37 protein-coding genes are annotated in these 41,334 nt (G+C 46.1%); 22 read left to right on the plus strand and 15 right to left on the minus strand.

Annotated features, from left to right (window positions below; all coding sequences use genetic code 11):
* Positions 1–72 precede the first annotated feature (72 nt).
* Together AAC052_RS20140 and AAC052_RS20145 are read left to right on the plus strand one after the other, a co-directional pair.
* The gene (locus AAC052_RS20140) at positions 73–975 is read left to right on the plus strand and encodes an IS982 family transposase (RefSeq protein WP_339815231.1); all 903 of its coding nucleotides are present in this window, start codon (positions 73–75) and stop codon (positions 973–975) included.
* 30 nt (positions 976–1,005) lie between these two features.
* Positions 1,006–1,596 carry a class I SAM-dependent methyltransferase gene (locus AAC052_RS20145; protein ID WP_339815232.1) on the plus strand — a complete coding sequence of 197 codons (591 nt, stop codon included), beginning with the start codon at positions 1,006–1,008 and terminating at the stop codon, positions 1,594–1,596.
* Positions 1,597–1,603: 7 nt separating this feature from the next.
* On the opposite strand, the gene AAC052_RS20150 is transcribed toward AAC052_RS20145, so the two are convergent.
* On the minus strand, positions 1,604–2,923 hold the full coding sequence (locus tag AAC052_RS20150) for a Gfo/Idh/MocA family oxidoreductase (RefSeq protein WP_339815233.1): 1,320 nt from the start codon (positions 2,921–2,923) through the stop codon (positions 1,604–1,606).
* A 106-nt stretch (positions 2,924–3,029) separates the two neighbouring features.
* Here AAC052_RS20150 and AAC052_RS20155 point away from each other — a divergent pair, with 106 nt between their 5' ends.
* Positions 3,030–3,890, plus strand: coding sequence for a polysaccharide deacetylase family protein (locus AAC052_RS20155; protein ID WP_339815234.1), 861 nt, complete (start codon positions 3,030–3,032; stop codon positions 3,888–3,890).
* Here AAC052_RS20155 and AAC052_RS20160 read toward each other — a convergent pair.
* Both AAC052_RS20160 and AAC052_RS20165 read right to left on the minus strand, forming a co-directional pair.
* The gene (locus AAC052_RS20160) at positions 3,870–4,379 is read right to left on the minus strand and encodes a GNAT family N-acetyltransferase (protein WP_339815235.1); all 510 of its coding nucleotides are present in this window, start codon (positions 4,377–4,379) and stop codon (positions 3,870–3,872) included. The two genes, AAC052_RS20155 and AAC052_RS20160, sit on opposite strands and share 21 nt — an antisense overlap.
* Entirely contained in the window at positions 4,376–4,654 is a 279-nt protein-coding gene (locus AAC052_RS20165) for a DUF1778 domain-containing protein (protein ID WP_339815236.1), read from the minus strand. The genes AAC052_RS20160 and AAC052_RS20165 overlap by 4 nt, the downstream gene beginning before the upstream one ends.
* Positions 4,655–4,803: 149 nt before the next feature.
* Between AAC052_RS20165 and AAC052_RS20170 the strand changes: the two genes are divergently transcribed.
* Positions 4,804–6,600, plus strand: coding sequence for a glycoside hydrolase family 9 protein (locus AAC052_RS20170; protein WP_339815237.1), 1,797 nt, complete (start codon positions 4,804–4,806; stop codon positions 6,598–6,600).
* Between the two features lie 19 nt (positions 6,601–6,619).
* Here AAC052_RS20170 and AAC052_RS20175 read toward each other — a convergent pair whose 3' ends face one another.
* Both AAC052_RS20175 and AAC052_RS20180 read right to left on the minus strand, forming a co-directional pair.
* Positions 6,620–7,198, minus strand: coding sequence for a Uma2 family endonuclease (locus tag AAC052_RS20175; RefSeq protein ID WP_317487740.1), 579 nt, complete (start codon positions 7,196–7,198; stop codon positions 6,620–6,622).
* A gap of 104 nt (positions 7,199–7,302) precedes the next feature.
* On the minus strand, positions 7,303–8,277 hold the full coding sequence (locus AAC052_RS20180) for a polyprenyl synthetase family protein (protein WP_317487741.1): 975 nt from the start codon (positions 8,275–8,277) through the stop codon (positions 7,303–7,305).
* A gap of 206 nt (positions 8,278–8,483) precedes the next feature.
* Here AAC052_RS20180 and AAC052_RS20185 point away from each other — a divergent pair, with 206 nt between their 5' ends.
* From AAC052_RS20185 to AAC052_RS20205, 5 genes are all read left to right on the plus strand, one after another.
* The gene (locus tag AAC052_RS20185) at positions 8,484–9,395 is read left to right on the plus strand and encodes a PhzF family phenazine biosynthesis protein (protein WP_317487742.1); all 912 of its coding nucleotides are present in this window, start codon (positions 8,484–8,486) and stop codon (positions 9,393–9,395) included.
* 16 nt (positions 9,396–9,411) lie between these two features.
* Positions 9,412–11,343 (plus strand): peptidylprolyl isomerase, encoded by a 1,932-nt coding sequence (locus tag AAC052_RS20190; RefSeq protein WP_339815238.1) that lies wholly within the window; start codon positions 9,412–9,414, stop codon positions 11,341–11,343.
* Positions 11,340–11,993 carry a hypothetical protein gene (locus AAC052_RS20195; RefSeq protein ID WP_339815239.1) on the plus strand — a complete coding sequence of 218 codons (654 nt, stop codon included), beginning with the start codon at positions 11,340–11,342 and terminating at the stop codon, positions 11,991–11,993. The genes AAC052_RS20190 and AAC052_RS20195 overlap by 4 nt, the downstream gene beginning before the upstream one ends.
* Before the next feature lie 82 nt (positions 11,994–12,075).
* Positions 12,076–13,770 (plus strand): 1-acyl-sn-glycerol-3-phosphate acyltransferase, encoded by a 1,695-nt coding sequence (locus AAC052_RS20200; protein WP_339815240.1) that lies wholly within the window; start codon positions 12,076–12,078, stop codon positions 13,768–13,770.
* A complete protein-coding gene (locus AAC052_RS20205; RefSeq protein ID WP_317487746.1) occupies positions 13,748–14,803 on the plus strand; it encodes an NAD(P)H-dependent glycerol-3-phosphate dehydrogenase in 1,056 nt (351 codons plus the stop codon). Before AAC052_RS20200 ends, AAC052_RS20205 begins: the two co-directional genes overlap by 23 nt.
* 12 nt (positions 14,804–14,815) lie before the next feature.
* Here AAC052_RS20205 and AAC052_RS20210 read toward each other — a convergent pair whose 3' ends face one another.
* Positions 14,816–15,568, minus strand: a complete 753-nt coding sequence (locus tag AAC052_RS20210; protein WP_339815241.1) for a LytTR family DNA-binding domain-containing protein — start codon at positions 15,566–15,568, stop codon at positions 14,816–14,818.
* A complete protein-coding gene (locus tag AAC052_RS20215) occupies positions 15,565–16,596 on the minus strand; it encodes a histidine kinase (RefSeq protein ID WP_339815242.1) in 1,032 nt (343 codons plus the stop codon). Before AAC052_RS20215 ends, AAC052_RS20210 begins: the two co-directional genes overlap by 4 nt.
* 105 nt (positions 16,597–16,701) lie before the next feature.
* On the opposite strand from AAC052_RS20215, the gene AAC052_RS20220 reads away from it, so the two are divergent.
* Both AAC052_RS20220 and AAC052_RS20225 read left to right on the plus strand, forming a co-directional pair.
* The gene (locus AAC052_RS20220) at positions 16,702–17,106 is read left to right on the plus strand and encodes a DUF1761 domain-containing protein (RefSeq protein WP_317487749.1); all 405 of its coding nucleotides are present in this window, start codon (positions 16,702–16,704) and stop codon (positions 17,104–17,106) included.
* A 172-nt stretch (positions 17,107–17,278) separates the two neighbouring features.
* The gene (locus tag AAC052_RS20225) at positions 17,279–17,476 is read left to right on the plus strand and encodes a hypothetical protein (RefSeq protein WP_339815243.1); all 198 of its coding nucleotides are present in this window, start codon (positions 17,279–17,281) and stop codon (positions 17,474–17,476) included.
* A 367-nt stretch (positions 17,477–17,843) separates the two neighbouring features.
* On the opposite strand, the gene AAC052_RS20230 is transcribed toward AAC052_RS20225, so the two are convergent.
* A complete protein-coding gene (locus AAC052_RS20230) occupies positions 17,844–17,972 on the minus strand; it encodes a hypothetical protein (RefSeq protein ID WP_339815244.1) in 129 nt (42 codons plus the stop codon).
* A 416-nt stretch (positions 17,973–18,388) separates the two neighbouring features.
* Positions 18,389–18,994 carry a hypothetical protein gene (locus AAC052_RS20235; protein WP_339815245.1) on the minus strand — a complete coding sequence of 202 codons (606 nt, stop codon included), beginning with the start codon at positions 18,992–18,994 and terminating at the stop codon, positions 18,389–18,391.
* 309 nt (positions 18,995–19,303) lie between these two features.
* On the opposite strand from AAC052_RS20235, the gene AAC052_RS20240 reads away from it, so the two are divergent.
* Together AAC052_RS20240 and AAC052_RS20245 are read left to right on the plus strand one after the other, a co-directional pair.
* Positions 19,304–20,242: an IS1595 family transposase gene (locus AAC052_RS20240; protein ID WP_339815246.1), complete on the plus strand. Its 939-nt coding sequence runs from the start codon at positions 19,304–19,306 to the stop codon at positions 20,240–20,242.
* 80 nt (positions 20,243–20,322) lie between these two features.
* On the plus strand, positions 20,323–21,003 hold the full coding sequence (locus tag AAC052_RS20245) for a hypothetical protein (protein WP_339815247.1): 681 nt from the start codon (positions 20,323–20,325) through the stop codon (positions 21,001–21,003).
* Between the two features lie 916 nt (positions 21,004–21,919).
* Here AAC052_RS20245 and AAC052_RS20250 read toward each other — a convergent pair.
* Positions 21,920–23,155, minus strand: coding sequence for a M48 family metallopeptidase (locus tag AAC052_RS20250; protein WP_339815248.1), 1,236 nt, complete (start codon positions 23,153–23,155; stop codon positions 21,920–21,922).
* A 135-nt stretch (positions 23,156–23,290) separates the two neighbouring features.
* Positions 23,291–24,352 carry a type IX secretion system membrane protein PorP/SprF gene (locus tag AAC052_RS20255; protein WP_339815249.1) on the minus strand — a complete coding sequence of 354 codons (1,062 nt, stop codon included), beginning with the start codon at positions 24,350–24,352 and terminating at the stop codon, positions 23,291–23,293.
* 324 nt (positions 24,353–24,676) lie between these two features.
* On the opposite strand from AAC052_RS20255, the gene AAC052_RS20260 reads away from it, so the two are divergent.
* The 4 genes from AAC052_RS20260 (at position 24,677) to AAC052_RS20275 (ending at position 32,306) form a co-directional block, all read left to right on the plus strand.
* On the plus strand, positions 24,677–29,884 hold the full coding sequence (locus AAC052_RS20260; protein WP_339815250.1) for a PKD domain-containing protein: 5,208 nt from the start codon (positions 24,677–24,679) through the stop codon (positions 29,882–29,884).
* Between the two features lie 88 nt (positions 29,885–29,972).
* Complete coding sequence (locus tag AAC052_RS20265) at positions 29,973–30,512, plus strand: HD domain-containing protein (protein WP_339815251.1); 540 nt, start codon at positions 29,973–29,975, stop codon at positions 30,510–30,512.
* Positions 30,496–31,683, plus strand: coding sequence for a serine hydrolase domain-containing protein (locus AAC052_RS20270; protein ID WP_339815252.1), 1,188 nt, complete (start codon positions 30,496–30,498; stop codon positions 31,681–31,683). The genes AAC052_RS20265 and AAC052_RS20270 overlap by 17 nt, the downstream gene beginning before the upstream one ends.
* A 68-nt stretch (positions 31,684–31,751) precedes the next feature.
* Positions 31,752–32,306, plus strand: a complete 555-nt coding sequence (locus AAC052_RS20275; protein WP_317487756.1) for a DUF2911 domain-containing protein — start codon at positions 31,752–31,754, stop codon at positions 32,304–32,306.
* Positions 32,307–32,602: 296 nt separating this feature from the next.
* On the opposite strand, the gene AAC052_RS20280 is transcribed toward AAC052_RS20275, so the two are convergent.
* Positions 32,603–33,310 (minus strand): head GIN domain-containing protein, encoded by a 708-nt coding sequence (locus AAC052_RS20280; RefSeq protein WP_317487757.1) that lies wholly within the window; start codon positions 33,308–33,310, stop codon positions 32,603–32,605.
* Between the two features lie 112 nt (positions 33,311–33,422).
* Entirely contained in the window at positions 33,423–34,061 is a 639-nt protein-coding gene (locus AAC052_RS20285; RefSeq protein WP_317487758.1) for a DUF4136 domain-containing protein, read from the minus strand.
* Between the two features lie 301 nt (positions 34,062–34,362).
* Between AAC052_RS20285 and AAC052_RS20290 the strand changes: the two genes are divergently transcribed.
* Positions 34,363–35,229, plus strand: coding sequence for a lysophospholipid acyltransferase family protein (locus tag AAC052_RS20290; RefSeq protein ID WP_317487759.1), 867 nt, complete (start codon positions 34,363–34,365; stop codon positions 35,227–35,229).
* Between the two features lie 39 nt (positions 35,230–35,268).
* Here the strand turns inward: AAC052_RS20290 and bioB are convergent, their stop codons facing one another.
* Both bioB and sppA read right to left on the minus strand, forming a co-directional pair.
* Positions 35,269–36,258, minus strand: a complete 990-nt coding sequence (gene bioB, locus AAC052_RS20295; RefSeq protein WP_339815253.1) for a biotin synthase BioB — start codon at positions 36,256–36,258, stop codon at positions 35,269–35,271.
* 21 nt (positions 36,259–36,279) lie between these two features.
* Complete coding sequence (gene sppA, locus AAC052_RS20300) at positions 36,280–38,025, minus strand: signal peptide peptidase SppA (RefSeq protein ID WP_339815254.1); 1,746 nt, start codon at positions 38,023–38,025, stop codon at positions 36,280–36,282.
* A gap of 86 nt (positions 38,026–38,111) precedes the next feature.
* Here sppA and folK point away from each other — a divergent pair, with 86 nt between their 5' ends.
* Genes folK through AAC052_RS20320 form a run of 4 tightly spaced genes read left to right on the plus strand, consistent with a single transcriptional unit; the run spans position 38,112 to position 40,951 of the window.
* A complete protein-coding gene (folK, locus tag AAC052_RS20305) occupies positions 38,112–38,609 on the plus strand; it encodes a 2-amino-4-hydroxy-6-hydroxymethyldihydropteridine diphosphokinase (RefSeq protein WP_339815255.1) in 498 nt (165 codons plus the stop codon).
* A gap of 54 nt (positions 38,610–38,663) precedes the next feature.
* Positions 38,664–39,416 carry a sulfite exporter TauE/SafE family protein gene (locus AAC052_RS20310; RefSeq protein WP_339815256.1) on the plus strand — a complete coding sequence of 251 codons (753 nt, stop codon included), beginning with the start codon at positions 38,664–38,666 and terminating at the stop codon, positions 39,414–39,416.
* 5 nt (positions 39,417–39,421) lie between these two features.
* Positions 39,422–40,537, plus strand: coding sequence for an aminotransferase class V-fold PLP-dependent enzyme (locus AAC052_RS20315; protein WP_339815257.1), 1,116 nt, complete (start codon positions 39,422–39,424; stop codon positions 40,535–40,537).
* A gap of 18 nt (positions 40,538–40,555) precedes the next feature.
* Positions 40,556–40,951 carry a GxxExxY protein gene (locus tag AAC052_RS20320; protein ID WP_339815258.1) on the plus strand — a complete coding sequence of 132 codons (396 nt, stop codon included), beginning with the start codon at positions 40,556–40,558 and terminating at the stop codon, positions 40,949–40,951.
* Positions 40,952–41,334: the final 383 nt, after the last annotated feature.

Here is a 41,334-nt window from a genome sequence, read left to right on the forward strand (position 1 = left end):
TAGGATGAAATAAGGCGAGAAATTAGTATATTAAGTGACTGACAATCAACGTAATAACTAACATTCTCGCCTATGTTAACATCTAATAAAATTACTGAAATTTTCTGTTCCATTGATGATTTCACCTTAGAATTTGTCCCAAAATTTGAAAGCCACCTTCTGGGGGTTAAAAAAAGAAACAAACCAGGCAAGCTTTCCCTGTCTGAAGTAATGACTATTCAAGTACTGTTTCACCTGTCTGGTTATAGAAATTTTAAGACTTTTTACAATGCCTATGTTTGTATCCATTTGCGGTCTTACTTCCCTGCTGTGGTCAGCTATAATAGAATGGTTGAGTTAACAAGAGATAGTATGGTTCCTTTGGCTATCTACCTAAAAAGTCAAAGCCTGGGTCGTTGTACTGGCATAAGTTTCATCGATAGTACACCCCTTAGAGTATGTCATAACAGACGCATCCACAGCCATAAAGTTTTTGATGGACTAGCAAAAAGAGGTCAATGTTCGATTGGATGGTTCTATGGCTTTAAACTGCATTTAATCACCTTAGATACAGGAGAAATCGTCGATTTTATGCTTACTCCAGGCAATGTGGATGATCGCAAACCACTGCAAATAGAGCGATTCATTAAGAAACTATTCGGCAAGTTGTTTGGGGACAAGGGATACTTGAGCAAGGAGCTTTTCAAAAACCTATTTTTCAGAGGGGTACATTTGGTCACCAAGCTTAAACGAAATATGAAGACATCTACTGTCACCCCAATCATGGATGCCATCCTGCTACGCAAGAGAGCCATTTGTGAAACGATCATCGATCAACTAAAAAACATCTTCCAAATTGAACACTCAAGACATAGAAGTAGCGCTAACTTTGTCACCAACTTATTCTCAGCATTGATAGCCTATAACTTCTGCGAGAAAAAGCCCTCAATTAGGGTTAACTACAAAGACTCCGGACAGCTTTTTCTCCCTTTATAGATCAAAATTATATCGAACTCACGTTAAACTATGTGGAACGAAAGGTACGCCAAAACTGAATTTGCCTACGGCAAGGAGCCCAACGATTTCTTGAAACAACAAATAGCTGAGAAAAGCTCCGGCAAGGTACTTTGCCTCGCTGAAGGACAAGGTAGAAATGCTGTGTACCTGGCAGGCCTGGGCTACGAGGTTACGGCAACCGATCTGTCGTCGGTGGGTTTAGAGCGCACAAAGGAACTGGCGAAAGAAAGGAATGTTGCCGTCGCCACACTGCAAGTTGACCTGGGCGAATACCAGATAGGCAGCGAAGCTTGGGACGGGATCGTCTGCATTTTTGGTCACTTCCCACCTTCTGTGCGAACCCATGTGTTGAGTCAACTCTATGGCGGGCTGAAAAAAGGTGGCTTTCTGCTGATGGAAGTTTACAGCACAGACCAACTCGGCTATGGCACGGGTGGGCCAAAAGAAATGTCCATGCTGTACACACTCAGTGAGCTTGAAACCATGCTGGGCTCCTCCTGGGATTTCGAAGTGTTGCACCAAACTGAAAGAGAAGTCATCGAAGGTGAATACCACAACGGAAATTCGTCGGTGATTCAGGTTTTCGGGAGGAAGAAGTAAAACCAACTTAAACCTTCGGCAACACCCACGGCTTCCTGTAGCTCGGAAACACCAGCGCATTGGCCGCTTTGTTATTCAAAATCTGCCGCTTGGTTTCATCGTAGGTAACCGGGCCCGATCCACGCAGCGAGAGGTTACCCAAATGGGCGTAAATGCCTGCCATTCGGCCCATTTCAATCGTGCAGTTGGTGGTACCACGACTTTTGATGCCGTCGAGAAAATTGCGCACATGCTCTGGGTGGTAATTTTTCCCCTTTTCGAAAAGTATCGGCTCCATGGTTGGGCTTCCATTTCTGTTTTCTGGCTTCAGCTCCCAGAATTCTCTGTTGGCCACAATGGTAGCATCGTCACCCTGTATAGCCAGGCCATAGGGCTTGTTGTAAGGCCCACTTTGGATGCCCGCTGTGTGATCCCAGGTCAGCACAAAGTCTTTCATTTGGTATACCACAGAAAGGGTGTCGGGTGTTTCGTGGTTGTAATTGGGAAAGGAAAGATTGCCTCCAATTGAACTCACCGTGGCAGGCATGTAGTCGACCTTGCCAGCCCAAAGGGCCATATCAAGCAAATGCACACCCCAGTCGGTCATGAGGCCCCCGCCGTAGTCCCAGAACATGCGCCAGGAACCATGAAAGCGAGTGGGGTTGAATGTGCGATCAGGAGCTGGCCCTAGCCAGGTATTGAAGTCCACTCCGGCTGGTACTGATTCATCAGGCTTCTTGAGCTGACCGATGCCGTAGCCGAAATTACCCCACACCTTGATCTTGCGAAGTTTGCCAAGCTTTCCTTCATGCACCATGGCCATGATATCCGCCCAGTGGGTGCCGCTGCGCTGCTGCTGACCTACCTGCACCACTTGCTTGCTGTATCTTTTGGCCGCCGCCGTCATCACCTCTATTTCTCCTATGCTATTGGCCAGGGGTTTTTCAACATACACATCTTTCCCGGCTTGCAGCGCTTCAACAAAAGGCAAACAGTGCCAATGATCGGGTGTGCCGATGATCACAGCATCAATATCCTTGTCCGCAAGCAGGTCTCGATAGTCTTTGTACAACTTTGGCTTTTTGCCTTGCTTTTTCTCTACCTGAGCTGCCTTGTCGGTCAGTACATTTTCATCCACATCGCAAAGCGCCACACACTGCGCATCCGCATTGTTCATATGGTTCTCAAGGATCCAGTAGCCCTGGCCCCGGCAGCCGATCAGGCCAACGTTAATAACATCGCTGGGGGCGGCCTTTCTGCGACCGGCTAAAACCGCTGACGGGAGAATAGTCAAAGCACCCAGCCCAAGGGTGGTGTGCTTCACGAAGGTGCGTCTATTGGTAATCATAATTGAGTAGATGTGTATCTCTGTCTAAGCTAAAAGGATATTTCCCATTATGAAAGTGGAAATGTAGATTTGGGCCAGCGGGTGCAAATAAGAAACTAAACTAGTTATGCCGGAAATTCCTGAATCCAACAATAGCAGGCTCAAAAGGGCTGTTCTTTGGATTGTGATCATCTTGCTTCTTTGGTTGGTTTTTGGCTGCTCTGGTAAAGCAGAGAAAAAGGAACAAGACCCATGTGCCTCCTTTGAATGTCAGCATGGGGCTATCGTGAGGGCCGATACCGCCGATAAGTCCCTGACCCTCGTTTTCACTGGCGACGAGTTTGCCGATGGTGCCCATCATATCATTGATGTGCTGGCCAAACAACAGGTGAAAGCAAGCTTCTTTTTCACGGGTAATTTTTATGGTAATCCGGCATTTGAAAAAATCATCCATCAGCTCAAGCAAAACGGTCATTACCTTGGCGCACACTCCGACAAGCACCTGTTGTATTGCTCCTGGGAGAATCGTGATAGCCTGCTGGTGACAAAACGGGAGTTCACGCAAGACCTTGAGGCAAACTATCTAAAAATGGGGCGGTTTGGAATAAGAAAATCAGATGCCCCCTATTTTTTGCCACCTTACGAATGGTACAACGACAGCATTAGCAAATGGACGAGACAATGGGGCCACCAACTCATCAACTTCACGAGCGGCACCAGATCCAATGCGGACTACACCACACCCGACATGCCCAACTACCGAAGCAGTAACGTCATCTACGATAGCATCCTCGACCATGAGCAAAAAGACCCGGCAGGTCTCAATGGCTTTTTGCTGCTTGCACACATTGGCACTGCACCGGAAAGAACAGACAAGTTTTATATGAGGCTGGAGGAGCTGATTGTTGACTTGAGGGCGAAAGGGTATGAGTTCAAATCACTTGTTGACCTGCTCAATGCTGGCGCTTCAGGCGTCAAAGAGGAGTGATATGGTGGCCATAGGCAAGAACATCTTGCCACTGTCGGGCAACAGAATAAACCCATACTTTTGATAGAAATGGACTGCATTGTCATCAATAGGATCAACAATCACTGCCAACGAGCCAATACTGCTACTGGCCGTCTCAAAACTCTTCTTCAAAGCATCAACCGACAATAGCTCACCAAATCCTCTCCCTGCCATTTTCTTATCAACTGCCAATCTTCCAAGGAGTGTGGCGGGCAAATCTTTATAATTAGGAGGTAATTTTTTCCTGATTTCCTCCGGGAGCAGTTTTTGGTTTATCGATGCGCAAGACAGGGTATAAAATCCCAAAACCAAATCCTCACTATCGGCAAGTACGAAACAAACAGACAGCTTCCGTTTAACATCCTGCTTCGCCTGCTTGATAAGATAATTATCCAGCATAGGCTGACCACAGCTGAACTCACTCTTGTGGTGAGAGGTGTCGAGAGGTACTATGGCATAGTTCTTCACTGCTTCAAAGAATCTTTGTGCCTGTTCAAAGCATTCTTCAAAGCCTTATTAGGTGCGGGCGGATTCATCAGTGCGTCGAAAAAAATTTCTTTGTCCTTGCCAGACGCTATGATCCTGTCGTGTTTTTCAACAATCTTCTGTGCCTCCTGCTGGGCAGAGTGTACAACAAACTCCGTGAGGGTTCGAAACCCACCCAAACTAGCTGCGTACTCAAACAATTCTTTTTGCTCCCTTGAAAGCCTTGTATCAAATCTTGCCTTTTCTGAAACACTCATGGTCATATTGTTTTCATGCCAAATGTACGGAAAATATACGTACAAAATAGCTTAAAAGTTCAAACAATTTGATCTTCTATACACTATAACGGCTGGTTGAATTTATCTTTAGCTGATTTTTGATTTCCTTGACACGAAACGTTTGCTCCATGACCCTACTCTACCTGCAATTTCTGGTTTCCTTCCTCCTCCCACTTTCCGACCCCACGGAGGCCAAAGCTGATGCTGTGCATATTCGCATCAACCAAATCGGCTACTTACCAAATGAAAGCAAAGCGGCCATCGTCTTTTCCAATTCGCCGGTAAAGGAGACTTTTCAATTAGTGGATGTCAACACTGGCTCATCCCTGGCTGTGGTAAAACCCGCCAAATCAAAAGCCAAAGGTTGGGGCACTTTCAGCTATTACTATGCACTGGACTTCACCTCCATCACCAAAGAAGGTACCTACAAGCTGGTAGGGCAGAAAAGTAAAACGGCCTCCCGCCAGTTCACCATTTCAGATAAGGCCTACAGCGGGCAAACCGAACCCCTGCTCACCTTCATGCGTCAGCAGCGCTGCGGCTACAACCCCTTCCTCGACATGGTGTGCCACCAGCGTGACGGACGCAGCATGTTTGGCCCCATGCCAGACTCCACTTATGTGGATGTGAGCGGCGGCTGGCACGACGCCGGGGATCAGCTGAAGTACCTGATCACAGGCAGCTACGCCACCGGCCACATGCTACTGGCCTACGAGCTGTTTCCGAAACGCTTTGCTGACGACACCAACGCCCTTGGTCAGACCGGTGGCAATGGGCTTGCCGACGTGCTCGACGAAGCCAAATGGGGCCTCGACTGGATCCTCAAAATGCATCCGGTTCCTGACCAACTCATCCACCAGGTGGCCGACGACCGGGACCACAAAGGCTGGAAAATCCCCGACAATGATCCTTCGGATTATGGCTGGGGGCCAAATAGCTATCGGGTGGCCTATTTCGCAACAGGAGAGCCTCAGGGCCTGATGAAGTATAAAAGTGAGGCAACCGGGGTGGCCAATCTTGCGGGAAGATCAGCCGCTGCTCTGGCACTGGGTGCCCGTATTTGGAAGAACGACTTGAAAGAGGAATCATTTGCCTCCGATTGTCTGGAAGCGGCCAAATCGTTGTATGCCCTGGGAAAAGCAAAGGAAGGTTTTCAGCAGGGTAATTCATACGGTGCTCCCTATCGCTACACCGAGCAAACCTGGACAGACGACATGGAGTGGGGAGCGGCCGAGCTGTATAAAACCACGGGCGAAAGGGCCTACCTGGAAGACGCAAAAAAGTATGCTCGTTTAGCTGGCACCGAAGGATGGACAGTGCTCGACACGGCAGCTCACTATCAATATTATCCTTTCATCAACCTGGGGCACTATGCCCTTTATGAGGTGGTGGAACCAGCCTTCCAGGATACACTGGCCGGCTATTACCGGGCGGGGATTGACTTTACACTTAAGAAAGCCGCCCGCAACCCTTACAACATCGGCATCCCCTTTATCTGGTGTTCCAACAACCTGCTGACAAGTCTTGCAGCCCAAATCATTCTTTACGAGAAAATGACAGGCGACCTGCAATACCACGGCTATCTGGTGGCGCAGCGAGACTGGCTTTTTGGTCGGAACCCATGGGGCACCACCATGTTCACCGGCATGCCAGAGGGCGGAGAATACCCAGTGGATGTGCACACCAGCGTATGGGCGATGACAAAAAAAGAAGTGCCTGGTGGGCTGGTGGACGGGCCGCTATTTGGCAGCATTTACTATAAAATGCTGGCTGTGGAGCTTTCAGAACCCGACGAATTCGCTGCTTTTCAGAACCCTTTCGTTGTGTACCACGACGACATTGGCGACTACTCCACCAACGAACCGACCATGGATGGAACGGCTGGAGCTGTTTTGATGATGGCTTATTTTGGGGTGGATAGGTAGGAAGGCAATGAAGCGTCAATCAGCCTTTTATTATCTCAGGCAAATTCACTGTAAAGCCATCAATTGGCCCTGTGCCTGCCAACGGCTGATCAAAGGGATGCTCACTTGTATTGCCGCCGGTTGAGTAAACCCAAACCCTTTGATTGTCAAAGTCGATGAGCCAACCGAGGGAAGCTCCCTGGCTGATCCACTCGTTCATTTTTGATTGAACCTGCTTCAGGTTGTCAGAGGCAGAAACAATCTCGATAACAAAATCGGGACACACGTGAGCGAACTTCTTTTTTTCCTCCTTTGCCAGCGCTTCCCACTTGTCTTTTAAAATAAGGCTAACGTCCGGAGAGCGAACAGCTGAATTGGGTAGGGTAAATCCCGTGGATGAGTCAAAGACATAACCCGCTTTTGACTTTTTGTTCCATGCACCAAATTCGATTAGTAGATTGGAATTGTAAAAACCTGTTTCGCTATAGGTCGGTGACATAATAATAATATTTCCTTCTGCGTCTCGCTCGATTCGCAAATGTCGGTTGTCCATGCAAAAGTTCTGAAACTCCGCCTCTGTGAATTTCCCTAATGACTGTGTATTCAGTTCATGAACCATGTGTCTCGATTTTGATTCAGCTTAATAAAGTTAAAGAATTAATTTGAAAGATGGCCACCTGGAGACGGGCTCTTTACCAGAGCAATGAGCAAGGTACGGATGTATTACTTCGTCCTCTCAATGGTATACTGTACCAACTGCTTCAGCGAAGTTTTATAAACGGAGTCCTTAAACTCATCAAGAATAACGAGTGCCTCCTGATAGTGGCGCTCCATGGCATCTCTGGCGTAATCGAGCCCACCAGATTGCTTCACATAGTCAATGACTTCCGTTCGCTTTTTGGGCTTATCGCTGTCGTGCCGGATAATGCTGAGGATGCGCTTTCTATCGGCGGGACTGGCCTCACGCAAAGCATAAATCAGTGGCAGGGTCAGCTTCTTTTCTTTGATGTCAATACCTAGCGGCTTACCAATTTCGTCAGCACCATAGTCAAAAAGGTCGTCCTTGATCTGAAAAGCCAAACCAATTTTTTCCCCGAACATGCCCATTCGGTCAATAGAAGCCTTATCGGCCCCGACGGAAGCTACGCCCACTTTACAGCAGCTGGTGATTAAACTGGCAGTCTTTTGCCTGATGATATCATAGTAAACTTCTTCTGAGATATCCAGCTTTCTGGCCTTCTCCATTTGCAGCAACTCGCCTTCACTCATTTCCTTCACTGCTTCGGAAACGATTTTCAATAAGTCGAAATCACCATTGTCAACCGAGAGTAAAAGCCCCCTCGACAGCAAAAAATCACCCACCAACACTGCAATTTTGTTTTTCCAGAGCGCATTGATAGAAAAGAAACCTCTCCGGTAATTGGCATCGTCCACTACATCGTCGTGCACCAGCGTAGCGGTGTGAAGCAGTTCAATCAGAGAAGCGCCCCGGTAAGTGGCGTCGGTTATTGGGCCGTAAACGCCTGCGCTGAGAAACACAAACATAGGCCGCATCTGCTTGCCCTTCCGCTTCACTATATAGGTCATTATTTTATCCAGCAACATGACATTACTCTTCATGGAGTGTCGGAATTTCTTCTCGAATTCAGTCATTTCTTGCGCAATAGGCGCCTGGATATCTTCTAGTTGAAGCTTCATATGTTTGCGGCACAATAATAACAGGTTAAACCTGCTTTGCAAAAGTACTACCCGGCGGTAAACCCTCTGATAAAGGCTATAGTTTCAGCCAGGGCAACAAAATTCACCTTTTATTTGCCACCCGGAAAGTTTGATTTGATCAATTCAGCAAAAACTTCGAGGTTAGGTGATATTTTCTTCCGTAGCCCTTAAAAAAAACAATACCTATGCGTCGAATACCTTATTTCCTTGTAGATGTATTTACGCAGTCGCCATTTGGCGGCAATCAGCTGGCGGTAGTATCCAAAGGCGACCTCGTTAGAGAAGAAGAAATGGCTCAGATTGCCAGAGAGTTTAATCTTTCAGAAACCACTTTCATCTACTCTCCTGAAAATGAAGACCACAATGCCCGGGTGCGCATATTTACCCCGGGTCAGGAGTTGCCGTTCGCTGGGCACCCTACGCTGGGCACTGCCTTCGTTATCGCAAGAGACATTGACTACAAACCAGAGGACAAAATCCTCACCGTGTTTCTTGAAGAGAAGGTGGGCACGATCCGGGTGGATATTGATATTCAGAACGGCGCCCCTGAAATGCTTGTGATGACGCAGCCGCTCCCCACTTTTGGAGAAACACTGCACGATATCCCACTCCTTGCAGAACTTTTATCGCTCCGGGAAAGTGACTTCCTGCCGAATTATTTCCCACAAACTATTTCATGCGGCGTGCCCTATCTGATCACACCTTTGAAATCGCTGGAAGCAGTGAGAAAAATCAAGTTCAGGACAGATGTTTGGGAAAAGGTGGTAGAAAAATACGACCCAGGCTGGATCTATCCCTTCGCCATGGGAGGAGATGATATCGAGTCGCACGTGCACGGTCGCATGTTTGCCCCTGAAGCTGGCATTGTGGAAGACCCAGCTACAGGCTCGGCCAATGGGCCACTGGGCTGCTACCTGGTACAGCATAAGCTTAGGAATACCGGAAAAAAAACAAAGATCATCAGCGAGCAGGGTTACGAAATGGGCAGGCCCAGTAAGCTGTATCTCGAAATAGAAAGATCCGAAATAGCTATCACTCAGGTAAAAGTCGGTGGCTACTGCGTGTTTATGGGCCAGGGTCAACTATTTTTGCCGTAAGGATCAAACCCAGCCCATGAAAAACCACTTTCCACTGCTCTTTATTGCCATCGTTTTTCTTACGTCATGTTCTGAAAATGAATCAGAACGCATCAAAACCTTCCCCAATAAGTTTGCTGACCAGGAACTGGTGAAGCTATACGACTTTAAAGACAGAAGGCAGTCGGAGGCTTTGATTCCCTATCTCACCCATCAGCAGAGTGTGTACCGTGAAGAAGCGGCAATGGCGTTCGCCTCTACTCAAGACACTGTTGGGCTTCCCTACCTGTTTCCGCTTTTGTCAGACCCCAAAATTGAAGTGAGAAAAGCAGCAGTCTTTGCCATCGGCCAGATGAAAAGAAAAAGTGCACAGTCGGCGCTGGCCAACAGGCTGCCGCTCGAAACGGAGCCCCTGGTCAGGTACTATCTTTTGGAAGCACTGGGCAAATGCCTCAGCACCGATTACATGCATTTTTTGGCTGACTATGAAGCGAACGACGATCTCACTGTTGCTGGGAAGGCCTGGGGCATTTATCGTGCTGGCGTTGGGGGAATTAGCGACTCGGTGCTGACTGTGGCTGCCAGCGCCATCCTGGCCGACTCCCTGCCTGATGAGGCAAGAGTGGCTGCTGCCAACTATTTTGCGAGAATGCGGGGGATAAGCATAGCACATTTTGAAAGTATGCTAAAAAACAGTGCCGCCAACGATTCTCTTCCAGCCGTAAGAATGGCGGCAGCAAGGGCTTTAGCAAAATCCGATAACGATTCGATAGCTTTTTTCATTGATGAACAGCTCAACAGAGAAAGCAACTCCCTGGTCAGGGTAAACCTCATCAGAGCGCTTAAGCAGGAGCATTTTCCAGTCGTAGAATCAACGCTCCTCGGAATACTTAAAAGCGCAGATTATCAAACCTCAGTCAGTGCTGGTGAAGTGATCAGTTCATGGCAAGGCCGGGATGTGGAACGATGGATCTGGGATATTAACGATCAGATTGTGATACCCAGAACCCGGGCCATTGTTTTAGGCACTCTGCTGGAAAGCAACCTGTACGGCTACAATGCCTATAGAGAGCTGTCGGAAATGTATAGCGGTGTAAGCAACCCATACGACAAAGGGTTTGTTTTACAGGCGCTGGGAAACTACCCCAACGCCAGCGCCTTTCTTGGCGACCGGCTGGATGATCCCCACCCGTTTGTTCGCACAAGCGCCATGGAAGCGCTGAGTACGATAAACCAGTCTGCCCAGTTCCCTGTTTTCAAGCAACCGGAGCTGATTGGCTATTTCAGGCAGGCCATTCTTTCGGGTGATGCAGGGAAGGTGACGGTAGCCGCTTCAACACTAACAAGACTCAGAACAAAGCTCCAACCTTACCTGGGCAATATCCAGTTTATGTACCAGGGACTCGACAGCCTGCACCTTCCAGAGGATCTGGAACCCTATCAGGCGCTGGAAAGCACCATTAGTGCCTATGAAGGGCGAGAAGGCATTAGCCCAGGGCAGCTTTACCAGAACCCAATCGCCTGGGATGTGGTGAGCGAAATTAGCAAGGGAACAAAAGCCACAATAGAAACATCGAGGGGCGCTATAGAAATAGAACTGCTGGTGGAAGAGGCGCCTGGCTCTGTCGAGAATTTCGTCAGCCTGGCCCGCAGTGGTTTCTACGAGAACCTCACTTTCCATCGGGTGGTGCCAAACTTCGTGATTCAGGCAGGCTGCCCAAGAGGCGATGGCTACGGCAGTTCGGATGGAGTGATCAGGTCTGAGTTTTCGACTCAAAAGTACGGCACTGGCTACGTAGGCATGGCGAGCGCAGGCAAAGACACCGAAGGCTCGCAGTGGTTTATCACGCACTCTCCCACCCCACACCTCGACGGTGCCTATACCATTTTCGGACGAGTAACCAAAGGGATGGACGTGGTCAACAAAATTGAAGTGGGAGACCACATCACCTCCATCAAGCTGCCATGAGCAGACCTATTGCCTCCTGCCCCCTGGCTGATCCTGATGACCAGAAAAATCATCTCAATCTGTTTGCTTCCTATCTGGAGGTAGTCAGGAAGGGAAAATCCAAAAAGTATGCTCTTACGCCCATCATGCGGCTGGAAATCAATCACAGGCAACTGCTAGGGCCACTTATTGGCGGCGGACTTTTGAGCTGTATTGCATTCATTACGCTTTTTTCGTGGAACAAATGGGCAGCACTTTTACTTGTGCTGGGCATTGGCGGCATGGGTCTGATGTACTACGGGCTAGTGGGAGTAAAAGTGCTCACTCTTAAAGAAGATAAAATTCGTTACGACATCATGCTGCCCGGCATTGGCGAAGCGATGCCGACATTCATTAGCTTCTATAATCACCTCATACCGAGGATGGCACTCGGGGAATCGCACGTCTTTCCTGCTTATCTGCTCAAAGATCTGACAAATGACAACAATAGCACTTACCTCTACCTCGTTCTGCCAGACCTGTTATCAAACCAAGCCGATTATGAAGTTGTAGATTTAATGAAACTATCGATGGAGCTTCATTTCGAGTACGATGGTGTTAAGCACTACCGGGCAAAAGTTGATGGGCCTGTTCCCCCCGAAGCTTTCATTGAGCGTTCCGATAGCACATAAGGAATCTGATACATTGTCACAAACACTTTCTGTGTGATGTCTTTAAATTAGTATATTGGCCCCCCAAGAAGCCTGATTGTGAATGGAAGCTGAGACGGAAAAAATAAAAGGAGAAAAGAAGAGATATAAGCCAGTCCTGCCGAGGACCCGTTACTGGCCTATTGTGCAGCTGAACAAAAACAAGAAAGCTTTCATTGAAACTGTTACCAATGAGAGCCTGAAAAACCTGATCACTCTCACATCAGGGCGGTCGCTGAAAGAAGAGCTGGAGTCAACTGTTTACCGGGAAAGGCTGCGCATGAAGCAGAACCCGTGGAAAGTTGATCCGAAAGACGAAAAAGACTTTTGGAACCAGATACAGAAAAGGCTCATTGAAATGCCTCACGATGATGAGGCAAAAAAGAAAGAAACTGAGGAGGCCATCCTTCGGGAGATTATCAAGCGTTACGCCAACGAGATCTCAGGTAATTTCAAAAATTCTCACTACAAGTTTGCCCGTACCGTCATCACCTTTGGATTTGCTCGCCTGCTCAATGCTACCCGGGTAAAAGGCATTAAGTCCCTTTGGAGCAAACAGCTTGACCTCGATGACAAAATCCACGTGGTGGGGCAAGTAGAGCAGCTCCGCCGACTGGCCAGAAGAGGCACCATCGTTATGGTGCCCACACACTTCAGCAACCTCGATTCAATACTTATTGGCTGGGTGATTCAGCACATGGGCTTGCCGCCATTCATCTACGGTGCCGGACTCAACTTATTCAATATCAGGATTTTTGCCTACTTCATGAACAGCCTTGGCGCTTACAAAGTAGACAGAAGAAAGAAAAATTTAATCTACCTGGAAACACTCAAGACGTATTCACAGGAAGCATTGAAATATGGCTGCCATAGCTTGTTCTTCCCCGGGGGCACCAGGTCAAGATCGGGGGCTATTGAAACCCAACTTAAGCTCGGCTTGCTGAGCACAACAGTGGCTGCACAGCGGGAGCATTTTGAAGAAGACGAAGAGAAGGCTAAAAAGATTTTCATCGTGCCGGTAGTGCTCAACTACCACTTCGTTCTTGAAGCGCCCAGCCTTATCAACGACTATCTTGAAAGGAAGGGCCAGGAGCGATACTACGTGGAAAATGATGAGTACTCCACGTCTTACAAAATCATCAAGTTTCTGCTGAAATTTTTCACCAGAGGCTCCGATATCTCTGTAAGTATTGGCAGGGCCATGGATGTGTTTGGCAACTATGTAGACAACCACGGAAACAGCCTCGACAAGCAGGGAAACCCGATGGAAATAAAGGACTACTTCACCACCGATGGCGTAATCACCTTCGACGCACAGCGGGAGCAGGAATACACCCGTATTCTCGCCAAAAGGATTGTAGAAGAGTACCACAAATACAACCGGGTATTTAGCAGCCACCTCGTAGCTTTCACAGCTTTTGAAATGATCAAAAGGAGAAACCCTGCGCTTGATCTTTATAATCTGCTCCGTCTGCCAGATGAGGACACGGAAATTGGCTACGCCGAGTTCAGAGAGACTTTCAGCAAGCTCAGAGAGGAAATATTCCGCATGAAAGAAATGGGGAAAATTAACTTTGCCAGTCACCTTGAGGGGCCTGTTGACGACGTGATCAAATACGGAATTGACAACTGCGGCATGTACCATGCCCTGAGGCCTATTTTGAAGAACAAAAAAGGAAATGTGACAACGCAGGACATGAACAGGCTTTTTTACTACTATAACCGGATGGATGGCTATGACCTCGAAAAGTTCATCTAAAGATCCGGTGGGCGTATTAGGCGCCGGCAGTTTCGGAACTGTGATAGCCAATATGCTGGCGGAAAAGACCGACGTAATACTTTATGCACGCACGCCGGAAAGGGCCAAAAATATTAACGACAAGAGGGAAAGTTCCGGACAGGCCCTTCACGAAAGGATCACAGTGACCAACGACCTGGAGCTTGTTGCCAAGTCGTGTAATGTCATTTTCCCGGTTGTGCCTTCCGCCAACCTGCGGGAGCTCATCCGCCGCATGTCGCCCTATCTACGGCCCTACCATATCCTCATCCATGGCACGAAGGGCTTCGATGTGAGCCTTCCGGACAACAAGCAGCTTAATGCCAACAGACCGCTTAGCCGGGATTATGTAAAGACCATGAGCGAAGTGATTATGGAGGAAAGCTCCGTCGTGAGAGTGGGCTGTCTGGCAGGCCCCAACCTCGCCGGCGAAATGGCAGCCCGGCAGCCAGCAGCTTCAGTGGTAGCCAGCCACTTTGACGAGGTGATCAATGCCGGCCAGCAATTGCTGAAAAATGAGCGTTTTCTCATTTATGGTAACAGCGACCTCATCGGTGTTGAGCTGTGTGGCGTACTTAAAAACATTATCGCTATTGGCGCAGGTGTTATTCACGGGCTCGGCCTGGGCGAAAACGCCAAAGCCCTGCTCATCAGCCGGGGCATGGTAGAAATGATCTATATCGGTCAGGCACTGGGCGGGAACACAAAAGCCTTTATCGGACTAGCCGGTGTCGGCGACCTCATCGCCACCTGCTCGAGCCAGCACAGCCGCAATTTTACCGTTGGCACAAGGCTGGCAAAGGGTGAGAAAATCAAAGACATCATCGAAAGCATGGAAGAGACTGCCGAAGGAGTGCGAACCATTGAAATCGTCAAAAGCCTTTCGGAATTCTACAAAGTACGGTGCCCGATCACGGAGGCCTTGCACAACATCATCAATGAGGAGATGACTGTGGGAGACGCCACAACTTACCTGATGAAATTCCCTTTCAGAGCGGAAATCGATTTTTTGTAGGGCGGTAAAAGATCATTTTTCCATCCAGGCTTTAAAAAAGCTGGCCTTTTCCTGGCTCACCACTACCTCTTCTTTTGGGCTGGGAATAAGTACCACACTGAGCTTTCCTTTTTCAAAACTCCGGTAACTCTCGATGGCTGAAATAGCCGCTATGTACTTCCGGTTAATTCGGAAAAAGGTGGCCGGGTCGAGGTCGGCTTCAATATCTGCCAGCGGCTTGTCCAGTATCAACTTCTCTCCTTCTCTATTCACAAGAAAGCTTACTTTGTGCTCAGAAAAAAAGTATTGAATATCCTCCACAGGCACCGATTTAAAGCTCACCCCCTTTTTTGCCACAAGCCTCTTTCTGAATTCGCTCTGCCCTTCCTGAACTGACCGTAGCGCATCAACCAAGTCAGAAGAAAAATGACTTTTCAGCTTCTCCAGCTTTGCAAATGCCTGCTGCAAATCAGCTTTTTTTAGTGGCTTCAGCAGGTAGTCAATACCATTCTGCCTGAATGCGTCGAGCATATACTGGTCAAATGCAGTAGTGAAAATTACTGGACAGGTCACCGCCACTTTCTTAAAAATTTCAAAAGAAAGGCCATCGTTTAGCTGTATGTCCATGAACAACAGGTCAACCACAGGTGTCTCCTGAAGAAAGGCAACTGCCTCTTTTACGCTTGTGGATTCATTAACAACAACTATGTCGTTACGCAACTTTTTCAGAAGAGAAATAAGTTGCTGCCTGGCAGGCACTTCGTCTTCTATGATAGCGACTTTCATACTTCAAGATAGGGCAATTTCACTTTAAATTCCTTCTCTGTTGCCTCAACAAGCACCTCCTTGCCGGTTAGCAGTCTGTAACGTTCTGTTAGATTTCTGAGCCCTATTCTGGAAGTACCTTTGAGGTGTTTGGCTTGCAGGTTGTTGGCCACTTCTACCCAACCATTATTCAGCCGCAGCCGAATGACCAGGGGCTCCTTTTCACTAAATTCGTTGTGCTTTACCGCATTCTCCAAAAGCAGTTGCAGGCTAATGGGTGCCATCAATTTATTAGACTCATCAGCAATGTCCACATCAAAATGCACCCCGTCGCCAAACCTGATCCTAACCAATGTGAAATAGCTGTTAGCGAAAGCAATCTCCTCTTCAAGAGTTACCAGTTCCTTCTGTTTGTTCATAAGGATATACCTGTACACATCCGACAAGCTCTCATTGAACTGTAGTGCCCTGTCCCTATCGTTTTCTATCAAGTAGGCGAGTGTATTGAGCGAGTTGAACATGAAATGCGGGTCGATCTGGCTTTTCAAAATCTCGAGCTCAGCCTCCACTCTGGCTCGCTCCAGCTGCTCAAAAGCCAAAAGATCGGTCTGGCGTTCCTTGATCAGAAAGACTGTTTCGTAGGCATGCGTAACAAAAATAACGCAGATCACATTGGCCAGCGACACCAGCTGCACAGCATCCCAATCAACCGGGGCCACCCCGGAAAACCAGTACCAGCCAACGATCAGCGCCACGGTCACTGGCGCAGTATAAAACACATTGGCTGCCACAAGAATGATCAGTTTTCTGACAGGACTGCTAAACCAGTCCATGTTTTCACGTTGCTTGAATAGCAACCAGCGATTCCCCTGCCAGATGCTCCACGAAATGAAAATGAAGTAGATATAACCAAACCAGTACATCCAGTCGGACAACCAAAGGTCGCCAAACAGGCCTGTGAAGTTCGGTATAAAAATACCGAAAGCAGGAATCCCGATCCAGCGAATAGTGCGGTCGTCGATGCGGGACAAGTGGCTTGAGTGCTTCATTTTCCTGTTTCGGAATGGGGAGATTCGGCTTCAGTAAATCCAGTTTTCATCCTTAAAATTAAGGATTTAGCTTGTTTCAATACTTACTTTCAAAACCTTACCAATATGACTGATTTATCGCAACTAAACTACCTGGCCATTTTCGTGGCAGCTTTCAGCGCTTTCCTTGTTGGGGGAGTTTGGTACTCCCCCATCCTCTTTGCCAAATCATGGATGAAAGAAAACAACTTCACAGATGATGACCTGAAAAGTGGGCAGGGCAAAATCTTCGGAACTGCGTTTGTGCTCGAGCTCATCATGGCCTTCAACCTGGCTGCTTTCATCGGAGCCGAATCAGACATTACTTTCGGATTAATTGCAGGCTTTCTGGCGGGCTTCGGCTGGGTGGCGCTTGGCATGGGTGTTACTTACCTTTTCGAACGGAAGTCCTTCCGCCTCTGGGCCATCAACGCTGGCTACCAGGTGGTATCCTTCACAGTGATGGGGGGAATTGTGGGGGTGTGGCATTGACCGGATGCTTAATATCCACAACCAAAAGCTTGCTCGGAGGGTGTTCCAGGATAAGGGTCATCATTCAACTATTTTCTTTGCATTAGGCTGCAACCAGTCGGAATTACCTGAAAACAGGTGTATTTTGCAATAATATGCCTTGAGTTGCACTGCTTCATTCAAAAACAAGAAAATGGAAACAATTACAATCGAATTGAAGAATAGCAAAGCTCTCAAACTAATTGAGGATCTTGAAGCACTTAGCCTTGTGAGAATTGTGAGAGAGCCGAAAACGGTTAAGGGTAAAAAGCTTTCAGAAAGACTCGCAGGAGCTATTTCCAGCAAGGAAGCTAGCGATATTGATACAGAGCTAGAGCAAATCAGGAGCTAGTGGAAAAGAAGTATTTAATCGATACTAATGTAATAATTGACTTCACAGGTAACCGGCTAACAGGCGCTCCCAAGGTTTTTGTTGGTGAAGTTATTGATAGCCAACCTTAAATCTCGGTTATCAACAAAATTGAACTTCTGGGCTTTTCAGTTGTACCAATCGAGATTATCGAATTTATGGCATCTATATACATTGTGGGACAAATGAGTAAAAAGGTGTTTCCGGCTCTGATTTGAGCCTTTTTTCGAGTAGGTCTTAATTCTATCGCAACTGAATGCAGAACTAAGCCTTTAATTCAAAGAGCGATTCACAAGCGCCGATATTCTACAATCTAATGTAGCCCTCCCAGCTTACGGCCAAAACCGTCTTATGACTTCTTTTCTTTCTTCTTGGGAACGCTGACTTTTAGCACATCTTCCAGGCTACCAATGATGTGTAGCTTTTCTTCGTACTTGTCAGGACGTTCTTTAGACTTCTTTTTCTTGTCGTTTGACATAGTACCAATTTACAGCTTTTTCAGATTATTCCCTATTTTTAAAGGATGGGAAAGGAAACGATAAAGAGCGGGGAGCCTCCTAAGACCTTTAATACATCTTTGGGGCCTGTCGGTGGCTTGATTAGGGGCAAGCAGTGGTCTAGTCATGGGAATAAGACCTACAAATACACGCCTAAGATTAAGGATATTAAGTCAAAGAGGCATTTCAAGAAAAAGAAACCAAAAGGTTCCTAATAATATTGACTTTCAAGTTTTTCCGCTATCTTTGTAATAAGAAAGGCCACCGACAAAGCCAGTAGCCTTAATTGAAATTAGCAAAATGATCTGTTAGAGTTTTCTACACTCCATCTCATTTCCATCTAATGAGAATGGCTTCAACCAGATCAATATATTTATAGGGCTTCGGCCCTCTATTTTTACATCATAGCAAATATCGCTGCTATATCTAATCCATACTCTTCAGCAAGTTTTTCCTTATGAACTTGTTTGACTTCATCCCCGTCAAACCAGCTAGAATATCCCCAGAAGTTTCCTTTTCCAAGTCTATTTTTTTCCTTCTTGACTTGACCAGCCTTACTTAAAGAAGTAAGAGCATTAGATATTTTAGCTATTACCTCAGATTTTTTACAATCTGATATCTTAGGATGATCTTCTAGTAGATCATCATAAATTTCCTCTGATGTACAAAGCCTTTCATAAGAACTTAAACTTCCAAGAACTTCATGCTTCCAGTTAAGTTTAGGAAGAGGAGCATACTTTTTTTCGTCTTTCACATCATCTATTGCATCTTCTCTATCTCTATCGTCTATTAATGTGATAGGAAGTTCAGGCTTTTTATCTCCAATCGTCTTACTTTCAGTAAATACATTAACCTGTCCAGTGAGTTTTAACAGCTCAGCCTCAAACGCCTCCTTCTTAATTTGGCGTTCCTTAATCTCTTTATCAAGAACACTAATTCTGTACTCTACAAATTCTCTATATACAGAAGGATCAACGCTATCATCTCCAATTAAATTACCCATAATCATTTGATTTAGAGTTATATTTACTTACCTTTGAAGCAATAAGAGCCGGTGCAGGGACTCTCCCCGCTTTACAACAGCGGAAGTTTACCGCCGGTCTTATCGCTAACAAAATTACCTCCTTGGTGTCTCGTAAACTCTTGGAGGTTTTTTTGTGCCCTAAAGCTTTACAAAGGTAGCAGGTCAAAAGATATAACAAAACAAAAAAGATAAAAAAGATAAGAAGTAACATTTTTTATTACTTTTTGCTTAAATATTAGGTGTTTAGTGGGACAAATCGTATCTTTATATCGTTAAAACAAAGAAACGATGGACTTCAAATCACTTCCCCAACTACTAGATCACTTCAAAGAAGAAAAGACGTGTATTGAGTACTACGAAAACATCCGTTGGGCTGGCAAGCCTGTTTGTCCTCATTGTGATGCTGAACATCCTTATGTTACTACTAGAGGCTATAAGTGTTCAAATAACGAATGTTACAAGAAGTTTACTGTAAAGGTTGGCACAATCTTCGAGAACTCTAAAATATCGTTAAGGACATGGTTTGCAGCTATTTGGCGATGTACAAATCACAAGAAAGGTATTAGTTCAGTTCAATTAAGTCTTGATCTTGGAATTACTCAAAAGACTGCTTGGTTTGTTCTTCATAGAGTTCGTGAAATGCTAAAAGATAAGTCTCCTAGAATGTTAGGTGAATATGGTATGGTAGAAGCGGACGAAGCATATATTGGACAACGTGAACAAACAAAACATTATTCTAAGAGACGTTCAGATGAAAATCCATCTCTTAGAAATGATGGTTCTCCTTATGTGGAAAAGAAGGTGATTGTTGGTATAATTGAAAGGAATGGAAAAGTAGTTCTTAAGCATGTCCCTAATGCTACTAAAAAGAATATGGTAGCTCTAATTGAAAAGCATGTTCCAAAGGGAGCTAAAATCTATACCGACGAAAGCAAGGTTTATAAGTCTTTAAAAAAGCACTACACACACGAGACTGTAAAACATGCTCTTTCTATCTATGTAGCTGGTGATGTTCACACTAATACTATTGAAAACTTCTGGAGCGTTCTTAAAAGAGGTCTCGTAGGCGTTTACCACCAAGTAAGTGAGAAGCACCTAGAAAGATACCTGGATGAATTTTCAGCAAGATTCAATACAAGGGACATTACAACTAGTGATAGGTTCCAGAACTTCCTTAAAGAGTCTGAAAGCTATCTAAGTCATAAAAGATTGATAGGAGTCAAATAAAAAGAGAGCCATCGAAAGATGGCTTTTTTGTTTAATAATGATGATTAATAACTATATTCATCATAAAAATTCATCGCATAATGGGAAAAATAGTCAAATCACCTAGAATTTCTATTAATAAGCTTGCTGATTATACCGATGCAAACTCAAGCAGAAGAAAGAAAATTATTGAAGAGTGTAAATACCCGGATGATGTAAGATTTCTTCAAACATGGTATAATGACGCAAAAAAGTATGTTGCAAAATATTGTACTACTGGATTTGATGTTGATATATTAGATAAGGGCATGAAAACTATAGCTGCAAAACCCGCCCTTGATCCAACATCTGTCACTAGAAATAAATCAAACGCTGAAGTACTTGCGTTACTTAAAAGTATTGAGTTCCCTGATTTATCTAATTTTAATGTCTATGTGTACAAAGGCGAAAATAAAAAATTAGAAATTAAAGGAGTGGATATAAGCGCTTATCCAGATATTATTATTGAGGGTGTTCACAGAAAAAATCCCATAGTAGGTGCTTTAAAATTTCAATATAGTAGCGGAAATCAACTAACCGAAGAACCAAGAAAATCTGTTAGTGCCCTCCTCGTTAAATTTCTACAAGACGAATACCCAAAGCATAAAGCCCACTTACCCCTTTGTTTGTCAATAGATATTCACCAACAAGGAATAACAGCCGCCCCAAAAACAATAATCTCTAGGTTTAATCAAATAGACGCATGTTGCGAAGAAATTGCAGATCGATGGGATAGCATATAGCAAATCATTTCAGCTATTGATTTCTCTTTATGACAATCCTTACATAAGGTTGCAAAATTTTCCAATCCACAGGCACTACCCCCTAAATGGACTGGTTTGATATGGTCAGCATGCCAATTATTAGTTATTTCTCCGCATGAACGACAAGCTCCACCGTCTCTTTCAAATATTTTTTCTCTAATGAATGAAGAGTCCCCTTTGACAAGGTAGTAAACCTCAAGTGCTTTAGACTGACAATACTTGGAAGCCCATTTTCTTTTCTTGTTGGACAAAATCTCACCGCAACCACATGCGCAAACACCATCAATTGACGGGAACAAATGGGCTATAGTTAGCCCTGTCTGATATCTTTGAGTGCTGTCAATCATAAAAATCGTAGGCTAGTTAATTGACTCTTGTAACACTCAGTGCAGTGTATATACAATTTATTAACAAACAACAAAACTACAAAGTTATTGCTGGCGGTTAATGAATTTTTGACGTGTGGCGCTATTACATGATGTGTAATATAGTTAGGGGTAGTCGCTCCGCTATTCATTGTCCACCCCTCTCCCCTTCCCAAAGCAGGGAGCCTTGTCCCTCTTTGTATATAGATGCCGAATTTATCGACTCTTGTCAGGTTGTCGGGCTAAACGAAGAAATAATAGACCTCACTATTTCGATTAGGAAAAAGGCGAAAATAAAGCTGCCTGATGCGATTAAAGCATCAACTTGTATCATACTTGATCTGACCCTAGTCACGAGAAATGAGGGCGATTTCGGTAAAATAGAAGGACTATCTTTGTTAAACCCCTGGACTTTGGCTTAAGACCAAAATCCAATCTATTTAACCCATATTCCGTCACACCCTCCAGTTGAGACAAGTTGCTAAATGATCCTTCCTTCATTGTTTTCGAAAGATGTACAAAAAATCTCATCAACGGCTTTCCAGCCGCTCCAGCCGCTTCAGCATGGGCGGATGAGAATAGTGCACAAATACATACCATGGGTGCGGAAACAAGTTGCTCAAGCTGTCAACCGACAGCTTTTTTAGTGCAGTGGCCAGCGGGCGAGCTTCATAAGTTTCTGCGGCGTAGGCATCTGCTTCAAACTCATTCTTCCTGCTTAACACGTTCATAAGAATGCCAAGAATTCTGGACACCGGGCTATACAAAATACCGAAAGCGAGCAAATTCAAGTGGATAGCAGTGATATCTCCGCCCATAGCAAAGCTGACTTGTGAATTAAAAATCAGCAGAGACAAAAGATAAAGCATTACGCCGGTTTGCAACACGCCCAGCACCAGTGAGCCGATGATGTGCTTCTTTTTGTAATGTCCCACTTCATGTGCCAGCACGGCCACCAGTTCCTCCTCGGTATGCTTTTCCAGCAGGGTATCGAAAAGCACAATCTTCTTCTTTTTACCTAGCCCAGAAAAATAAGCGTTGGCCTTAGACGACCTTTTGGAGCCATCGATCACAAAAATATTGGTCAATGGAAAATTGACGCCATGGCTGTATTTGGTAATGGCCTCCCGAAGGGGTCCATCGGCCAGCGGCGTAAGCTTATTGAACAGAGGCACAATAACTGATGTGTAGAAAAGGTTTGCCAAAAGCATGAATACCACCATTACCCCCCAGAAGTATATCCAGAAGTCCTTCCCTAAAAAGAGGATAAGAACGATGAGTATCCCTACAAGCAAGCCACCGAATATGATGGCGAGCAAGTATCCTTTTAACTTGTCGAGCACGAAGGTCTTCGGGGTGGTCTTATTAAAGCCGTACTTCTCCTCGATGACAAAAACGTTATACAGCTGAAAGGGTAAGGTCAACAGGTCGGAAGCAAAGTAAAGCACAGCAAAAAAAGAAAGCGCCAGCGTTACCTCATTGCCTGTGTAGGCCCGCAACCATCCGTCAATGATGCCGAACCCACCTGTTAGTAATAAGGCGAGCGTAGCAACAAACGAAATCACGGTCGTGATCGACGAAAACTTTTCTTTGTCTCTCTGATAGGCCAGCGATTTCTGGTATTTTTCTTCGTCGTAAATATCCTTAAACTGACTTGGCAAAGGCCTGTAGCTGCTCTTTCTATTGAGGTAAGAAAGTACTTCTTCTACTATAAAATCAAGCACAATGATCCCCAGAAGGATCCATAATATTGTCTGTTTTTCCATGGTGACAGCTCGTATAAAAACAAATAGTCAGAAAACGTCAAAGGTTAATACCCGAACTCATCGTTTGGAATAAACAGGCTTTCGCCGGCTAAGTCTTTGCGTTTTTCAGTCCGAATGTAAGAGATCAAATATCATTTAGAAAATAAATGGGATCGGGCAGCTCAGCTCTCTTACACTTCGGGGTGGCTTACGGGGATCATTCCAGCTAAACGAATAGATAATACTGATTTCATGCGCACCACCACTGCCAATCCCTAACCGGGAGAGCGTGTAATCGAAACTGTATCCAAAAGTGAAGTTGTTGTGCATCAGGCCCACCATGGCGATCAGCGCTTCATTATTAGGGAAGCCATTGAACTGTTTGATTGGGATGCCACGGTACCACAATCCGGTAATGAGTGGTTCAATCGTTACATAAGCTCCCAAATCCAGCTGGTCGTATAACCCTTGCTTCTTATAGTTGAATGTGGGAGAAATACTTCTTTCTTGCCCGCCGTCCGTTTTTCCACGCTTAAATGGCCCCACGGGTAAATCAAATTTGTATCCCCCATGCACTGAGAATCTGCGTTGCAGGATGCTTCCTCCATCGTTTTGATAGCTCTGATCGGGTCGGGTGATATTGAACAGCGACGCACCCAACCAAACCCGGTCATCGAAGATAATACCCCCGAGGCCTAGATCGAAGTATCTGTTGCTGGCACTGGCGGGAAAACTTTCCATCGTTACAGGCCGCACCAAACCGTTTTCGTCGAACTGATCTCCGAAAGTCAAATTATCGAAATTTAGATCCCTCGAAGTAAATGATCCTTGTATAGCCGGACGAAAAGTCCACTTGTAGTTTAGTCGCACCTGATAGGCATACTGAAGTGCTACCGAAGTTGACCTAAGCCCTTCAATCCCTTCTTTGTCGGTAGTAACGATTGCGCCAATGCTACTGTTGTAGTCCTCTAAATTGTAATCGAAAAAGGCTGAATAAGTCTCAAAACCGGCGCTGATACTGGGCCACTGATTACGGTAGTTAATGCCCGCCCTACCTCTTTGGTTAATACCCGCCAATCCAGGGTTGAGGTACAGCGGGGCAGCATAATACTGCGAGAACTGAGGGTCTTGCGCTTGTCCGTTGTTTGGAAAAAAAGAGATGACTACAAACCAAATGGGTATGACTATAGCCCAATTGATTGACTTTAAAATACCCATGTTCCTGTTTAACATCTCCCGCAAAATATTAAATTTAAAATCATTTATGAAATAGACACGGTATAAGGCATGACTAATCATCTCAATCTGCATTCAATATATTTGGCAAAAATTAGGTTGCCGTTTCGGCCTGGTCAATGATTACACCTTAAAATGGAATGACAATTTCACATTACAGACAACTATCATATACTAACTCACCTATCCAACGTTCTATTTTTCAACTGCAAACTTGCAGTTTAACCTGGAATAATCATCCATTAATCAATGGATCATTCTAACTTTACTTAGCAAAACTAAAACAACATGATTAACGATAGGTGTGTGAGAAAATTAGTTTTAAGTTGCTTTATTTTACTTCAGGTGAATTTTATTACGCTGGCACAGGACCTCACAGACCTGCACTGGCGCTTTGGAAACACCTCTCAGGCTCTTGATTTCAACAAAGGTGACTTTGAGCCTATCGTTATCGACGACCAGGCTACACCGTTCGGGCTTGGTGGCGGAGTAACGATTTCGGATCCTATAACAGGCGATTTATGGTTCTATACCGACGGCGCCAATGTCTACGACGGCTCGAACAGAGTCACTCCCGGCGGCGCAGGATTAGGCGGCGACCCATCGCTCAATCAAGCCGCAGTAGCCTGCCCAGTGCCTGGCACAACAAGCCAGTTCTATATTTTCACCAACCCTGGCAGTGCTGGTGCGAATGAAATTCAGTTTTCTGTAGCCGATAAAAACCTCACAGGAAACGCCTCGGCAGCTGCACCTACACTTGGTGATATCAGCCAGTTGAATCAGGCCACGGGCCTCACCACGCCGGCTGAAGCCATGGCGATCATTCCTGGCCCCAACAGGCAAAGGTTTTGGCTGCTGTCTCAAAACCGAACCACAGGCGACTATGTAGTATATGAAATCTCCACCGCCGGCTTTGGCACGATCAACACCTTCAATTTTTTCAATGCCTCAAATCCTACCGCTGAGGCCGCAGCTTTTGGCGTGCACACCTTCGCACCGGATTCAATCATCATCGCTGTAGCTCCGAAAACAGGCAACAGAAACATTCAAATCCTTCGTTTCGATTCTAATCTCGGCACGTTAACATTTGAACGCCAGATCCTCAACACTGGCGTAAACGATGGTTCGGGGCAGTCTATTTATGACGTAGAATGGTCAAATGACGGCACCAAGCTTTACTACTCCAGGCATGGCGGCAACAATGCACTTACCGGCCAGCTAAATCAGTTCGATTTTGACTCTCTCCAAACTTCTAACAGCATCGTGGGAGGTTACTTCCGAAGCTTCGGGTTAAAAAAAGGGCCGGATCAGCGAATCTACCATTTGTACCAGGCAGCCAATAGCGGGCCATTTTCCATCGGTCGGATCAACCAGCCTGATAGCCTGCCCGACTCCGTAGCCTACCAGGCTCAGATACCTGATTTCGGCGACGCTTTGGGAAGACAATTCCCTGCCACCAGCACATCGGCGCCCATTGTGTTCAATATGAGCTTCAATATCTTCGGCTTCTGTCAGAACACACCCACCATGTTTTCTCCCAGCGTGGAGCCCACGCCCCAGTTCGTTACCTGGGACTACGGAGATGGCGGTGGGTCGCAGGAATATGCGCCGATTTATACTTATCAGAACCCCGGCCCTTACACGGTTACCTTAACAGCCTTCCTAAACGGGCAAAGCCAGTCTACGACGCAGGTGTTTAATATTATTGATAATCAGCTCGAACTAACCCATCTCACCGACACAACGATTTGCCCGGGAGAAAAACTGCAAAGAAATGCACTACCCAGCGGACAGCAGGGAAATTACACCTTCCTCTGGTCAACTGGTGAAACCACCCAAATCATCGAGATCGATTCAGCTGGCACCTATTGGGCCCAGGTAACTGACCTTACCACCGGCTGCCCGGCTTTCGCTTCTTTCGAAGTAACCGTTTATGGTAACGACGAGCAAAAAGCCAATATCTGGTATTTTGGCGAGCAGGCGGGCATCGACTTCAATGAAGCACCGCCAGTGGCACTTACGGACGAAAACCTTATGAGTTCGCCGGAAGGTTGCGCTTCGATTTCGGATCGAAACGGCGACCTACTTTTCTACACCAACGGACGAACCGTCTGGAACAAAGACCACGAGATAATGCTCAACGGCACGCTGATTGGCGGAGACAGTACTTCAGCCCAGTCTTCCATTATACTGCCGATTCCTGATAACGAAACGCTTTTTTACATAATCACCACCGATCAGGTGTATGGTGACCGTTCCTACAACATGCGTTTTTCTGTGGTTGACATGAAGCAGGATTTGGCTCGTGGAGCTGTTATTATTAAAGACAGGCCGCTGTTCACCAATAGCTCGGAGAAGCTGGCTGCAACTGGTGTTGGAGGGGGTTTTACCTGGCTTTTCGGGCACGAGTATGGCAACAACAACTACAGGGCCTACCCAATAACTACCTCAGGCATTGGCAATGCCCGGATTAGCTCCATTGGGAAAACGCTCTCATTCGCCGAAGAACTTAACGGCAGAGGCACGATGAAAGTGTCGCCCACCGGATCAATGATTGGCTCGGTAATTCCAGGCGCTGAAAACTTCCTCGAGTTGGTCAACTTCGACGCTGCCAACGGAGCATTTACTTCCCCATTGCTGATCGACCTTGAAGAGCCTGCGCCTAGCGAAGCCTATGGTCTTGAGTTTTCCTCCGGCGGTGCAAGAGTGTATGTCACCACTACCGGCGCTAACTCCAAACTGTTCCAGTATAACCTGGATAGCCTTCTCAACGCCAGCGTTACTTATTCTGACGACTCTGTCGTCCAGTTTATCGAGCAAAGTAAATTCCAGTTAGCCTCAGGAACGGGATATGGCTCCCTCCAAATTGGCCCCGATCAGGTGATCTACATGGCAAAAGACAATAGCGGCAACCTTGGCACGATTTCAAACTCTAATGGAGATCAAGTGCAGGCAGGCTATAATGACCAGGGCTTTGATCTGGACGGCAGAATTTCCAGGCTGGGCCTTCCCAACTTTGCTCAGAACATCCTCAATCCACCACAGGATCCGTCCATTGCGGTGGATGGTGGCTGCGTAGGCCAACCCACCAGGTTTACTGCTACCGGCACATCCGATATTGACGAGTTTGCCTGGAACTTTGGTGATGGTGCCCAGGCCCTTGGCCCGGACACAACTCACGTATACCAGCAAGTAGGAACATTCAATGTCACTTTGAATATCACCAATCGCTGTGGTCTGGATACAACGCTGGTTCAAACGGTAGTAATCAACCCTACACCGGAGCAGCCTATTGTACCTAGTGCGGTTGCCATTTGCGACGACAATGGTGTGGTGCTTACCGCCTGGCCTCAAGACGATCCGGGGCTCACATACACCTGGTCAACTGGTGAAACCACCAGAGAGATTACTGTACTGCAACCAAGTACCATCACAATATTCATCACCAATGCTGCTGGCTGCCGTTCGGATACGCTGACCACCCTGGTGGGCGACCAGCGACCGATTGTGGACTTTGGCCCTGACCAGATCATTTGTGCGGGTGAAGAGTTGGATCCGTTGGATGCCCAAAACCCGGGAGCCACTTATACCTGGGCCATCAATGGTGCCGGCACTGGCAATACAGGTCGCTTTCAGGATATTGACACATCAGTGGCTGGCGACTTCGAGTATGCAGTGAGCATTTTCGATGTGAACGGCTGCCAAACGACGAACCGAATAACTTATACGATACTGGAAGCGCCAGATCAAATAGTTACACCTTTCGATGCATCTGGCTGCGCAGTGGCCGACGGTGCTTTAAAAATTGAAGTTGCTGGCACAGGTAGCTACACGTACAGTATTACCAGCAATAATGGAACAAATATCTTTAACAATGTTCCACTGACCGGGCCGTTTACCGACAGTATCCCAAACCTCCCGGCAGGATCCTATAGAGTTACAGTAAGCAACACGGTCAATGGTTGCACAACTACTCGTGGTGCAGTAGGGATCAATAGCAGTAGTCCTTCGTTCTTGATTACATCTGCCGAACCTAACAATGGTTGTGACGATGGAAGCATCACTATAACCACCGATACGCCCGGCTCTTATAACTATCGGGTAATTGATTTTGCTACAGGCATTGAGGCTCTGGCTGCCTCATTTACATCACCTACGACCACAACGACTGCTAATATTCCTTTTGGGACATACACCGTTGAAGTGACGAATATTGTAGACGGCTGCCTCCAAACACAGCAGGGGGTAGTAGTAGACCAGGCTGAAACAGCCGAATTCACCTTTGAGCCAATACAGACCGCCTGTGGAACCACAGGCACAATAGAGGTGACACCATCCAACGGGGGCTTTACTTTCACCTGGACTGACCCTGATGGAATAACTCTTCCGGAAACTAGCTCAACAGCAACCGTGTCTAAAAGTGGCATATACACCGTAGCCAGTTCGGGCACTACGATAGCCGGCGATCCACTTTGTCCTCAAACTGAACAAATCCAGTTCTTCCTTAGTGAAGACCCTGAGGGCAGTATCACCGTTTCTGGCGACCCTTGTGATGGCGAACTAACGCTAACAGCCGCCCTAACAAGTGGGGAGAATCCGGCTGACTATATCTTTGGCTGGAGCAATGGTGCCTCAACCGAAACCACCATTGTTAACCAGTCGGGCTCATACGCCGTGACAATCCGTAACCGCAACTCGGGCTGTTTTGTAACTGTTGACACCACGGTGCAAGTGGAGAACGTACTGGAAGTCACCCTCATTCAGGAACCCGATTGCGACAACGAAACACAGGTGATATTGACAGCACAGGCGAATATTCCCGCCCAGGTGACTTTTGAGTGGACAGGGCCTGACGGGACTATCCTGCCAGAAACTACCGCTTCAATCAGCACAGGGCTTGGCGGACTTTATCAGGTTGCAGTGAGAGGCATAGACAATAGCTGTGAAGCATCAGCAGAACTTAATGTCAGCGTCGTGCCTATATTCGATTCAGAAATATCACTGCCTGCCACGTTAACATTCTGCTCAGAAGACCCCGCAAATGGTACAGTGGTGCTTGATCCTGGCATTTTCAATACCTATGAGTGGAGGAAGCTTCCAAGCTTGGACATTATTTCTGTATTGCCCACTTACGCTGCTTCAGAGCCTGGCACTTACGAAGTCACCTTCTCCAATGGCAGCATCTGCCGAACTGCCCGGGTGGTAGTAACTGACGATTGTCGCCCAAGAATTTTTGCACCGAATGCCTTTTCGCCAGACGGCCGGGGGCTTCCGCAAAACGAGGCTTTCTATGTGTTTCCAAATCCGTACGTAACTGATTTCACCATATTCATCTACAACCGATGGGGCGTGTTGGTTTATCAAAGTGACAGCATTGACTTCAAATGGAACGGCTATTTCAACGGCTCACCTCTGCCTTTTGGCACTTATGCCTATGTGATGAGGTACAAAAGCAATCTTGACGCTACCAACGAAACCTTCGAGCAACGGGGAGGAGTTACTCTTATAAAATAGCTTCTATTTATCAGTGAGATTGATTAACATAGTTGATAGTTCTTATAAACTTTTAAAAGCACCTTAGGGTGCTTTTTCTTTACCCACTATGACAAGAGAAGACGCCAGAGCACTGCTATTTGAAATGACAAAGGGAGACAGCCTCCGCAGGCATGCCCGCACCGTAGAGCTGGTGATGGAAGCCTACGCCACCAAATTGGGAGAGGATGCCGATGAATGGGCCATTGCGGGTCTGCTGCATGACGCCGACTATGAAGCCTGGCCCTCAGAGCACCCCAACCGAATTGTCGCCCTGCTTAGTGAGAGAGGGCTACCGAAAATTGCTCATGCCATTTCGGCGCACTACACCCACTGGGGAGTACCCTACGACACGCTACTCGACAAAGGCCTGATAGCCTGCGACGAAATCACCGGATTTATCGTGGCCTGCTGCCAGGTGCGACCCGATGGCGTCGAGTCGCTGGAGGTGAAGTCGGTGATGAAAAAACTCAAGCAAAAAAGCTTCGCCGCCACTGTTGACAGGGAGGAAGTAAACAAAGGCATGGAATTATTCGGTGTAACACCCGAAGAGCATATAGCCTTCATTATCGAAGTACTCAAACAGAACCGGGATGAGCTTAAAGTCTGATTTCGTTTATAGCCACATAACACTCGTTCTGCTATGTGTTTTCCTAACCTTGGGCTCAGCTATTGGTCAGAGTCCCAAAGGTTTTGATAAAGCATGGAAAGCCGCTGATGGCTATTTTAGAAGCTCCCTGGAGAGTAACGATGTGGTAGGTGGTGCTTTGGTTTTCGTTGAAAAAGGAAAAGCAATTGGCAGCAGCTATGTCGGCAAAGCTGACCTGAAAAGTGAGCGAAACGTGGATGAAAATACTATTTTCCATTGGGCCTCCATCACCAAAACATTTACAAGCATCGGAATCATGCAGTTGAGGGACAGAGGACTTCTACAGCTCAGTGATCCGCTAACCAAATACCTGCCAGAGCTTCGGATGGTACACAATCCTTTCGGCAGCATGGACGATATTACTATTCAAATGGTATTGAGCCACTCAACAGGATTTCGTGATCCCACATGGCCCTGGGGTGGGAACAAAGACTGGCACCCTTTTGAGCCGACCGAATGGAGCCAGATAGTGGCCATGCTCCCCTACACAGAAATTTTGTTTGAACCAGGAAGCAAATACAGCTACTCCAACCCCGCCCTTATCTTTCTTGGCAGAATTATAGAGATCATTACTGGCGATGACTACGAGGTGTATATCGACAAGAACGTGCTGAAACCTCTCGGCATGCACAGTAGCTACTTTGATGTTACACCTTACCATTTGCTGAAATACCGGGCCAACAACTATACCCTTATAAACGGGCAGCCGGTAGCCAACGGGCTCGATTTCGACACAGGCATCACCACTAGCAATGGTGGACTCAATGCTCCTATCAGCGATATGCTGAAATACCTGGGCTTCCTCACTGGCTATCACAATGGTTTCGAAATACTCAAAAGGTCAACGCTAGAGGAGCTGTGGAAAAAACAACTGCCCATCGGCGTCGTCGATGGTATTGACGAGTCTATTGCCTCCTCCTTTTTTCTTGAAGACTTCAACGACATGCAGGTAATCGGCCACACTGGCACGCAAAAAGCATTTTATTCTTTTTTTTATATTCATCCAGGCTCGGGCACAGCATGTATTTCCATTACCAATACTGATGAAAACAGTGGTCAGTTTGACCCCGACCAGTTTCGAATAGAGGCCAGTCATTACATTTTCAGAAACATTTTCACCCTCTATAAATGAGCGATTGGTAAACCAACCGACAAAGCCAAAACTGAAAACCACAGACCTTCAACAAAAAAAGTAACAACATGAAAAAGACATTACTACTGATTTCATTCATTTCTCTGATTGCCTTTTCTTCACAGGCTCAGGATTTCAGGGGGCCCGACAAAAGCTCAATGGACATGGCTTATTATCCCGACAACTTTGCCCACGACCGAAAAGGAAGCGATGAGGCTCTCGCACGGGTGATTTATAGCCGACCCAAAAAGAATGACCGGGAGATTTTCGGAAAACTTGAGTCGTATGGAAAAGTATGGAGAACAGGAGCCAATGAAAATACTGAGATCAAGCTTTACAAAGACGCTACAGTGGCTGGCAAAAAATTGAAGGCCGGCACCTACTCACTTTTCACTATTCCAGGCGAATCTGAGTGGACGATCATTTTTAGCTCAGCTCTTGACTATTGGGGAGCCTACAGCTACAAAGAAGACAAAGATGTATTGCGTGTAACTGTTCCATCAAAGAAAGTTGCCGATACGATTGAATACTTCTCGATTGTATTTGCCAAAAGCGGGGCAAATGGCGCCACTATGAGCCTTGGTTGGGACAAGACGGTGGTAGACGTCCCTTTTACTTTCTAACAACTGAAAAATATCCATCAGTCGTTTTGGATCAAGCGGAAAACCTGGGGGATAAAACTCAAAAGGAACGTTATTCAATTCAGCAAATAGGCGGCAATAAAAAAGCAAAACTGGTTCAATGCGTCTCGCTTGGACCTTTTGCTTTTTTATGCAAGCACAAAATACCCATACAAAAAAATCAATCCCCCAGAAATAGAGATTGATCCGCCGTTTTATCAAAACAGCATTTTATTGGATGCAAAGAGAAAGGCTTCACCTCGGTGAAGCCTTTCTCTTTGTATTGTTAATGTCTGGTTTTAATAATTACGTCTTCGGACATCTCCTCCCGACGACTCGTCGATATTGACATATTGCGGCCTGCCAGAATAGGAAATGTCGCTGCCACTGCTGGCATCGGCTTCAATGTCGTCGGTGACCGTAATCGCTAAATCTGAGCCGCTGGAGGCTCTCACTTTCGCTTTTTTAGCCACTAAGTCCATAGCATCCAAATCACTGCCTGAAGAAGAGCGCCCTTCGAAAAATTCAGCCTCGCCAGACAGCTCCATATCAGAGCCACTGCTCGACTCGGCCCTCAATGTTCTGGCTCTTACCTGAAGTTTTAAGTCAGCTCCCGACGAAGACTCTACTTCCAAATAGTCGGAGATAATGATTGTTTCCCCGGTCACATCTGAACCACTTGAGCTTTTAATAGACTTGATATCGGTGACGGTTACATAAACTGTGGCGTCACGGTCTTTCCAATTCCAGAAACTGTTATTGTTTTCAAAATAAATCTTGAGCTCACCGCCCCTTACCTCGGTCATCAAATCGTCGAGGTCATCTTCATCCACCTCCACTGTAACTTCCTGGCGGTTGCCCTGACGAATATAAACATCAATTCCTGTGCTTACGCTCACGGCATCGTAGGAAGAAACCTTTCTTTCCTCCTTTACCCGCTGAGCGACAGCCTGCTGAACCACTAGTGTCAAACCAAGTAGCAGCAAAAATTTGCTTAGTCTGTTCATGATATAATGAGTTTGTCCTTAAACCAAAGATGTGATTTAATTGTAAAGGTTGCACAATCAATCACATCTTTTTTATTAGACGCTCAGTATAGAACCGATGTTACAGAAATGTCTAGTCGTTAATGAGATAGCCGTCGGCCACTATTTTGTATTTGTCGAAAATAACGCCCGCAGCTCTGCGTAGTTGGCGATCAAGATTGTCGGCACCCAACGCAAACACACCTGAGGCATATCCCTGCCACACGGCACTGTGCTTCCTTCTATCGACAAGAATAATCAACAATGTGCCTGAGTCCATGGTATAGTATCTTGCGTCATACTCCCTTTTTCTTGAAGCAGCCTCAGCATTTTCGAGTTCTGTCAGCTCTGAATCACTCAGGTAAACCTCATCCTCAAATTCATCATTGGAAGCCAGCGATACTTCCTTATTGAGATATGCATTAAGATCCTCCTGATTGTAGCCACGGTATTTCAGGTCAGAGAAGTAAATTTTGTAGTTGACGTATATATCTGGTTTTCTATTGGAGTAGCTATAACCTTGTGACTCCATTCTGTTAATAATCCATTTTTCCAGATCAGGATTGTGGCTGGAGCTGTCACGCTTGTCGATATTCACAAAGTCGAAGGTCTTGTACTTGTTGAATCTTCCCAGATAGCTATAGTCAGATTCAATGATAAAGTCTTTTTGAGAAACACAGGAGCCCAGGGAAAACAAGATAATTGTGCCAGCAAATAGTAAGATTGATTTCATACGTCTCGCAATTAATTGTATTGATATTAGATAATCCTCTTGCAGAATATTCGTAACTACATGAATTTCAGCAAACTTTTGTGAACCTGCAAACTTTTGATATTATTAAATCTTCCATAATGCGCTATTTTTCCTTTGGCGCAACCATTGATTCCGTTTTTTGGTATAAAGTATTCGGAAAGTCATGGAGGAAAAACTCTCTATAAATAAAATTTGTTTGCCAGAACTTCTTTACTGATAAATATTGTTTCTGCATTTGCTCCTCAACCAGTCAACTTACAAAAAGCTCGGAGACACTCTATTGAAAAGCCTGAAATACATACCCGTACTTTTGTTGTCCCGCCTGCCCTTCTGGCTGGTTTATATACTGTCAGATATTTCCTTTTTTTTGCTTTACTACCTGGTTAGATACAGAACGACGACGGTAAGAAAAAACCTCACGGCTTCGTTCCCCGGAAAAGGCATTTCTGAAATCAAGTCTATTGAAAAAGCGTTTTACAGGCATTTTACCGACTTGATTTTTGAGTCTGGAAAGTTCATCTCGATAAGCGAGAAAGCTATCAAGCGACGATTTCAGGTACTGAACGCAGAGGTTTTCGAAGACTTTTTCAAACAAGGAAGAAGCCTGATTATGTACACCGCCCACTACGGAAACTGGGAGTGGCTCGCAGCCATACCATTGTCGCTGTCCCACAAGGTACTTACCTTCTACCAACCTCTAAAGTCAGCTTACTACGAAGCTCTAATGAAGGACGCCCGGGAAAGGTTTGGTGCGGTGGCAGTACCATCTAAAAAAGGGTACAAAACGGTGGTTGAGCTTGGCTCGCAGGGAGCGCTTTCGCTGACGTGTATTATCGGAGATCAGAGACCTAAGAAAAACAGCAGTCGTCATTGGATAAAGTTTCTCAATCAGGATACACCATTTTTGATAGGCGCCGACAGGATTGCCCGAAAAACCAACTACCCCGTTTTCTTCCCTTTGATTAAGAAAACTTCGAGAGGGCACTACACGCTTGAATTCGTAAAAGTTATTGAAAACCCAAATGAAGCAACCGCCGAAGAGATAATAGAACGGTATGCTTCTATTCTTGAGGAAGCCATTATCGAAACGCCACATCTGTGGCTTTGGTCACATAACAGGTGGAAGTTAAAAAGAGAAGATGGGTAGCAGGAAAATCAATGTGTTGCTGCTACCCGGTAGCGGCTGCTACGCCATTGAATATTTCTCTGCAGCGGCCCCTTTGAAAGACGCTCTGGGCTTCAGGTTAAGCACCTGAAACATCTGCTTGTCTGCGTCCACCTCTGGATTGGGAGTAGTAAGTAGCTTATCTCCTGCGAAGATAGAGTTAGCCCCAGCAAGGAAGCAAAGCGCTTGTTCCTCCATGGTCATGTTCACCCTGCCAGCTGAAAGCCTTACCATGGCCTTAGGCATAATGATTCTTGCCGTGGCTATCATTCGGATCATGTCCCAAACAGGCACTCGCTCCTGGTCTTCCAAAGGTGTTCCCTCTACCGCCACCAGCGCATTTACAGGTACACTCTCAGGATGTTCCGGCAACGTCGACAATGTGTGGAGCATCCCCACCCTGTCGAGGTGAGATTCCCCCATACCTATGATGCCGCCTGAGCACACAGAAATTTTTGCAGTCCGAACATTCTCCAATGTATCCAGCCTGTCCTTATAGGTTCTTGTAGTAATAATATCTTCGTAAGCTTCTTCGCTGGTGTCGAGGTTGTGGTTATAAGCATAAAGGCCCGCTTCCTTCAGCCGCTTCGCCTGCGACTCGGTGATCATACCTAGCGTGCAGCAAACTTCCATGCCCATTTGGTTCACACCTTTGACCATCTCGATCACTTTGTCAAAGTCTTTGTTATCTCTCACCTCTCTCCAGGCAGCACCCATACAAAACCTGGTGCTTCCATTGTCCTTGGCAGCTTTCGCATTAGAAAGCACCTCGTCAACTTCCATTAACTTCTGCACTTTCACATCAGTGTGGTACCGTGCAGCCTGGGGGCAATAAGAGCAATCCTCAGGGCACCCTCCAGTCTTCACCGACAACAAAGTACAGACCTGCACCTCCTGTGGGTCGCTATATTCTCTGTGGACGGTAGCCGCCCTGTAAATCAAGTCTAACATGGGAGAGTTGTAAATCTCCTCTATTTCTCCTCTTGTCCAGTCGTTTCTTAGTTCAGTCATTCCCTGATAGCGTAGGTTCGGTTATTTAATTTCAAATGAATAGGGCATGCGTGCCTGAATGCCCTCATAGTGCTGCAAATCTCTAATTTCTTTCACATAAGGGGCAAGCATACCGTAGTTATTTTTGATAGACCTGGCTTCCAATTCGTCAGAAGCACTTGAGAACATCTCCTCAAAGAAGTTTTTCTGCTTAGGGTAAAAACTTAGCAGGTAATCGTCGCCCAGCTCAGCCTTGTCAGCAGCAATTTTGACTGCGTCGTCAAAACTTCCGAGCAGGTCAACCAGGCCAAGCTCATGGGCCTGAATGCCCGTCCAAACTCTTCCACCGGCTAACTCCTTCAGCTTTTCTATCGGCAAGTGTCTCGCTTCTGCCGCCTTCGAGGTAAAGGTTTCATATCCTTCGTTCACACCGTCCTGGATAATTTGTTTCTCAAAATCACTCAACGACCTTGTCACAGTCATTATATCTGAATATTCGCCTGTTTTTACCACATCGAAAGTTATACCCAGCTTGTTTTCAAGAAATTTCTCCATATTGAACATCATACCGAAAATGCCTATCGAACCCGTGATAGTATTGGGCTGAGCGACGATGGTATCGCACGGCATGGAAAGGTAGTAGCCGCCTGATGCTGCATAGTCGCCCATTGAAGCGATGATAGGTTTCTTCTCTTTGGTGAGCATTATTTCCCTCCAAATTATATCCGAGCCTGTGAGGCTTCCTCCCGGAGAGTTAATACGCAGCACCACCGCCTTTATTCTATCGCTTTCCCGAGCATTTCTTATTTCCCGGGCAAATTTCTCGGCTCCAATCTGATTTTCCTCGCCCTCTCCCATCAAAATCTCACCTTCAGCCACAATTACTGCAATCCTGTTCTTGGATATTTCGTCTGGCGAAATCGACTTCTTATACTTCTTCCACGAAATGAATGTAATGTCAGCGCTCTCCTCTATCCCAAGTTTTATCTTGAGCAGGGTCTTCATTTCATCTTCGTAGGCTACTTTGGAGGCCAGGCCATAGTCAACAGCATCGGCCACTCGTCGCACCTTCATTTCCGATGAAATCTCTCTCAGTTTTTCAACAGGGATACTTCTTGCTTCGGCAATATCTGCAAGAAAAGTATCGTGAGCGGAGTTCAAAAAAGAGTTGATCTGAAGTTCGTTTTCAGGGCTCATATCCTTGCGAATAAAAGGTTCGATGGCCGACTTAAACTCCCCGACCCTAAACACCAGCGGCTCAATTTCCAGCTTGTCAAGTGTTCCCTTAAAAAACGAAATATTAGCACTGAAGCCATTAAATTCAAGGGAGCCTTGCGGGTTAACGTACAGTTCGTCGGCGACAGACCCGATATAATAGTCACCTTCTGAAATATAGTTCCCGTATGAGTAGATAAACTTTCCCGATGATTTGAAATCCAAAAGGGCATCTCTGACCTCTTTCAGGCTGGCAAAGCCTCCCGACAGGTAGCCATGCTCAATGTATATGCCCTTAATTTTTTCATCTGTTTTTGCATTTTTTATCACTTTCAACAGATCAAGCACACCGATGTAACTGGGGCCACTATTGGGGAAAAATTCCTGAAACGGATCTTCGGGAGTACGTTCACTTAGAATACCTCCTAATGGCAGGTAGAGAACAGAATTATCTTTCACTTCTACCGTTTCTTCTGAACTACTGGAAGCAATGCCAACAAGGATAAGTATGCCCAGAAAACTGAAGATAAAAAGGCCAAAGATGGTGGCTAACAAATTTCGAAGAAAGGCCATTGAGACAGTTTTTGATTTATTTTTGTTCTTTGCAAATCTAACAAGATTCACCTAAGTTAATCGCACCGCTAAAATTATTCACCTCCATGGGCATTTTCCTTTTACTCGGTTCCAACCAGGGCGATCGTTTGGCTACCCTTTCTGAGGCAGGCCGAATGATAAACGAGCGAATAGGGCAGATGGTTCGAAGTTCGTCGATTTACGCTACCCAGGCGTGGGGCCAGACCGAGCAGGCCGATTTTCTTAACCAGGTGATTGAGATTGAAAGTGGTTTACGGGCTGAGGAGGTCTTGCATCAAGCACTGGAAATTGAAAAGCACCTGGGGCGACAGCGGATAGAAAAATGGGGCCCAAGGGTCATCGATATCGATATTTTGTACGTTGGCAATGAAGTTATCAAAACAGATAACCTGGTTGTGCCTCATCCGCAAATTCCCTTCAGGAGGTTTACGCTTGTACCATTGGCCGAAATAGCACCTAATTTTTTCCATCCGACTTTAGGTAAAAACCAAATGCAACTACTTAATGAATGTAGTGACGCTTTGGAGGTAAGAAAGTTGTCAGACGCCACCGCCTCCATATAAAATAAATATCCTCAGACACATTTTTCTTATAACTTCGGCAGCTAACGAAGAGGCATGGAATACTACGAATATCTACTCATCATCGCCGTTGGGTTTGTGGCGGGGTTTGTCAATACAGTTGCAGGGGGAGGTTCCTTGCTATCGCTGCCGGTTCTCATTTTTCTTGGACTGCCTCCAGCAGTAGCCAATGCTACCAACAGGATAGCCATCATGGGGCAAAACATCTTCTCGGTAGCCGGCTTTCAAAGCAAGGGCGTATCAGCACGACCCTATTCCTGGTGGCTGGCTGGCTCGTCGTTGATTGGAGGTGCTGTAGGTGCCTGGTTTGCCGTCGAAATTGATGCCGACCTTTTTAATCGCATCCTGGCCATCATCATGGTGCTTGTAGTGCTCTCGATCATTTTCGACTCCGTTGTTAAGAAAAAATCCAACGGAGAGAAGCTGGATTTTATGCATCAATTGTGGGGAGTTATCGCTTTCTTTTTCATTGGCATCTACGGGGGGTTCATTCAGGCTGGCGTTGGCTTTCTTACCATCGCCGCACTCACTCACATCAACGGATTTTCGTTGGTTAAAGCCAACTTCGTAAAAGTGTTTGCGGCATTGATCTATACTGGGTCAGCGCTATTAGTTTTCATTATAGAGGACAAAGTCAACTGGACGTTGGGGCTGGTGCTAGCAGTAGGCAACAGCGCAGGCGGCTGGATTGCCAGCCGGTGGTCAGTAGAGAAAGGCGATAAAGTGATTCGCATCTTCCTTGTGATTACCGTAATTGCATTGGCCATTAAACTTTGGTTTTTTACCTGAAAGAAATGATCGCAGACAAAAAAGGCATTCGCTCCCAATACCCTCTTCTTCACAACTGCACCTACCTGAATACGGCCAATGCCGGTGCCATGAGTCAGGCAACCCTCCAAAAGGGAACCGACTACCTTACAGAATTCGCACAGTATGCCAGCCAAAAGCTGCCGGTGTGGATGGCTGAAATGGAAGAAACAAGGAAACTGTTTGCGGAACTTCTGAATGCCTCAAGCGAAGAAATAGGTCTGACGTGGGATACCTCGTACGGTATTTCCTGGGTGCAGCAAATGTTGCCTTCTGACCTCGAATTGGTACTTGTAAAGCACGATTTCCCTTCGGTAACACTTCCATGGATTCACCATAGCCGAAAAATTCACTGGATTGACTGGGACATGAAAAGCCACATTGATTTGGAAGCCATTGAAAAAGTGCTTTCTGGCAAGCCCAAGGTACTGGTGATCAGCCATGTGCAATACACTAACGGCTATCGGATTGACCTTGAGGCCATATCGGCCATGTGCCAAAAACATGGAACGTTCCTTATCGTGGATGCCATCCAAAGCCTTGGTGTGATCCCTATCGATTTGCAGAAAATACACGTCGACGTGCTGGCGGCGAGTTCTTACAAATGGCTTACCGCTGGCTACGGAGCTGGCATGATCTACGTTAATAAGCACTCGACAAAAAGGCTGCAGCAGGGAGCACTTGGCCCTGGTAGTATGACTGACTTCCTAAAGGATCCGATCCCGGCTGAAAACCTCAAAAACCCTCCGCAGAGCCTCGAAGCCGGGCACCCGAAGCCTCTTCTGATACTGATGCAGGGCCAGGCACTGAAAGAGTTGAAAGCCATCGGGTGGCAAAACATCTACGAAGAGGTGAAAGCACTTTCGACAAAGCTGCACACCGCTATTATAGGAGCTGGCTTTACTCCCATGGCCCCCAGAGACGAGAAAAGCTGGTCGGGCATTGTGTCGTTCGAATGCGACAAGTCACTGCATCAAAAGCTGACTGATGAAAAAATCATCACTACCTACAGGCCCAATTACCTGCGAGCGGCGGTGCATTTTTACAATGAAGAGGGGGAGATTGCGCAACTCAAAAGCTTACTCAATCCGGCTTCGACCTAAATAAACGGAAAAATAGTAATGTTAAACTTCGACCCCCTTTCTCAACACGAAGAAGAAATTGGTAAAGCCATTATAAATGCGGCTTACAATGTCCACAAAGCGTTGGGTCCAGGGTTGTTAGAAAAGGTTTATGAAGCTTGCATGGAGCATGAATTGAAGAAGGCCGGATATCATGTGGCAAGACAGGCAACTATACCTGTTTACTATGATGGCTTGGTGTTCGACGAAGGATTGAGGCTAGACCTGTTGGTAGAAGATCTAGTGATTGCCGAATTAAAAGCCGTTGATCAATTAAACCCACTTTGGGAGGCTCAAATTATCAGTCATTTGAGGCTAACTGAATTGAACCTGGGTTATCTTATCAATTTCAATGTGCCGTTAATCAAGCAAGGAATCAAAAGATTTAGAAACTAAGATCTCCTAGCCACGAAGGCGCAAAGGCTCAAAAGAATAAACGGCGGAAAAGAATACCGCGAAAATTTAACAGACAACTACTGCTCAGAATCCGAAAGTCACAACTTGGCGCCTTCGAGTCTTTGTGGCATTCCTCTTCCAGTTATTTGTTTGCTATACTTCGACTGTAGTCAATAAGCCTCGCACTTGCTTCATCTCAATTATTCTTATTAGCACCGGTTTTTTCTAAGTCCACATTTAAAATCAAAAACGAAGGTGAAAAAATCACGAGTCATGAATGCGAAAAATTGCCACAAAGGCACAAAGACTCTAAGAAATCCTTTCGCTCACACCAGGCTTTACCATCAAAAACTAAAGCTTTGTGCCCTTCGTGTCTTTGTGGC

Source organism: uncultured Imperialibacter sp., from assembly GCF_963974565.1.
GTDB classification, from domain to species: domain Bacteria; phylum Bacteroidota; class Bacteroidia; order Cytophagales; family Cyclobacteriaceae; genus Imperialibacter; species Imperialibacter roseus.

Coding starts and splice junctions, on each gene's coding strand:
- AAC052_RS20285 (WP_317487758.1), bottom strand. CDS start 34,061: ATGAAATCAATCTTACTATTTGCTGGCACAATTATCTTGTTTTCCCTG.
- AAC052_RS20235 (WP_339815245.1), bottom strand. CDS start 18,994: ATGGGTAATTTAATTGGAGATGATAGCGTTGATCCTTCTGTATATAGA.
- AAC052_RS20275 (WP_317487756.1), top strand. CDS start 31,752: ATGAAAAAGACATTACTACTGATTTCATTCATTTCTCTGATTGCCTTT.
- bioB (WP_339815253.1), bottom strand. CDS start 36,258: ATGACTGAACTAAGAAACGACTGGACAAGAGGAGAAATAGAGGAGATT.
- sppA (WP_339815254.1), bottom strand. CDS start 38,025: ATGGCCTTTCTTCGAAATTTGTTAGCCACCATCTTTGGCCTTTTTATC.
- AAC052_RS20175 (WP_317487740.1), bottom strand. CDS start 7,198: ATGGTTCATGAACTGAATACACAGTCATTAGGGAAATTCACAGAGGCG.
- AAC052_RS20140 (WP_339815231.1), top strand. CDS start 73: ATGTTAACATCTAATAAAATTACTGAAATTTTCTGTTCCATTGATGAT.
- AAC052_RS20250 (WP_339815248.1), bottom strand. CDS start 23,155: ATGGAAAAACAGACAATATTATGGATCCTTCTGGGGATCATTGTGCTT.
- AAC052_RS20190 (WP_339815238.1), top strand. CDS start 9,412: ATGAAAAACCACTTTCCACTGCTCTTTATTGCCATCGTTTTTCTTACG.
- AAC052_RS20315 (WP_339815257.1), top strand. CDS start 39,422: ATGATCGCAGACAAAAAAGGCATTCGCTCCCAATACCCTCTTCTTCAC.
- AAC052_RS20225 (WP_339815243.1), top strand. CDS start 17,279: ATGGAAACAATTACAATCGAATTGAAGAATAGCAAAGCTCTCAAACTA.
- AAC052_RS20245 (WP_339815247.1), top strand. CDS start 20,323: ATGGGAAAAATAGTCAAATCACCTAGAATTTCTATTAATAAGCTTGCT.
- AAC052_RS20280 (WP_317487757.1), bottom strand. CDS start 33,310: ATGAACAGACTAAGCAAATTTTTGCTGCTACTTGGTTTGACACTAGTG.
- AAC052_RS20205 (WP_317487746.1), top strand. CDS start 13,748: ATGACCTCGAAAAGTTCATCTAAAGATCCGGTGGGCGTATTAGGCGCC.
- AAC052_RS20270 (WP_339815252.1), top strand. CDS start 30,496: ATGAGCTTAAAGTCTGATTTCGTTTATAGCCACATAACACTCGTTCTG.
- AAC052_RS20265 (WP_339815251.1), top strand. CDS start 29,973: ATGACAAGAGAAGACGCCAGAGCACTGCTATTTGAAATGACAAAGGGA.
- AAC052_RS20170 (WP_339815237.1), top strand. CDS start 4,804: ATGACCCTACTCTACCTGCAATTTCTGGTTTCCTTCCTCCTCCCACTT.
- AAC052_RS20310 (WP_339815256.1), top strand. CDS start 38,664: ATGGAATACTACGAATATCTACTCATCATCGCCGTTGGGTTTGTGGCG.
- AAC052_RS20195 (WP_339815239.1), top strand. CDS start 11,340: ATGAGCAGACCTATTGCCTCCTGCCCCCTGGCTGATCCTGATGACCAG.
- AAC052_RS20145 (WP_339815232.1), top strand. CDS start 1,006: ATGTGGAACGAAAGGTACGCCAAAACTGAATTTGCCTACGGCAAGGAG.
- AAC052_RS20185 (WP_317487742.1), top strand. CDS start 8,484: ATGCGTCGAATACCTTATTTCCTTGTAGATGTATTTACGCAGTCGCCA.
- AAC052_RS20220 (WP_317487749.1), top strand. CDS start 16,702: ATGACTGATTTATCGCAACTAAACTACCTGGCCATTTTCGTGGCAGCT.
- AAC052_RS20180 (WP_317487741.1), bottom strand. CDS start 8,277: ATGAAGCTTCAACTAGAAGATATCCAGGCGCCTATTGCGCAAGAAATG.
- folK (WP_339815255.1), top strand. CDS start 38,112: ATGGGCATTTTCCTTTTACTCGGTTCCAACCAGGGCGATCGTTTGGCT.
- AAC052_RS20155 (WP_339815234.1), top strand. CDS start 3,030: ATGCCGGAAATTCCTGAATCCAACAATAGCAGGCTCAAAAGGGCTGTT.
- AAC052_RS20215 (WP_339815242.1), bottom strand. CDS start 16,596: ATGAAGCACTCAAGCCACTTGTCCCGCATCGACGACCGCACTATTCGC.
- AAC052_RS20320 (WP_339815258.1), top strand. CDS start 40,556: ATGTTAAACTTCGACCCCCTTTCTCAACACGAAGAAGAAATTGGTAAA.
- AAC052_RS20200 (WP_339815240.1), top strand. CDS start 12,076: ATGGAAGCTGAGACGGAAAAAATAAAAGGAGAAAAGAAGAGATATAAG.
- AAC052_RS20210 (WP_339815241.1), bottom strand. CDS start 15,568: ATGAAAGTCGCTATCATAGAAGACGAAGTGCCTGCCAGGCAGCAACTT.
- AAC052_RS20240 (WP_339815246.1), top strand. CDS start 19,304: ATGGACTTCAAATCACTTCCCCAACTACTAGATCACTTCAAAGAAGAA.
- AAC052_RS20165 (WP_339815236.1), bottom strand. CDS start 4,654: ATGAGTGTTTCAGAAAAGGCAAGATTTGATACAAGGCTTTCAAGGGAG.
- AAC052_RS20255 (WP_339815249.1), bottom strand. CDS start 24,352: ATGGGTATTTTAAAGTCAATCAATTGGGCTATAGTCATACCCATTTGG.
- AAC052_RS20150 (WP_339815233.1), bottom strand. CDS start 2,923: ATGATTACCAATAGACGCACCTTCGTGAAGCACACCACCCTTGGGCTG.
- AAC052_RS20230 (WP_339815244.1), bottom strand. CDS start 17,972: ATGTCAAACGACAAGAAAAAGAAGTCTAAAGAACGTCCTGACAAGTAC.